Below are 54,862 nucleotides of genomic sequence, written 5' to 3'. Positions count from 1 at the left end.
ACTCGTATTTCAGGGTGCGCCAAAGCCGCTCGATGAAGATGTTGTCGAGGTAGCGTCCCTTTCCGTCCATTGAGATGCGGACGCCGGCGCGTCTGAGCAGGTCGGTCCAGGCGAAGGACGTGAACTGGCTGCCCTGATCGGTGTTCATGATCTTGGGCAAGCCGAACCGCTGGATCGCTTCGGTTAGCGCCTCGACGCAGAACTCGGCCTCCATCGTGTTGGATAGGCGCCAGGCCAGCACTTTCCGGGTGTGCCAGTCCATGATCGCCACGAGATAGAGGAAGCCGCGCCGCATAGGGAGATAGGTGATGTCGGCGCACCAGACTTGGTTGGGCCGCTCCACGCGCACCCCCCTTAGCAGGTATGGGTATCGCTTGTGCCCCTTGGCAGGCTTGCTGGTGTTGGGCTTTTGGTAGATCGGCATGAGGCCCATGAGCCGCATCAGCCGTCGCACCCGCTTGTCGTTCACTGCGTGGCCCTCGTTGCGCAGATGCCGGGCCATCTGCCGCACGCCGTAGAACGGCGTTTCGAGGAATTGTTCGTCGATCAGCCGCATGAGGTCGAGGTTCAGCTCGGTCTCCCCGGTTGGCCGGTAGTAGAACGACGATCGCGAGAGCGACAGCAGCCGGCACTGCCGCCCCACAGACAGGGTCGGATGGTCTCGCTCGATCATGCCGCGCCTCATGTCTCGCCCCAGGGCTTGAGCTTTCTGGACAAAAAATCGTTGGCGACCGCCAGCTCGCCAATCTTGGCATGCAGCTCCTTCACCTGCGCCTCGTCGACTTCGGGCGTCTTCTTTCCGCCCCGCTCGAAGACCCCTGAAGCGCCCTCGAGCAAAGCCCGCTTCCACTGATGGATCAGCGTGGGATGCACCCCGAACCGGCTCGCCAGCTCGGCGGCCGTTTGTTCGCCTTTCAAAGCTTCCAGCGCGACCTTGGCCTTGAAAGCAGGCGCGTGCTGCTTGCGTTTCGACATCTCTGATCTCCTCGCCGGTGAAGATCAGCAGACAGCAAATCGTAGCTTACGTCAGTGCCCTGAAACCGGGGAGCACCTCAGTCCTTGCGATAAGCGTGCGTCAATGATTTCCGCAACCGTGGTCCCTCCCTCCTTTTCAAACGGGAATCCGTTGAGCTCGATCTTGGCAGCCGTCTTCGCACGCCACTGGCGGGCATTGGTAAGATGAGTGAACGTCTTGGTTAGGCTGTGAACCTTACCATCTTTGCGAGCCCGAAACTGAACGCGATAGGAGGTGGTGCCGTCCTTGCGCTCGATGACTTGGATATTGTTTTCTTTTTTCGGCGATTTGTGACGCTTCCGCTGGAGTGGCGGCTTGGGCGCCTGCGAAGCGATAATGCTGCCGTTAGGCTGAGCATCGTGAACGCTACCAGAAGCTTCTACGCCTGGTGTTTCATTGGCGGCCTTTTTCTCAAAAGCGTTCTGCGGGCGGACATCTTCGACCCTTTGCTCGTCGAGTTGAGCGATGAGTTCAGCGGTGGACCGAGGTAGGGCGATCATAGGTCATGTATCCCGTCTTGATTTCTATGACGGGGACGTCGGTTCGCCTCTCCAAACCCGATCATCTGGTTTGACTCGATTTTTTTCGTAGGGTGCTTACTTCGGCCACGTAACCGATAAGGGTTCGAGGCCGGGACTGGGTCCTGCATCTCCTGTCCGACTGTGCTACTGCAAAGCACAGCGAAATCGAGAACCCAGGAAAACCGCAGGGAATCCCGGGAAATAGTGCTCACTGTGCTACAGGCCCCCACTACTGTAAAATGAGGTAAGATGCTGAAAGAAAAGGTAAAATCTTCGGCACGCCTGAGCGTGGCACCCATGATGGATTGGACCGATCGGCATTGCCGGCATCTGCACCGGCTGCTGTCGCACAGGACCCTGCTCTACACCGAGATGGTCACGGCCCCTGCCGTCATTCACGGCGAGCGCGACCGGCTGATCGGTTTCGACGCGTCGGAACACCCGCTGGCTCTGCAGCTTGGCGGATCGGATCCGGTAGATCTTCGCGAGGCGGCGCGGATCGGGGCGGAGCGAGGCTATGACGAGATCAACCTCAACTGTGGTTGCCCCTCCGACAGGGTGCAGTCGGGGGCGTTCGGCGCGGTTCTGATGACCCGGCCCGAACTGGTCGCGGAGTGCTGCGCCGAAATGATCGCGGCCAGCCCGGTCGAGGTGACCGTGAAATGCCGCATCGGCGTCGATGAGCAGGTGCCCGAGGAGGTCCTGCCGCGCTTTCTCGAAGCCGTCGCGGCCTCGGGCGTCAGCCGGTTCACGATCCATGCCCGCAAGGCGTGGTTGCAAGGGCTCAGCCCCAAGGAAAACCGCGACATACCGCCGCTCGACTATGATCTGGTCCTGCGGATGAAACGCGAATTTCCACAGTTGCACCTTTCGGTCAACGGCGGCATCGGCACGCTGGACGAAGCCGAGAGCTTCCTTGCCTCAGGGCTCGACGGGGTGATGATCGGCCGCGCCGCCTATCATTCGCCCGCCGACATCCTGAGCGACGCCGACAGGCGCATCTGGGGCGAGGGCGCGGTGACGCACGCCGAGGACGCGGTGCGCGATATGCTGCCTTATATCGAGAGGCATCTCGCGGATGGCGGGCGGCTGCATCAAGTGACGCGCCACATGCTGGGGTTGTTCGCCGGGCGTCCCGGCGCGCGCGGCTGGAGACGAGTGCTGTCGGAGGGGGCGTCGCGGCCAGGCGCGGGGCCGGAGCTGGTTCTCGAGGCGCTGCAACGGGTCGAGGACCTGCAACAGGCGGCGTAAGGCGGCGCGCAACCCCTTGCCGAGGATCGCCGGGCCGGGCATCGCTGTGGCGAACCGAGCCGGAGCGCCAGATGCCTGATACCATGCTGCTTCTTTCCATGGGAGCGATGCTGCTCGCCATTGGCGCTTTCGCGGGCGTGCTCGCGGGGCTCTTGGGTGTCGGCGGCGGCATCGTGCTGGTGCCCGCTTACTTCTACGCCTTCGCGGCGCTGGGCTACGAGACGCCGCAGCTCATGCGGATCTGCCTTGCCACATCGCTCGCCACGATCATCGTCACATCGGCCCGCTCGGTGCTGAGCCACAACCGCAAGGGGGCGGTCGACTGGTCGGTGTTGCGTGGCTGGGCGCCGGGGATCGCGGTGGGCGCGCTCGCGGGTGTGTTCGTCGTGGCGCAACTGCGCACGGTGACGCTGCAGCTGATCTTCGGCGGGTTGGCGCTGTGCGTGTCGCTCTACATGGTGTGCGGACGCAGCCACTGGCGACTTGGTGACACGATGCCGGGCGGCGTGGCACGGGGGGTGATGTCGCCGGTGGTGGGGTTCTTGTCGGTGCTCATGGGCATCGGTGGCGGCAGCTTCGGCGTGCCGATCATGACGCTCTACGGCATGAGCATCCACCGCGCCGTGGCGACGGCGGCGGGGTTCGGGCTGCTGATCGCGCTGCCTTCGGTCATCGGGTTTCTGCTGACGCCGCTGCCCGCCGGGGCCGCGCCGCCGATGACGCTGGGATCGGTGAACCTGCCCGCCTTTCTCATCGTCATCGCGATGACACTGCTGACGGCGCCATTGGGCGCTGCTCTGGCGCACCGCACCGATGCAAAGCGGCTCAAGCGGGTGTTCGGCGGCTTTCTGATCCTCGTGGCGCTCAACATGCTGCGCAAGGCGATGATCTAACGCTCCAGCCGGGCCTTGCGGCCGCCGCGCCGCCCCTTGGGCGCGGCCTCGCGGGTCGGCAGCTCGGCCATGATCCGGGCGCGCTCTTCCGGTACCATCCGGCCCCATGCAGCGATCTCCTCCATGGAGCGCGCGCAGCCCAGACAGAGCCGCGTCTCGGGATGGATCGCGCAGAGCTTCACGCAAGGGCTCTCTATCTCGGCGCGCTGCCAGACTTCGTCGCTCATGACCGCGCCATGTAGCCGAGCCGGTCGAGCAGGCCCTGCAGGATGTATCCCGCCGCCACCGCGTCGATCAACTCGCCCCGGCGCTTGCGCGAATGATCCGATTCGAGCAGGGCGCGCTCGGCGGCGACGGTCGAGAGGCGCTCGTCCCAGTAGACGATCGGGATCTCGGTGAGGCGCGACAGGTTGCGCGCAAAGGCACGCGTCGATTGGGCGCGCGGGCCTTCCGAGCCGTCCATGTTGCGCGGCAGCCCTAGCACGAAGCCCGCGACGGTGCGCCCTTGCGCGATCTCCAACAGCCGCCCGGCGTCGAGCGTGAACTTCTTGCGTATCACCGTCTCGAGCGGGGTGGCGACCGAGCGTAGCCCGTCCGAGACGGCCACGCCGATGGTCTTGGTGCCGAAGTCGAGCCCCGCAAGCGCGCCGTGGCGCGGCAGGGCGGCAGCGAACTCTTCCGCGGTTTCGAAGATCATTGCGCCACCTCCGCCGCGCGGGCGGCCTCGCGGATCTCGTCCAGACCGTCCGTGTCGGCAAAGACCCCCTGCGCCTCGGCCCAGATCTGCGCTGCGCGCTCGCGCTCGCCCAGCACGCCCAGCGCCCGGATCAGGCGCGCCCATTCGGAGGCAGAGCCGCCGGTTTCCGCCAGACGCGCCGACAGCCCCTCCACCATGCCTCGGATCATGCCGTCGCGGTCTTCGGCGCTCATGTCCTGCGCCGCGGCGATATCCGCCGCACTGGGGCCGGGCAGGGCGGGCGGGGTATATTCGACCCCCGCCAGTGCCGCGGCGCGGTCGATCTGGGTGCGCGCCAGTTCGACATGCGGCGAGGCCGGGTCGCCCTCATCGATCGCCCGCTTCCAGTAGCGAAAGGCAAGGTCGGGCCGTTCGACCTGTGCCTGCAGCAGCCCCATGTAGTAAAGCGGCCCTTCGGCGTCCTGCCGCTCGGACAGAAGCCGGGCGAGCAGCGCCTCGGCCTCCGGCGTCACGAGGCCGCCGGTAGCCGCCACCATCCGGTCCACCAGCGCCACTTGATCCTCGTACTCCGCGGCGTCGCCCTTGAGCGCGATCACCCGCTCCTGCGCGCGCGCGGCGGCGGCGTAATTGCCCAAGGCGGCCTCGTGGCGCGACAGTAGCTCCCAACCGGTCAGGTCGTCGGGACGATCCGGAACCGCCGCGCGCAACTGCGCGACCATGTCGAGATAGTCCTGCGGCGCATCGACGGGGGAGGCGGGCATCATGGCTTCCGCGGCCTCCTGCGAGGGGCGCGCCTCGCGCAACTCTTGTGCCGCCGCGATCCTGCCGCCCAGCGGCTGGTCGGGGATGCCGGGGGCCCCGAGGTCGGTATAAAGCACAAGCGCGCCGCCGATCACCAGCACCGCCCCGAAGACGGCGGCAGGCAGCACCGGACCGCGCCGGACCCGCTCCACGGTTTTCCCCTGCCGCACGTGATCAGCGGCGATGAGACGGCGGGCGATCTCGGCACGGGCGCGCTCGGCTTCCTCGGCGGAGATCAATCCGCGACCGCGATCGGCTTCGACCTCGGCCAGCTGGCCTCGATAGAATGCGACGTCCGGTGCGGCCTCCTCGATTGCGCGTGCCTGGCGCAGCGGCACCGCCAGCGCCACGGCAACGACCACGGACAACCCGACCGCTATGATCCAGAACAGCATGCGACACTCCTATTTGCGGACTTCCTATCGTGACAGGGCTTTCCGAGAAAGCCCCGGACCGGCGACAGGTGGTCGCGCCGGGCGTGGCAATCCTGCGAAAGCCTCACCTGGTTCCATGTGATAACGGATCCCTGAGCCACAAAAATTTGAACTGGAGAGGAACCGGCCCGAGCGGGTGACGTTGGCCCGTCAAATGACACATAACGGAGCATCACGCATGTCCGACCCGAATTTCAACAACAACAACGTCAACCCGCCGCCGAAGAAAGGTGGCACATCGATCGCCCTCATCGTCGGTGGTCTCGTGGTTGCCGTGATCGTGCTGTACTGGCTCTTTGCGGGCGGTACCGATGTGGACAACGCCGACATGGTCGGCGAGGAAACCAACATCAACGTCGATGCAGGCGCCGAGTCGGCTGCCGAGAGCATCGAGGATGCCGGTGAAGCCGTCGAGGCCGAGATCGACGAGACCGCCGTCGAAATCGAAGATACCGCAGCCGAAGCCGAGGCCGAGATGGACTCCGAGATCGACGCGACCGAGACCATCGAGGTCGAGGGCGAAGCCGAGGTGGTTCAGTAAGACAGCCGCGCTCGTTTCTATGCGCGCCGGTTTTCGGGCGGCGGCCGGTCTGGCCGCCGCCCTTTCTCATGGCGGGCCCACTGCCCGAGCTTGGGCCGTCGAACGGTTTCGGTCACGCTTGTGGCCGCGCGCCAGCGCTCGGAATTTCCCGGCTGTCCCATTGACCTTTGGGGCGCAGGGGTTCTGTTATGTGGCGCAAATCCACCACTGGCAGCAAAGCGAGACCGACATGGCTTTCGAACTTCCCGACCTTCCCTACGCCCACGACGCGCTCGCCTCCAAGGGCATGTCGAAGGAGACGCTTGAGTATCACCACGACCTGCACCACAAGGCCTATGTCGACAACGGCAACAAGCTGATCGCCGGCACCGAATGGGATGGCAAGTCGATGGAAGAGATCATCCGCGGCACCTATGACAAGTCGTCGGTGGCGCAGAACGGCATCTTCAACAACATCTCCCAGCTTTGGAACCACAACCAGTTCTGGGAGATGATGACCCCCGATCAGAGCAAGATGCCGGGCGAGCTCGAGAGCGCGATCACCGACAGCTTCGGCTCGGTCGACAAGTTCAAGGAAGACTTTGCCGCCGCGGGCGCGGGCCAGTTCGGCTCGGGCTGGGCGTGGCTCGTCAAGGATGCGGATGGCGGCCTCAAGGTCACCAAGACCGAGAATGGCGTGAACCCGCTGTGCTTCGGACAGACCGCGCTTCTGGGTCTCGATGTGTGGGAGCACTCCTACTACATCGACTACCGCAACAAGCGTCCCGCCTACATTTCCAACTTTCTCGACAACCTCGTGAACTGGGAGAACGTCGCCTCGCGCATGTGAGGCGTCGCGGCGCCGCCGCGTCCCCGAGGCCCTCGCGGGAGACCGCGGGGGCCTTTTCGTTTCCGGAACCCGCGCCGTCACGGATCGTTTCCTCTGCATGCAACCAAAGGAGGCTTCGATGGCTGAGAGGGCGAGATCCAAGGACGGGACCCGTGAGACCGAGGCTTACGTCAGCGAAGAGGACAAGGCGGGGGCGGGCGGCCAGCCGGGTCGCGAAGGCGGCGACCTGACCCGAAAGGTCGGCACGCGCGACGATCTCAAGCGCGCCGAGCAGGACGACCCCGGCGTCACCCGCGTGCGCAAGAGCGACGAGAAGGACCCCGATTGATGGCCCGGATCGACAATGGAACCTGGGTTCTCGTCGCCGATGGCGAAAAGGCGTTGATCCTCGAGAACACCACCGACGCCCAGCATCCGAACCTGCAAGTCGTGCGCAAGGAAGCGCAGGAGAACCCGCCGGATCGCGCTCAGGCGACCGACAAGGCCGGGCGGCAGGCCGATGGCGGCCCCGGTCAGCGCACCGCGCTGGACGAGACCGACTTTCACCAGCTTGCCAAGGATCGCTTTGCTTCTGACCTTGCGGATCTCCTCTATCGGCATGTCCATAAAGGCCAGTTCGACAAGTTGGTGATCGTGGCGAGCCCGCATGTGCTGGGTGTGCTGCGTCCCGAACTGCACAAGGAGGTGGCCGACACGGTGGTGGCCGAGATCCCCAAGACCCTCACCAACCACCCCGTCGCCGAGATCGAAAAGGCCATCGCTAACGAGATCGCGGGCTGAACGGACCGAACGCCAAGGGGGCGCCTCGACCGCGCCCCCTTCAGGCCAACAGCGTCTCCGCGAGTGCCTTTTCGAGAGCCTTCACGCTGGAGACGTAGTGGATGAAGCTCTTGAGGCTGTCATTCGCGAATCCCTCGTCGATCACGTGGTTGATCAGCTGGCGTAGGGGCTGCCAGTAGCCATCGATGTCGAGCAGCAGGATCGGCTTGTCGTGAAGGCCAAGCTGGCGCCATGTCAGCACCTCGAAGAATTCATCCAGCGATCCCGCACCGCCGGGCAGCATGACGATCGCATCGGCGTTCATAAACATCACCTTCTTGCGCTCGTGCATGGTCTCGGTGACGACATAGGTGTCGAGATCGGTCTTGCCGGTTTCGGCCTCGACGAGGTGGCGCGGGATGACACCGAAACTGGCGCCACCCGCGCCCTGTGCCGCGCGCGCGACAGACCCCATCAGACCCACATCCCCCGCGCCGTAGACCAGCCGCCATCCCTTGCGCGCGAGCATTTCACCGGTCTCCGTCGCGGCGGCCTCGTAGCTGGCACGCAGTCCGGGGCGCGAGCCGCAGAACACGCAGACGGAAGCGGAAAACGAGGACATGGGCATGGGCGGTCTCCGGAGTGTGTCGCTCTGTCGTAGAACGCGGCGCGGCGCGGCTCAACCGCTCAGAGGCGCACCGACCGGCCCGGTCTGGCCATCAGGGCGGCCGCGTCCTAGGTTGAACCGCCGCCGCCAGCCCCGGAGCCCGCCGATGCGACGCCTGTCCAAGACCGACGCCAACCTCTCGGGGCAGCCCGTGCAGGGTTGGGACACGATCCGGCAGGTGATGCCCTATCTGTGGCCCGAGGGGCAGGGCTGGGTGAAGCGCCGCGTCGTGCTGGCCGTCTCGCTTCTGGTCGTGGCCAAGCTGATCGCGGTGGCCACGCCGCTCTTCTACAAGGCCGCCGTCGACGCGCTGGCGGGCGAGGGCGAGAGTGCCGCGATGCTGCTGGCAATCGGTGCGGCCGGGCTGACGTTGATCTATGGCCTCGCCCGGCTCGCCAATGTCGGCTTCCAGCAACTGCGCGACGTGGTGTTCACGCCCGTGGGGCAGCGGGCGCTCAGGAAGCTCGCACTGCGCACCTTCCGGCACATCCACGCGATGAGCCTGCGCTACCACATCGGACGCAAGACCGGCGGTCTCAGCCGGATCATCGAACGCGGCGTGAAGGGCGTCGATTTCCTGCTGCGCTTCCTGCTGTTCTCGATCGGGCCGCTGATCCTTGAACTGCTGCTCGTCGCGGTCGTGCTCTTCTTCCTGTTCGATGTGTGGTATCTCGTGGCCGTGCTTGGCACGATCGTCGTCTACGTCGCTTTCACCTTCAAGGTGACCGAGTGGCGGGTGAAGATCCGCAAGCAGATGAACGATCAGGACACCGACGCCAACCAGAAGGCGATCGACAGCCTGCTCAACTTCGAGACGGTCAAGTATTTCGGCGCCGAGAACCGCGAGGCGATGCGCTATGACGGCGCGATGGAGAAATACGCGGCCGCCGCGGTGCGCACCAACTATTCGCTCGCTTTCCTCAATTTCGGCCAGTCGCTGATCATCACCACGGGCCTCGTCATCGTCATGGTCATGGCCGCCATCGGCGTGGAGCGCGGCGAGTTGACGGTGGGCGACTTCGTCATGGTCAACGCCTACATGATCCAGATCACCATGCCGCTCAATTTCCTCGGCACCGTCTACCGCGAGATCCGGCAGGCGCTGATCGACATGGGCGAGATGTTCGAGCTTCTGAACCAGCCGCCGGAGGTCACCGACCGGCCTGGTGCTGCGGCGCTCGCCGTGCCGCGCGGCGAGATCGTGTTCGACGATGTGCGCTTCGACTACGAGGCCGCACGCGGCATCCTCAAGGGCGTGTCCTTCACTGTGAAGCCCGGCGAGACCGTCGCCATCGTCGGCTCCTCGGGGGCGGGCAAATCGACGATCGGGCGGCTGCTGTTCCGCTTCTACGACGTGACAGGCGGCGTGATCCGGATTGACGGGCAGGATCTGCGCGACGTCACCCAAGACAGCCTGCATGCGCAGATCGGTGTGGTGCCGCAGGACACGGTGCTCTTCAACGACACGATCCTCTACAACATCGCCTATGGCCGCGAGGGAGCCACCCGCGAGGAAATCGAAACGGTGGCTCGCGCCGCGCAGATCCACGACTTCATCCTGTCGCTGCCCCAAGGCTACGACACCACCGTGGGCGAGCGCGGCCTGAAGCTCTCGGGCGGAGAGAAGCAGCGCGTCGGCATCGCCCGCACCCTGCTCAAGGACCCGCCGATCCTGCTTCTGGACGAAGCGACGAGCGCGCTCGACACCGACACCGAGCGCGAGATCCAAGGCCAGCTTCGCGCCATGGGGCAGGGGCGCTCGGTGATCACCATCGCACATCGGCTGAGCACGATTGCGGATGCGGACCGGATCGTGGTGCTGGAAGCCGGGAAAGTCGTGGAATCGGGCTCTCACGAGCATCTTTTGGCGCAAGAGGGCCGCTATGCGCAGCTCTGGTCGCGCCAGCAGTCCGAAGAGGCCCAGGCCGCGTGATTGCGCCGCTGAACCGATCGGTCTAGTCTGCGCTTGAGTCGCCTGCCGCGTGCGGGCCAATCGACGTTCCGGGCGTGCCGCGCGCGGAGTTCAAGGACAGCCCTATGTTATCCCCGATGTTCCGCACCGCCGTGGTGCTGGGCCTGCTCTCCGCCGTGGGTCCCTTCACGATCGACATGTATCTTCCCGGCTTGCCGGGCCTCGCCGCCGATCTGAACGTAGACGAAGCCGCGGCGCAGGCGACGATCAGCGCCTATTTCCTCGCCTTCGGCCTCGCACAGCTCTTTTATGGCCCGCTTGCCGATGCGGCGGGGCGCAAGACGCCGGTCTATATCGGCGTCGGCGTGTTTCTCGTCGCCACCATCGGATGCGCTCTGGCCCCGTCGCTGCCGTGGCTGGTGGCGTTCCGCGCGCTTCAGGGCCTTGGCTGCGCCGCGCTGATGGTGGTGCCGCGCGCCATGGTGCGCGACATGTACACCGGCCACGAGGCGACGCGCCTGGTGGCGATGATCATGCTCGTCATCTCGGTTTCGCCGATGCTCGCACCGCTTTCGGGTGCGATCATGATGAGCTTCACCAGCTGGCGCGGCATCTTCTGGGCGCTCGCGGTGATCGCGGGGCTGGCCCTGCTGCTCACCGTCTTCGGCCTCAAGGAAACGCTGCCCGTTGAGCGCCGTCGCCCGGTCCGCCCGCGCCTGCTCGCGGTGTCGGCCAAGCGGCTGTTCCGCGATCCGACCTTCATGGCGCTGACCTTCGTGTCGGGTTTCGGCATGGCGAGCTTCTTCGTCTTCATCGCGAGCGCCAGCTTCGTCTATACCCAGCAATACGGGCTGACGCCGATGCAGTTCAGCCTCGCCTTCGCGACCAATGCCGTGGGCTTCTTTGGGGCGAGCCAGTTCGCGGCGACACTGGGCCGCCGCATCGGCCTCACCCGGATGCTGCGACTGGCGTTGATGGGCTTTGCCTTCTTCGCGCTGACGCTGCTGGCGATCACGGCGGCGGGCTATGCGACGCTGCCGGTGCTGATGGGGCTCTTGCTGTGCGGCAATGCCTGCCTCGGCCTCGTCATCCCGACGAGCCAGGTCATGGCGCTCGATCCGCATGGCGAGATCGCGGGTCTCGCCTCATCGATGGGCGGCACGCTGCAGATGCTCACGGGCGGTCTGATGGTCGCGGTCACGGGGCCGTTCTTCAACGGCACGGCGCTGCCGATGGTGGCGGTGATCGCGGGCTGCGCGGTGATGGCGCTGGGGCTTGCCCTCTTGGCGCTGGGCCGGGGTGAGCAGGGCGTTCAGGCGGCCTGACCCCGCTGCGTACGTCTATGGAAAGGGCCGTCCTCGGGGGCGGCCCTGTCATCTCCGGGCTACTCTGCCGCACGCAACGTCGATGCGGGGTGAGTGGCGGGGCCTTGCGCGTCTTCCCAGATGATCTCGGGCGTCTTGATGCGTCGCGCCTCGCGCCTGAGCGCCCAATCGCGTGCCGCCCGGCTGCCGCGCCCCATCGACAGCCGCGCCAGAAGCCGCGACATCCAATGGGCATAGCGGGTGGCCCAGATCCGCAGCGCCAGCATCGCGGGCGTGAAAACCAGCGTCAGCACCGTGGCGATGCCGAGGCCGAAGACAACCGCCGTGGCGAGCTGCTTCCACCACAGCGCCGTGGGGCTGTCGATCGTGTAGCCGCCACCGAAGAAGTCGAGGCTGAGCCCGAACATCATCGGCGCGAGGCCTGCCATGGTGGTGACGGTGGTGAGGAAGACGGGCCTGATGCGGTCTTCGGCGGTGCGGATCACCGCCTCGGTGCGCGGCATGTAACGCGCGTAATCCTGATAGGTGTCGATCAGCACGATGTTGTTGTTCACCACGATACCGGCGAGCGCCACGATGCCGGTGCCGGTCATGATGATGGAGAATGTCTGATCCATCACCAGCATCCCGATCAGCACGCCGGCGGTCGACATGACAACCGCCAGAAGTACCAGCGTGGCGTTGTAGAAGCTGTTGAATTGCGCCAGCAGGATGATGAACATCAGCCCCAGAGCACCCGCGAAGGCCGATTGCAGGAAGGCCTGACTTTCGGCCTGATCCTGCTGATCGCCGGTCCATTCCCATCCGACGCCATCAGGCAGCGGCGCGGTGTCGAGCCAGTCGGTCAGCGCCTCGATCCGTTCATTGGCGTTGATCGTTGAGCGGCCAACTTCGCCCGCGTCGATGCGCGTCTGCAACGCGTCGTCGATCTCGGCCTCGGTGACGATCCGGATCTCATCGCCATCGACGAGCCGAACGAGGCCGGGCGTCACGTCGGCCTTGACCTCGAAGTAGCGCTGTTGCGCGACGCGGTTGATCTCGGCGAGCTTCTGCACCGGCTTGCGGGTGACGAAGTTCGACAGCGGCACCAGTCCCGACGGCGTGCGGACCCGCAGGCTGTCGAGGGTCGAGAGCACGCGGTCCTCCTCGGGCAGCCGCACGCGGATCTCGATCTCCTCGTCCGAGCTGTCGATGCGCATGGTGTCGAGCATGATGCCTCGGGTCACGAGTTGCACCATGGCGCCCACGGTCGCCACGTCTGCGCCGAAGCGGCCCGCCTTCTCGATGTCGACGTCGATCTGCCAGTCGATGCCCGGCAGCGGCAGCGTGTCCTCGATCAGCGTCAGGCCCGGCGTTTCCTCGAATCGCGCGCGGACCTGCCCGGTGGCGGTGCGCAGCGCCTCGAAATCGTCACCGGTGAGTCGCAGGTGCACCGGCTTGGACGAGCCGGGTCCCTGCGCAAGGTCGAGGATCTCGATGCGGATGCCCGGGATATCGTCGAGGCGGGCCTGCAGCCGTTCGAACACCACGTTGCCATCGAGATCGGCCGGATCGTAACCGGTTTCGCGCGCATAGGCGGCGCGGTCCTCCCACGGGACCAGTTCGATCTGCAATTGTCCCACCGCGTCGGCGGGACCACCGGCCCCGGCGGTGTTGGAGTTGAGCCCGCCTTCACCCGCGAAGGCGAAAACCGAGCCGATGCCTGGAAATCCCACGACCGCCGCCTCGGCCTCGGCCACGAGCGCGTCCTTTTCGGCAAGGCTGAGATTGCCACGCGCCTGCACGTAGATGATCGCCTGCTCGGGCTCGGTCTCGACGAAGAACTCCACGCCGTTGTTGTGGGTGCCGAAATAGGTGAAGGTCGAAAAGACGAAGGCCCCCACGGCCCCGATCGTCACCAGCGGCATGATCGGGTTGCCCGCGATCAGCGCGATGACGCGCCCAAAGAGCGAACGCCGATAGCCCGCGCGCACCCGCTTGGGCGCGCGCCGGATCTTGGCCGCACCACCGGTGATGGTGGTGGCGATCGCACTGAAAAGCGCCAGCGCAAGTCCGGGGGCGGCGTCGAGCAGCCCCGTGGCGGGGCGAGCCTCGCCGCTGAGATAGCCCGGGTTGAGCGCCAGCATCAGCCCAATGAAGATCAGCAGGGCGGCGGGGAGCACCAGAGCGGCGCACACGACCCATGGCAGGCGGCGGCGCAGGCTGTCGGAGACATGGCCGAAACTGCGGCTCATCCGGCCCAGCACGCCGCCCATCACCGGCAGGTAGATCAGCGCGACCACGAGCGAGGCCGAGAGCACGAAGATCAACGTCACCGGCAGCATGCCCATGAACTGCCCCGCGACGCCGGGCCAGAACAGCATCGGCAAAAAGGCGCAGAGCGTGGTGGCGGTCGAGGAGACCACAGGCCAGAACATCCGCTTCGCCGCCTCGACATAGGCGTGCATCGGTCCGACGCCGTCGGAGATGCGCTTGTCGGCGTATTCCACCACCACGATGGCCCCGTCGACCAGCATGCCCACCGCAAGGATCAGCCCGAACATCACGATGTTCGAGATGGTGATGTCCATCACCGCCAAAAGCGCAAAGCACAAAAGGAACGAGGTCGGGATTGCAAAGCCCACCAGCAGCGCCGGGCGCGGGCCCAGCGCGGCGAGCACCACGATCATCACCAGCGCGATCGCCGTCAGCACCGAGCCTTCGAGCTGGCTCACCATCGAGGCGACCTGACGGCTCTGGTCGTTCGAGGTCCCGACCTCGACTGCCACCCTGAGGTCGTCGGGCCAGCTGTCCTGCTCGGCCGCGACCGTTTCGCGCACCAGGGCGGCGGTGTCGATCAGGTTGAAGCCCCGCCGCTTGACCACCTGCAGCGCCACGGTCGTCTCGCCGTTGAAGCGCGCCGTCGAGGTCCGGTCCTCGAAGGTGAGCCGGATCGTCGACAGGTCGCCCAAGGTCACCACCCGGTCGCCATTGGTCTTGACCGGCAGCTCGTAGATGTCGCGCGGCTCGTCGAAGCTCGACGGGATCTTGACCGAGAACGCGCCCTGCGCGCTTTCGATCTCGCCCGCCGCGATTAGCAGGTTGTTGTTGGTCACGACCTGCAGAAGTTCGGCGGCGGTGACGTTGTAGGCCTCGAGCCTGAGCGGGTCGATCTCGACCTCGAGCATCTCGTCGCGCTGGCCGGTCAGGTTGGCCGAAAGCACGGCGTCGATCCCTTCGAGCCGGTTTTGCAGAGTCTTGGCCACCCGGATCAGCGTGCGTTCGGGCAGCGCGCCGGTGAGGTTGACGATGACGATCGGAAATTCGGAGAAGTTGATCTCGTTGACAGACCAAGCGTCGGCCCCGTCGGGAAACTCGGCCTCGGCGGCGTTCATCGCATCGCGCACATCGGCCATGATCTTGGTCTTGTCCCAGCCGAACTCGAATTCGAGCGCCACCCCCGCATAGCTCTCGGCGGCGGTGGAGGTCATGGTCTTCAGCCCGTCGAGATCCGACAGCCGGGTTTCCATCGGCTTGACCAGAAGCTGTTCGCTGTCCTCGGCTGAGATGCCGGGGAAGGGGACCGAGACGAACAGCGCCGGGATCTCGATGTCGGGCTCGCCCTCCTTGGGCAGGCCGACATAGGCGGCTCCGCCCGCCACGAGGCTCAGCACGATGAAGGCCATGATCATCCGCGCCCGGGACGCGGCCCAGTCGACGATGCCGGTCACTGCCCGGCCTCCCGAAAGCTTGGCGATACGCGCACGCCGTCGGTCACGTATTCCTGCCCGACGACGATGATGGCGGCCTCGGGCTCCAGCCCGGCGACCAGCACGCCTTGGGCCGTGTCGCGCAGCAGCGCCACGGGGGCAAAGCGCGCCACCGCATCCGTGGCCTCGCCATCGACGAGGCGCACGCCGAGACGGCCGTCATCGTCGAGCGTCAGCGCCGATTGCGGCAACAGATGCGCCTGCCTGCCGTCGGTCTCGATCATGATCTCGGCGGTCTGGCCGTCGCGGATCTGCAGATCCGCATTGGGGACGACGACCTCGACGCGGAAGGTGCGTGTCGTCTCGTCTGCCGAGCGCGACACGAAGCGCACCTCGCCGGTCAGCGGCGGGCCGGAGGCCAGCCGCCCACGGGCGGGCGCGCCGACGCGGATCTTGTCAACATCGACCTCGGGTACAAAGCCCACGAGCTTGATCGGATCGAGCTGCACCACCGTGGCGCAGGGCGCACCGGTCTGCATCAAGAGCCCCAGCTCGGCAGTGTCGGTTTCCAGCAACCCGTCAAAAGGTGCGCGGATCGACAGTTTGTCGATCTCGCGTTCGGCGGCGGCGACGGCGGCGCGCGCCGCATCGATTCCGGCCCGTGCCGAGACGAGGCCCGAGGCGGCGCTTTGCACCTGTGCGGCCGCCGCTTCCATCGCGGCCTCGGCGCTGATCACCGAGGTTTCGCTCTGATAGCCGCCCTTGCTCAGCCGCTGCGCGTTGCTGAGGTTGATTTCGGCCTCCCGCAGCCGGGCCTGTGCCTCGGCCTGCGCGGCCTCGGCCGTGGGCACCCGGCTTTCGGCCTCCGACAGTCGCGCTTTCGCTTCGGCAAGGTCGATCTCCCGCGTGCCGGGGTCGAGTTCGCACAAAAGCTCGTCGGTTTCGACGAAGGCGCCCTTGCGCAACGGGTCCGAGACAACCCGGCCGGAGGTTTCCGCGCGCACTTCGACCTCGCGCGCGGCCTCTGTCCGCCCGCGCAGCACCACGGCGTCATCCACCTCCCGGGCGGTGCTGCGCAACGCCACGACACCGATGCCGGGCGTCGTTACCTGCGAGGACCCGGTCGCCGCATTCGCGGCATCCCCGTCGATCTGCGCGATGGCAAAGAGCCGATCGCGGTCGATGATCAGCATATAGAGGAAAGCGGTCACGAAGATCGCGGTGATGACGGGGATCAGTTTCATTGCGCATCCTCTTCGGCCATCGGGCCTGTCCCGATCATGCCGATCCCGGCACGAACGCGGATCGACGCGGGGTCGATCGCCCCGCCGGAAATGCCTGAACCACTTGGTTCAGACTACGCCGCGTCGCTCGCTCTCTCAAGCGCTCAGGCGGATCGCGCGACACGGTGACGCGCCGATGCCCCGGATCGGCGGCTCCGGTGCCGCAGCATGCGGCATGTCGCACGACCGGGCGGCAGCGTTCGAAGGCGGCGGGCGGGACTTGTCCCTGCGCCCGGCTTCACGATAAGACGGGCGCGATCGACCACGGCGCCGAGACCGGTGCGCATCCGACACGGCGCCACGGCGCAATCCCAGGGGGACCAAGGCGTGAGCAATCCCGACAGCTTCATCGACGAGGTCAGCGAAGAGGTCCGCCGCGAGCGGCTCTTTGTTCTGTTGCGGCGCTACGGCTGGATCGGCATCCTTCTGGTCCTCGTGATCGTGGGGGGCGCTGCCGGCTATGAGTGGCGGCAATCGCGCCTCGCGGCGCAGGCGCAGGCGCGCGGCGACGCGCTTCTGGCGGCGCAGGTCGAGGCCGACGCCGAGACGCGCACCGCGGCTCTGGCCCGGATCGCGCAGGAGGCCCCCGTCGCGGTCGTGCCCGCCCTCACCCTCGCGGCCGAACAGGTCGCGGCAGGTGATGGCACGGCGGCGGTGGCCACGCTTGACGCGCTGGCGGCCAATGGCGAGGTGCCCGAGATTTACCGCGATCTCGCGGCGTTCAAATCCGTGCTGATCGACGCCGATCGCACACCTGAGGACCGGCTTCTCGCGCTCGAGGCGCTGTCGGTGCCGGGCGCGCCGTTTCGGATGCTGGCTCTGGAACAGATCGCTCTGGTCCAGCTTGGCATGGGCGAACGCGAGCCCGCGCTCGAGCGTCTAGCCGCGATCCTCGAGGATGCCGAGTCGTCGGGGGACTTGCGCGATCGCGCGGCAAGCCTGATGGTCGCTCTGGGCGAGACGCCTGACTCCGTGACCGGGGCGGCGGACGCGCAATGACCGACAAGCGGCCGGGACAGGCCGCGCAAAGACAAGATATGGGGCGAGGGGCAGTCATGCGGCGCAGCGGAGTGATCGGAGCAGGGGCCTTGGCCCTCCTTGCGGCCTGTGGCCAGCCGGACGAACGGCTGCCCGGCACCCGCATCGGCGTGGACCTTCCGGGCGGCGCCGCGGCGGCAGGCGGCACCGCCGTGCCGCTGGCGCTTATCGCGCCCGTGCAGAACGCCGATTGGCCGCAGCGCGGCGGCGGGGCGGATCGCGACATCGCGCATCCGGCCCTTGGGGCTGATCTGGCACCCTTGTTCCGCCTGGCGATCGGGGCCGCCGAGACCCGTCGCGCCCGTATCACCGCCGAGCCGGTGGTCGCGGCGGGCCGCGTCTTTGCCATGGATGCGCAGACTGGCGTTTCAGCCTTCACAACCGGCGGTGCGACTCTGTGGCGCCAAAGCCTGATCCCCGCGAGCGACGCGGCCACCGACGCCTCCGGCGGCGGTCTGGCGACGGATGGCGCGCGGGTCTATGCGACCACCGGCTACGGCGAGCTCGTGGCGCTTGATGCGGCCAGTGGCGCGCGCCTGTGGACCCAGGATCTCGGCGCGCCGGGCGCGGGCGCCCCGGCAGTCGTGGGTGACATGGTCTATGTCGTCGCGCGCGATGGTCAGGGCCTCGCAATCGATGCAGCTTCGGGCCGCGTGCGCTGGCGGGTATCGGGCGTCGAGGACGTCTCGCGCTTCGATGGCGGCGCCGGCCCGGCAGTGAGCGGCGATCTTGCCGTCTTTCCCTTTGCTTCCGGCGAAGTCATCGGCGTCTTTCCCGAAGGTGGGCGGTCGCGCTGGTCGTCGGTCGTGGCCGGACGCCGCCCCGGAAGGGCATCGGCCCTGACCGTCAGCGGCATCTCCGGCGATCCGGTAATCGAGGATGGCCGGGTCTATGTCGGCAACGCCTCGGGGCGGATTTCCGCGCTCGACGGCTTTACCGGCGAAACGATCTGGAGCGCCGCCGACGGCGCGCTCGGTCCCGTCGTTCCGGCGGGCGACGCCTTGTTCTTGATCAACGACATCGGCCAGCTTCAGCGTCTTGATGCTGCGACCGGCACGACCGTGTGGCGCACCGATCTTCCCCAAGGCGAAGCGGCGGGTTTCCTGCGCCGTGATCGTCCCACCGCCCATTACGGCCCGATTCTCGCCGGTGGCCGCCTGCTCATCGCCTCCTCCGACGGGGTGATCCGGCAAGCGGATCCGGTCTCGGGGCGGCTGTTGGGCGCGCTGCCGCTCGAAGGCGGCGCCGCTTCGGCACCGATCGCGGCGGGGGGGGTGCTCTACGTCGTCACCACCGATGGCGCGCTTGCCGCTTTCCGTTGACGCGCAATCGGTGTATGGGGCGCAATTCCGTACGCGAAAGACCCTGAGATGAGCTTCACCCTCGCCATCGTCGGACGGCCCAATGTGGGCAAGTCCACGCTGTTCAACCGCCTTGTCGGCCGCAAGCTGGCGTTGGTGGACGACCAGCCCGGCGTGACCCGCGACCTGCGCGAGGGCCCGGCACGTCTGGGCCCGTTGCGCTTCACCGTGATCGATACCGCCGGTCTCGAAATCGCCACCGACGAAAGCCTGCAGGGGCGCATGCGCCGCCTGACCGAGCGCGCCGTCGACATGGCCGATGTCTGCCTGTTCATGATCGATGCCCGCGCGGGTGTCCTTCCCGCCGACGAGATCTTTGCCGACATCCTGCGCAAACGTGCCAAGCACGTGATCCTCGCGGCCAACAAGGCCGAGGGGCGCGCGGGTCAGGGCGGGCTGATCGAGGCCTATTCGCTTGGCCTCGGCGAGCCTCTGGGCCTGTCGGCCGAGCATGGCGAGGGCATGAGCGAGCTTTTGTCGATGCTCGAGCCGCTCGCGGGCGAGTTCGAGGCGCGCGCCGAGGAAGACGCGCCGGTGATGGATGTCGACGTCGACGAGGAGGGGCTCACCGACGAAGACGCGCCCTTCGCCCCCACCAAGGAGCGCCCGCTTCAAGTCGCGGTGGTGGGGCGTCCCAATGCGGGGAAGTCAACGCTGATCAACAAGATCCTCGGTGAGGAGCGGTTGCTCACCGGCCCCGAGGCCGGGATCACCCGCGACGCCATCTCTCTCGCCATCGACTGGAACGGCACGCCGTTCCGGATCTTCGACACTGCGGGCATGCGCAAGCGTGCCAAGGTGCAGGAAAAGCTCGAGAAGATGTCAGTCTCGGACGGGCTGCGCGCGGTGAAATTCGCCGAGGTCGTGGTGGTTCTGCTCGACGTGGACATCCCCTTCGAACAGCAGGACCTGCGCATCGCCGACCTCGCCGAGCGCGAGGGCCGGGCAGTCGTCATCGCGGTCAACAAGTGGGACCTCGAGGACGAGAAGCAGGACAAGCTCAAGACCCTCAAGGAAAGTTTCGAGCGGCTCTTGCCGCAACTGCGCGGCGCACCGCTGGTCACCGTCTCGGCCAAGACCGGGCGCGGCCTCGACCGCCTGCACGATGCGATCCTGCGCGCCCATGCCGTCTGGAACAGTCGCATCTCCACCGCGCATCTCAATCGCTGGCTTGTCGGCATGCTGGAGCAGCACCCGCCGCCCGCACCCGGCGGCCGGCGCATCAAGATGCGCTATGCCACGCAGGTCAAGACGCGCCCACCCGCCTTCGTGGTGATGACCTCTCATCCCGATGCGGTGCCCGAGAGCTATTCTCGCTATCTCGTCAATGGGTTGCGGAGCGACTTTGACATGCCCGGAACGCCGATCCGGTTGTTCCTGCGCGATCAGGGCAAGAAGAACCCGTTCCAGAACCGCAAGAAGGCCCAGCCCTCCAAGCTGCGAAAGCACATGAAGGACTGATCTGAAGAGAGCGCCGCAAGGCGCTCTTTTTATTCAAGTAACCGGCTTGGGGTCAGCGTGGACGCATGGGTCTCTCAAACCTCATGACGATACCCGGCGCGCCAGCGCCAGAGCGCCGAGGACCGCCGCGAGACTTGCCAAGGCAACGACGCCCGGCACGTTGAACCCGTTCGCCACCACGATGGCCATCAACGCCCACGCCACGGTCAGCCCGTAGGACGCCGCGCGGGGGCGATGCGACTGCACCGCGAGCGCCAGCAGCGTCGCGAGAATGATGCAGAGGATCGCCCAGCCTGTCTGATTCATCACAAGGCCGTACCCCGCCGCAGTGGAGCCCAGTGACACGAAGCTCGCCGCCGATAGCCAGCCTGCGAAAATGCCGTAGGGCACCCGGGCGAGCCAGACGTCGCGCTCCGGCGCCATCAGGAACGCGCCGATCGCGCCCGCTGCCATGATGAAGATCGTGATCGTCGCCCAGATCGCGCTTGCGTTCGCGATGGCGAGCCAAGGCGTGCCGATGCCAAGCGCCATCAGCAGCGGCAGGCGGGCGCGGCGCCAATCCTCGGCACGGGGGCGCTTCCTGACGCCATAGGCGGCGGAGACGATCAGCCACAGGTAGATCAGCCCCCAGATCGAGAAGGCCCAGCCCGCTGGCTGCACCGGCGGGTCGATCTGCGGGACCGGTAATTGATCGGCGGTGAAACCGGTGAAGGGAGAGGTTACCAGCGGCGCGGCCGCAAAGGCGACGGAGAGGGCGAGCACGCCCCATGCGATGAGGGTTTTCATGACCCCACTACGCACCGCGTCGCCCGGTGGTTCAACCGGGTGGCGCGCAAATCCTCGGGCGTGACGTTCAGTCGCGGACCAGTTCGCCCGTGGCCGAAAGCCGAGTGCGCCCGCCGAGGTAGCCGTGCAGCACCTCGGGGAGCGTCACCGAGCCGTCCTCTTCCTGCCCGTTCTCCAGCACCGCGATGAGCGTGCGGCCCACCGCGAGGCCGGAGCCGTTGAGCGTGTGCAGGAATTCGGGCTTGCCGCCGCCCTCGGGGCGGAACCGCGCGTTCATGCGCCGGGCCTGGTAATCGCCACAGGTCGAGATCGAGCTGATCTCGCGGTAGCGGTCCTGACCGGGCAACCAGACCTCGATGTCATGGGTCCGCCGCGCGCCAGCACCCATGTCGCCCGCGCAAAGAAGCATCGTTCTGTAGGGCAGGCCCAGCTTTTCGAGGATCGCCTCGGCGCAAACGGTCATGCGTACATGCTCGGCCTCGGACTGGTCGGGGTGCACCACCGAAACCATCTCGACCTTCTCGAACTGGTGCTGGCGCAGCATGCCCGACGTGTCGCGCCCGGCGCTGCCTGCCTCGGAGCGGAAGCACTGCGTGTCGGCGACATAGCGGCGCGGCAGGTAGCTTTCCTCGACCATGCAGTCGGCCACGAGGTTGGTGAGCGTCACCTCGGCGGTGGGGATGAGCCACCAGCCGGTCGTGGTCTGGTAGCTGTCCTCGCCGAACTTCGGCAACTGACCGGTGCCGATCATCGCCTCTTCCTTGACCAGAACCGGAGTCATGGTCTCGGTCAGCCCGTGTTCCTCGACATGGGTGTCGAGCATGAACTGCGCCAGCGCCCGGTGCAGCCGCGCCACACCGCCCGACAGCACCACGAAGCGCGAGCCCGAAAGCTTGGCTGCCGCTTCGAAGTCCATGCCGTCCCGTACCGCCGGAAGCTCGTAATGCTCCTTGGGGGCATAGTTGAACTGGCGCGGCGTGCCGTGGCGCTTCATTTCGACGTTGTCGTCCTCGTCTTGTCCGGGGGGGACGTCGTCATAGGGCAAGTTGGGGATCGTCAGCAGCAGTTCGCGCAGGCTCGCATCCTCGGCCTGTGCCTCGTCGTTCAGGCGCGCGATCTCGGCCTTCTTTTCGGTCACCAGCGCGCGCAGCCGCTCGAACTCGGCTTCGTCGCCGCGCCCCTTGGCCGCACCGACCTCCTTGGAAGCGCGGTTCTGCTCGGCCTTGGCAGTCTCGGCGGCGTGGATCTTGGCCCGGCGCGCGTCATCGAGCGCCAGGATCTGCGACGACATGCCAGACACCCCACGGCGGGCCAGGGCGGCGTCGAAGGCGTCGGGGTTGTCGCGGATGGCGCGGATGTCGTGCATTGTCTCGTCCGTCATAGGGGGTTTCACGGCCCAAGGGCCGCGCCCATATGGACCGAATTGGTCGGGCTTGTGAACCGCCAAACCGGCCCGCCACGTCGCCGGGGGGCGCGGTTGCCAATCACTGGACCCGGCAGTAGGGTGCCGCGACTTTTTCAAAGGCGTGAGAGCACGCCCCGGACCGACATAAAGGACCGCCATGCAAGGCATCGAATCCCTCATCCCGCTGATCCTGATTTTTGCGATCATGTGGTTCTTCCTGATCCGCCCGCAGCAGAAGAAGCTGAAGGAGCACCAGAAGATGGTGGCGGCGCTGCGCCGGGGCGACCAGGTGATTACCCAGGGCGGGCTGATCGGCAAGGTGGTCAAGGTCCGTGACGACAACAACGAGGTCGAGGTCGAGATCGCGCAGGGCGTGAACGTCCGCGTGGTCCGTTCGACCATCGCCGCCGTGACCTCCAAGACCGAACCGGCCAAGGCCTGATCCCTCCGATCCGGCCCCGCGCCAGAGGACGAACGACATGATGCACATCCCCACCTGGCGCCGGGTCCTGATCTGGCTAGTCTGTCTGGGCGGGCTGTTCTTCGCGCTGCCGAACCTGTTTTATGACAGGGTCGAGACCGCGAACGACGCCCGTGCCGTGATCGAGACCGGGCAGACCGACGCCGAATTGCAGGCCGATGCGGGCCTCTGGCCCGAATGGATGCCCTCGGGGCTCGTCAATCTCGGCCTCGACCTGCGCGGCGGCGCGCATCTGCTCGCAGAGGTGCAGGTCGAAGAGGTCTATGCCGCGCGCATGGAGGCCTTCTGGCCCGAGGTGCGCGACGCGCTGGCGGCGCAGCGTGACACGGTGGGTTTCGTCACCCGCGAGGAGGGCGATCCGTCCGAGCTGCGCGTGCGCATCTCCAACGCCGATCAAGCGGCGGCGGCGCTCGAGATCGTGCGCGGTCTCGCCACCCCGGTGGCGAGCATCACGGGGGCGGGCGCCAATGACATCGACGTGCGCGCTGAAGGGGCCGAGATCGTCGTCACGCTGAGCGAGGCCGAGCGCGTCGCCACCGACGATCGCACCATCCGCCAAGCGCTCGAGATCGTGCGTCGCCGGATCGACGAGGTCGGCACCCGCGAGCCCACGATCCAGCGCCAGGGCGAGGACCGCATCCTGATCGAGGTGCCGGGCGTCGGCTCGGCCGAGGAGGTCAAGGAGATCATCGGCACCACCGCGCAGCTGACCTTCCAGCCGGTCGTGTCGCGGACTTCCGACGCTAATGAGAGCGCGGGGCCCAACAACGAAATCCTGCCCTCGCTCGACGAGCAGGGAGTGTTCTACGTCCTCGAGCGCAATCCGGTGGTCTCGGGCGAGGAGCTGGTCGACGCCCAGCCCGCCTTCGATCAGAACGGACGCCCGGCGGTGAACTTCCGCTTCAACCCGACCGGCGCGCGGGCCTTCGGCGACTACACGGCCGAGAACATCGGCTCGCCCTTCGCCATCGTGCTCGACGAGGAGGTGATCTCCGCCCCCGTCATCCAGAGCCACATCCCTGGCGGCTCTGGCATCATCACCGGCAACTTCACGGTCGAGGAGTCGACCCAGCTCGCGGTGCTGCTGCGGGCCGGGGCGCTACCCGCGGGCTTGGAGTTCCTCGAAGAGCGGACCATCGGCCCCGAGCTCGGCGCCGACAGCATCGAGGCCGGCAAGCTCGCCGCCATCGTCGGCGCGCTCGGCGTCGTGGTCTTCATGGTCGCAAGCTACGGGCTGTTCGGCGTTTTCGCCACCGTGGCGCTGACCTTCAACATGATCCTGATCTTCGCGGTGCTGTCGATCCTCGGGGCCACGCTGACGCTGCCCGGCATCGCCGGCATCGTGCTGACCGTCGGCATGGCGGTGGACGCCAACGTGCTGGTCTACGAGCGTATCCGCGAGGAGCTCAAGACCGCGCGCGGCCCGGCCCGCGCCATCGATCTGGGTTACGAAAAGGCGCTCTCGGCAATCCTCGACGGCAACGTGACCACGCTGATCACCGCGCTCATCCTGTTTCTCGTGGGCTCCGGTCCGGTGCGTGGCTTTGCCATCACCCTCGGCCTCGGCATCCTCACCTCGGTCTTCACCGCGATCTTCGTGACGCGGCTTCTGATCGTGATGTGGTTCGAACGCCGCCGCCCCAAAACCATCGAGGTCTGACATGCGGCTGCGCATCGTTCCACAAGACACCAAGATCGACTTCTTCCGGGCCGCCAAGATCACCTTCGGGGCCTCGGTGTTGGCGATGATCGCCAGCATCGTGCTGTTCTTCGTCATGGGGCTGAACTTCGGCATCGACTTTCGCGGCGGCACCACGATCCGCACCGAAAGCGAAAGCGCCATCGACGTCGCAGCCTATCGCGACGCCATCGCACCGCTGGAACTGGGCGACGTGGTGATCACCGAGGTCTTCGATCCCTCCTTCGGCGACGACAAGAACGTGGCCTCCGTGCGCATTCAGGCGCAGGACGGGACCGAGGCGGTCAGCGCCCAGACCATTGCTGCCGTGGAGACGGCGCTGCAGGGAGTTGATCCGACGATCACCTTCCCCTCGGTCGAGAGCGTCGGGCCCAAGGTGTCGGGCGAACTGATCCAGTCGGCGATCCTCGCGGTTCTGGGCTCGCTCGTCGCGATCCTGTTCTACATCTGGCTGCGCTTCGAATGGCAGTTCGCGGTCGGCGCCCTCGCGGCGCTGGTGCATGACGTGGTGCTCACCATCGGCATCTTCGCCGCGATCCAGATCAAGTTCGACCTCGCGATCATCGCGGCCCTGCTGACCATCGTCGGTTATTCGATCAACGATACCGTGGTCGTCTTTGACCGGGCGCGCGAGAACCTGCGCAAGTTCAAGACCATGCCGCTGCGCGACCTGCTCAACCTTTCGGCCAACGAGACGCTGAGCCGGACAGTGATGACCTCGGGCACGACGCTTCTGGCGCTTCTGGCGCTTCTTGTGCTTGGTGGCGACGTGATCCGCGGCTTTGTCTTCGCGATCTTCTGGGGCGTGATCGTCGGCACCTACTCCTCGATCTACGTTGCCAAGAACATCGTGCTGATGCTCGGCGTGAAGCGCGACTGGGACAAGAAGGACGACCCCAAGGCGGGAACGCAGTTCGCGAATATCGACGCCTGATCCGGCGGTGCCGTCGGATCTGCGTATCTGTGGAATGTTGAAGGGGAGGACGCGCCCATGCGGCTGACCGAGATCGATTACGACGACTCGATGCCCATCGACGGCTACGGCCCGGGCTTCTTCCGGATCGGCGGCAAGGTGATCGAGGGGGCGGTAACTCTCGCCCCGACCGGGCTGAAGGCCTGGGGCGGCTATGAGGATTTTGATGCGGTTCTGGCATTGGCCGGGCGCATCGACGTGCTCTTCGTCGGCACCGGAGCCGAGATCGCCCATGCACCGCGCGCCTTCCGCGACCGGCTGGAGGAGGCGGGCATCGGTGTGGAAACCATGGCGACCCCCGCCGCCTGCCGCACCTACAACGTGCTTTTGTCGGAAGGGCGGCGCGTCGCGGTCGCGCTGCTGCCGGTCTGAGCGACCTCGCGGTCACCGATCTCGCGGTGGAGCGCGGCGGCATGCCGGTGCTCACCGGAGTGTCGTTCCGCCTCGCGCCGGGGCAGGGGCTGGTGCTGCGCGGGGCCAACGGCATCGGCAAGACGACGCTGCTGCGCACCATCGCCGGGCTGCAGCCACAGCTTTTGGGCAGCATCGAAGGCGCCGGTGAACGGGCGGGCTACGCCAGCCACGCCGACGGCATCAAGCCCGCGCTGACCGTGACCGAGACGCTGCAATTCTGGGCCGATCTCTATCGCAGCACGTTGCCTGAGGAGGTATTTGATCTCTTCGACCTCGCCGATCTGCGCGACCGATCGGCGGGCACGCTTTCGGCCGGGCAAGGACGCCGTCTCGGTCTCGCCCGCCTCGCGGTGATCTCGCGCGAGGTGCTGCTGCTCGACGAGCCCACCGTCTCGCTCGACGCCTTTTCGGTCAAACGTTTCGCAAGCTTCCTGCGCGATCATCACCTCGCGCGAGGCGGCATCGCTGTCATCGCCACCCACATCGACCTCGGCCTCGACCTGCCCGAGATGGACCTCACGCCCTACCGTGCCGCCCCCGAGGCACGGGGCGGCTCGGACGAGGCGTTCCTGTGAGAGCACTTCTCGCGCGCGACCTGCGCCTCGCAGTGCGCGCTGGCGGCGGCTTCGGCCTCGGGTTGGCATTCTTTCTCATCGTCGTGGTTCTGGTGCCGTTCGGCGTCGGGCCGGAGACCGCGATCCTCGCACGTATCGCGCCGGGCATCCTATGGGTGGCGGCACTGCTCGCAGCGCTTCTCTCGCTCGACCGCATCTTCGCGCTCGATCACGAGGACGGCTCGCTGCCGCTCTTGGCCACCGCGCCGCTGCCGCTGGAGATGCTGGCGCTGGCCAAGGCGCTGGCGCATTGGATCACCACGGGGCTGCCGCTCGTCGTCGCGGCCCCGCTCTTGGGTGTGCTGTTGCACCTGCCAGGGGCGGCGATGCCATGGCTTCTGGTTTCGCTGGCCCTCGGCACCCCCGCGCTTTCGCTCATCGGCACCTTCGGCGCGGCGCTCACGGTGGGGCTGCGCCGGGGTGGGCTGCTCATGTCGCTCATCGTGCTGCCGCTCTACGTGCCGGTGCTGATCTTCGGCGCCGAAGCGGCGCGGCGCGGTGCCGAGGGGCTGCCCGCCGCGACGCCGCTGCTGTTGCTGGCGGGCATCGCGCTGGGTTGTGCGGCGCTGCTGCCATTTGCCACGGCCGCCGCGCTCAGGGTCACGCTGCGTTGACCCTTTCGAGCATTGAGCCGCGCCGCGGGCCGGGATAGGAAAAGCCATGTCGATCTGGTCCTATGCCAATCCGAGGAAGTTCCTCGACACCACCGCCCCTTGGGTGCCGTGGCTTATGTGGCTCTCCGCCGCCGTTCTGGCAGTCGGGCTGGTCTGGGGCTTTTTCTTCACGCCCGAGGCCGAGCGCTTCGGCTCTTCGGTCAAGATCATCTATCTGCATGTGCCCTCGGCGCTCATGGCGATCAATGCGTGGCTGATGATGCTCGTGGCTTCACTGATCTGGCTGGTCCGCCGTCACCATGTGAGCGCGCTGGCGGCCCGGGCGGCCGCGCCGATCGGCATGGTGATGACGCTGATCGCGCTCGTCACCGGCGCGATCTGGGGCCAGCCGATGTGGGGCACATGGTGGGCCTGGGACCCGCGGCTGACCTCGTTCCTGATCCTGTTCCTGTTCTATCTCGGCTACATCGCGCTTTGGGCTGCGATCCCCGACCCCGACAGCGCCGCTGACCTCACTTCGGTGCTCTGCCTCGTCGGCTCGGTCTTCGCGATCCTGTCGCGTTATGCCGTGAACTTCTGGAACCAGGGTCTGCATCAGGGCGCCTCGCTGTCGCTCGACAGCCAAGAGAACGTGGCTGACGTATTCTGGCTGCCGCTTCTGGTATGCATGGCAGGCTTTGTGTTGCTCTTCGTGAGCTTGGTGCTGCTGCGCACCGGCACGGAGATCCGCGCCCGCCGCATCGTGGCGCTGCGGGCCCGCGCCCGCCGGGCCGAACCGGTGCGCGCATGATGGATCTGGGGAAATATGCAGCGGAGGTGATCTCGGCCTGGGGCATCAGCCTCGCGCTTCTGGGCGGTCTCGTCTGGTGGACCATCGCGCGCGACCGCAAGGTCAGGGCCGAGCTTGAAAGGACCGAACGCGACCATGGCTAGGATCTCGCCGCTCATCATCCTGCCGCCTGCGATCTTCGCGGCGCTGGCCGGGCTCTTCGCCGCCGGTATGCTGCGCGACAACCCCGATGAGCTGCCTTCGGCGCTGATCGGGCAGGCGGCTCCGCTCACCGAGACCGGCACCCTGCCGGGGCGCACGCCCTTCGATCCGGCGGTACTGGCAGATGGTGAGGTCAAGCTGGTGAACTTCTGGGCCAGCTGGTGTGCGCCCTGCCGGGTCGAACATCCGAATTTCGAGGCGCTGGCCGAGGACGGCCTGCCGATCTACGGCATCAACTACAAGGACGACGCGGCGAACGCGAATGCCTTTCTCGAAGAGCTGGGCGACCCCTATGTCGCGATCGGCACCGATGATGGCCGTGTGGCGCGCGACTGGGGCGTCTACGGCGTGCCGGAAACCTTCGTCGTCGATGGCGAAGGCCGGATCGTCGAGCGCATGGCGGGACCGGTGACCCAGCGCGCGATCCGCGACCGACTCACTCCCGCGCTTGAGCGGGCGGCGGCGAACTAGGGTTGGCCTCGCAGCCAACCAGTTTCAGAAGATGGACGACAGGTTCCCGGCGCATTCATGCGCCGGTCGGACGAGTTTGAACGCCTCGACCCCCGGCTCCTGGGGCGCGGAACAAAACGCCATTTTTCGTTCCGTTGGCTTGCGCGCCCAAAGAAAAACTGCCCCGGCCATGGGCCGGAGCAGTTTCTGTTCATCGCAATGATCCCAGGATCAGGCAGCCGATTGCGCGAGATTGCGCAGCACGTAGTGCAGCACGCCACCGTTCTTGATGTAGTCGATCTCCACCGCCGTATCGATCCGGCAACGCAGCGTGACCTCCTTGGTCGAACCGTCGGCCATGGTGATCGTCGCGGTCACCTCCTGCAGCGGCTTCACGTCGCTGAGGCCCTTGATCGACACGCTTTCCTCGCCAGTGAGGCCCAGCGACTTGCGGGTATCACCGCCGGTGAACTCGAACGGGATCACGCCCATGCCAACGAGGTTCGAGCGGTGGATGCGCTCGAAATTCTCGGCGATGACCGCTTTCACGCCCAGGAGTGCCGTGCCCTTCGCGGCCCAGTCGCGCGAGGAGCCCGCGCCGTACTGCTCGCCGCCGAAGATGACGAGCGGCTTGCCCTGCTGCTGCCAAGCCATGGCAGCGTCGTAGATCGCCATCTGGCTGCCGTCGGGGCCCTTGGTGTAGCCGCCCTCGACGCCATCCAGCATCTCGTTGCGGATGCGGATGTTGGCGAAAGTGCCGCGCATCATCACCTCGTGGTTGCCGCGACGGCTACCGTACGAGTTGAATTCCCGGACGGGAACCTGACGCTCGACCAGATACTTGCCGGCCGGGGTGGTCTCCTTGAACGAACCTGCGGGCGAGATGTGGTCGGTCGTCACCATGTCCCCGAGGATCGCCAGAACGCGGGCGTCGTCGATGTCGTGGATCTGGCCCGGTTCGCGGTCCATGCCCTGGAAGTAGGGCGGGTTCTGCACGTAGGTCGAGGTGGCGGGCCAGTCATAGGTCTCGCTGTCGGGGGTCTCGACCGACTGCCACTTCTCGTCGCCCTTGAAGACGTCGGCGTATTTCTCCTGGAACGCCGCGCGGGTCACGGTCTTCTCGACCAGTTCGGCGATCTCGGCCTGCGACGGCCAGATGTCCTTGAGGTAGACGTCGTTGCCGTTCTTGTCCTGGCCCAGCGGCTCGCGGGTGATGTCGACATTCATGTCGCCCACCAGCGCATAGGCCACCACCAGCGGCGGGGAGGCGAGGTAGTTGGCGCGCACGTCCGGGCTGATCCGGCCCTCGAAGTTGCGGTTGCCCGATAGGACGCTCGTCGCGATCAGGTCGTGATCGTTGATCGCCTTGGAGATCGGCGCTTCGAGCGGACCCGAGTTGCCGATGCAGGTGGTGCAACCGTAACCCACGAGGTTGAAGCCGATCGCGTCGAGATCCTCCTGCAGGCCTGCGGCCTCGAGATAGTGCGACACGACCTGCGAACCGGGCGCGAGAGACGTCTTGACCCAAGGCTTGCGGTCGAGGCCCAGTTCGCGCGCCTTGCGGGCGACGAGACCGGCGCCGATCATCACATAGGGGTTCGAGGTGTTGGTGCACGACGTGATCGAGGCGATCACGATCGAGCCGTCATGCAGCTGGTAATGACCGTCATCGGTGCTCACGAAGCCGCGCTTGTGATGGCCTTCGTCACCGGGGATGTCTACCGGCTCGGGCTGGCCGCCTTCACCTTCCCAGCGGATTTCGGAATTGGCCGAGGTGTCCTTGCCCTCGCGCTGGCCCTTCACGTATTCGGCAAAGGCCGGGGCGGCGGCGTCGAGCGCGATGTGGTCCTGCGGGCGCTTGGGGCCCGAAATCGCGGGAACCACGGTGCCCATGTCGAGCTCGAGCGTATCGGTATAGACCGGCTCGTAGCCCGGGTCGCGCCACATGCCGTTTTCCTTGGCATAAGCTTCGACCAACGCGATGCGGTCCTTGTCGCGGCCGGTCTGCTCCATGTAGCGCAGCGTCTCGGCGTCGATTGGGAAGAAACCGCAGGTGGCGCCGTATTCGGGGGCCATGTTGCCGATCGTGGCGCGGTCGGCCAGCGGCACGTTGTCGAGGCCGTCGCCGTAGAATTCGACGAACTTGCCGACCACACCCTTTTCGCGAAGCATCTTCACGACGCGCAGCACGAGGTCGGTGGCGGTGGTGCCTTCGACCATCTTGCCGGTCAGCTTGAAGCCGATCACCTCGGGGATCAGCATCGAGATCGGCTGGCCCAGCATCGCGGCCTCGGCCTCGATGCCGCCCACGCCCCAGCCCAGCACGGCCGCGCCGTTGACCATGGTGGTGTGGCTGTCGGTGCCGACAAGGGTGTCGGGATAGGCGACGTCCTCACCGTTCTGGTCCTTGTCAGACCAGACCACCTGCGCGAGGTATTCAAGGTTCACCTGGTGGCAGATGCCGGTGCCCGGCGGCACGACCCGGAAGTTTTGAAACGCTTTCTGGCCCCACTTCAGGAACTGGTAACGCTCGATGTTGCGCTCGTATTCGCGGTCGACGTTCATCTGGAACGCGCGCGGGTTGCCGAACTCGTCGATCATGACCGAGTGGTCGATGACGAGATCGACGGGGTTGAGCGGGTTGATCAGCTGCGCGTCGCCGCCCAGCGCCTTGATCCCGTCGCGCATCGCGGCGAGGTCGACCACCGCCGGCACACCTGTGAAGTCCTGCATCAGAACGCGGGCAGGGCGATAGGCGATCTCGCGGGGGTTCTTGCCACCATTGGCGCCCCATTCGGCAAAGGCCTTGATGTCGTCGGTCGAGACGGAGAAGCCGCCATCCTCGAAGCGCAGCAGGTTCTCCAGAACGACCTTGAGCGCGGCGGGAAGGCGATTAAAGTCGCCGAGGCCCGCTTCGGTTGCGGCGGGAATCGAGTAATACGACAGGCTCTGCGATCCGACCGTGATCTTGCGGCGGGTCTTGGCGCTGTCCTGGCCAACTTGAATCGGCATGAAGTGTCCCTTCTGGCTGCGAGCTGTGGGTCTGGCCCCGGTTCTGCCGCAACGGCAGCAGGCGATCAAGGCCGTTGCCCGCTATGTATACAACGGCACACAAATGTCCAGACACCCGAGGACACGTGGCGCGCACGCGGCTCTCGCGGCGGGTTGATTGGTGTTGCAGCGTCAATCAGCCTAGACCTGTAGGGCAATCGCGGTGGAGAGCATGAATGCGGGGATATCTGGCGGCACTGAGCATGGCGGGCGGCCTCGCCTTGAGCCCGGCGGCGCTGGCCGAGTCCCCGGTGGTCATTGAGCTCTTCACCTCGCAGGGATGTTCGAGTTGCCCGCCGGCGGATGAAATGGTGCGCAATCTTTCCACGCGTGACGATGTGATCGCCTTGGGGCTGCATGTCGATTACTGGGATTATATCGGCTGGGCCGACAGCTTCGCCCAGCCTGGCTTCACCAAGCGCCAGAAAAGCTATGCCGCCGCCGTTGGCGAACGGATGGTCTATACCCCGCAATTCGTCGTGGGCGGGGTAGAGCGGATCGTCGGAGCCAAGCCGATGAAGGTGATGCAGGCCGTGATGGACCGTGCCGAGGCCCCCGAACGGGCGTCGGTCTCGGTCATGCGCGAGGGGCAGACGCTGCGAATCAAGGCGGAGCGGTTAGACGAGGGGGCAGTGCCGGTCATGGTGCAATTGGTGCGCTTCCGGCCGCAGGCGGAGGTGGAGATCGAGCATGGCGAGAACGCGGGCCAACGGCTCGTCTATGCCAACATCGTCACCTCGTGGAGCCTGCTCGTGCGCTGGACCGGCAATGAAGCACTCGACATCACCGCACCGTTCGATGGCGAATTGCCGGGGGCCGTGATCGTGCAGGAAGAAGGACCCGGTGCGATCCTCGCGGCGGCGCGTCTGCCCTCGCCCTAGGCCGCGCGGGCCTGTTTCCATCGGTTGTGCACCCAGAACCACTGGCCCGGATCGCGCTCCATGCGCGCTTCGAGCCGTCGTGTCGCCTCGCGCATCATCGCGATCGGCTCAGCTTGGGAAATCGGCGCCTCGAGTGCGATGTGAAAGCCGATGCCATCGGGGCGGCGAATGCCGAAATAGGGCACGAGAGCCGCATCGAATCGGAGCGCCAGCTCGGCCGCGGTGAGCGCAGTGCGGGCGGGCCGGCCCATGAAATCGATTTCGACACCGCCCCGATCATGCAGGTCGAACAGGATCGTCGCCATGCCCCCTGATTTAAGGTGCCGCAAGAACCCCGTGAGCCCGCGCCGCCCCTTGGCAAAAACCGGACCCGACACGTCCTGCATGGTGGCGGCATAGTGGTCGTTGACGAAACCGTTCGACATAGCGCGATAAAGGCCGCCGATCTCGTACCCCATGCCGGTCAGCACCCGGCGCGGCGCCTCGTGATTGCCGAAATGACCGGTCACGAAAATCACCGGTCGGCGCTCCGCACGGGCACGTGCAATGGTCTCCAATCCGGCGTCCTCGTGCAGCGCGGCGGGCAACGCCCGCGCGAACTCCGCACCGGAGTAATTCTCGATCAGCGTGCGCCCGAGGTTGTCGCAAACGGCACGGGCCAGACTGGCCCGGCGCGGGGCAGGCATATCGGGAAAGATCAGCCCGAGATTGGCTTCGGCCCTGCGGCGGTAGCCCGCAAGGGGGCCAAGCGCGCGCGCGGTCAAGGCACCCATCGCGGCGACGCGCCGCTCGTAGGGCAGGCTGCGCGCCACACCCAAGGCGGCACGCAGGGCGAGATCGACCGCCCTGTCGGTCGGACCGCGCCCGCGCACCGTCATCGTGCCGTCCTTCGCCAAAACCAGTTCTCCGCCAAGCCTGCCAGTGGCCATAGAGTGGGGCGTTCCGGATGCCAAGCCAAGGGTCGGGCGGCTCGCGTGCTGGGCTAACCCGGACCATCCTGACCAAGGTCGCACGAACGCCCTCAGGCGATCACCGCCTGAGCCCCTCTTGCCGCCTCGTTCCATCGGTTGATCCGGCCCAAGCTCACCGACTCGATGCCGGTCTTGTCGATGGGCCGGGGGGGCTGACACGGGGTCCCGACTTCCCTAATCTGTGCTTCTACAGGCAGGATTAGGGCAAAAGGTAAACAACAGGTTTCTGTCTCAGGCGGTCACCACCGCGATCGACAGCTCCCCCAACCGTGCGCGCATGGCCGGGCCAAGTGTCTCGACCTCGCGGGTGAGGTCGTGCAGCCGCGCCAACTCCGCCTGCATCTCCTCGATCTCCGCCGTTTCGAACGGACGATCGGGGTGCGCCAGCCCGCCAAAACTGTGAGCGTCGTTGGTCATGGAGATGCTGACGCCATAGCGAAGCCCGTAGCTCGCGGCCTGCGTCATCACGTCGCGCGGGTCCTCCGACGCGTCGAACTCCTCCCAGCGCCGCACCCCCTCATTGGACATCGCCCAGCGCACCGTCGGATCGTGCATCAGTAGGCCTTGCCGGGCATAGGATTCGACCCAAGCCAGGGGGTAGCAATTGAACATCAATTTCGGAGCGGCAAAATGGATATGCACGCCGAGAGCAAAGCCGCCGGGCGCAATCTGCTTGAGATGCGCAAGGCTATGGCCGATACTGATATCATTGGGCAAGGTCATCTGGCGGTTCTACCTCGGCGTTCACAGATCGCACCCGTCAGGACGAGGTCCGGGGGCAAAGATCGAAGTTGGCGCAATGAGTGAACGACCTCACACCGACCTGTCCCGAGCTGGACCCGCCTTGTGACGGGTCTTGTCGATACCGAACGGCTCGGGCAACTGGCCCCCGCCGGTCACTACATCGCATTGCGCATCGGCTTTGCATTCCCACTCGAAGAATACAACCACCTGCCGAAAGCATGGATCGACATTTATACCTCCGAGCGACTTATTCTCGATGATCCGGCGATCCGCTGGGCCTATGCCAACGAAGGCGCGACACGCTGGAGCGCGCTCGAGGACCCGCACCGGGTCTTCGCGAAGGCGCGGCAGCTGCGGCTGCGCTATGGGGCCGTGGCAGCGGTCGCCGATGTCGGGGGAGCCCGGTCTTACGGGATTTATCTGCGAGAGGACCGGGAGTTCAGCGACCGGGAGCTGGCGGTGATCGTGGAGATGCTCGGCAAGATGCACTCGGATGCCGCGCCCCCGAGCAACCTGACGCAGGCCGAGATCGAGGTGCTGCGCATGGTCAAGAACGGCTACCGGCTCAAGCAGATCGCCCACGCGCTGGGCGTCACCGAAGGCGCGATCAAGCAACGCCTGAAGAATGCCCGCACCAAGCTCGGCGCCAACACCGCGACGCAGGCGGCGACATTGGCCGCGGGGTTCGGCCTGATCTGAGTGGCGGGCCGATGCCGGCCCGCCCGCCGCGCATCAGCCGAAGACGCGGGCGAAGATCGTGTCCACATGCTTGGTGTGATAGGCGAGGTCGAACTTCTCCTCGATCTCCTCGGGGCTGAGCGCCGCCGTCACTTCCGTATCGGCCAGAAGCTCGGTCTTGAAGTCCGCGCCTTGCTCCCACACCCGCATCGCGTTGCGCTGCACGAGGCGGTAAGCGTCCTCGCGGCTCACCCCCGCCTGCGTCAGTGCCAGAAGCACGCGCTGGCTCATCACCAGACCGCGGAACTTGTTCATGTTGTCGAGCATGTTCTGCGGGTAGATCACCAGCTTCTCAATCATCCCGGCAAGGCGGTTCAGCGCAAAGTCGAGCGTCACGGTGGTGTCGGGGCCAATCGCGCGTTCGACCGAGCTGTGGCTGATGTCACGCTCGTGCCAGAGCGTCACGTTCTCGAGCGCGGGCGTCACCGACATGCGCACGAGCCGGGCCAGACCGGTCAGGTTCTCGGTCAGCACCGGGTTGCGCTTGTGCGGCATCGCGGAGGAGCCCTTCTGGCCCTTGGAGAAGAACTCCTCGGCCTCGAGAACCTCGGTGCGCTGCATGTGGCGCACCTCGGTGGCGATGTTCTCCATCGACGAGGCGATGACGCCCAGCGTCGCAAAGAACATCGCATGACGGTCGCGCGGGATCACTTGGGTCGAGATCGTCTCAGGGCGCAGGCCCATCTTCTCGCAGACATGCGCCTCGACGGCCGGGTCGACATTGGCATAGGTTCCGACGGCGCCCGAGATCGCGCCGGTGGCGATCTCCTCACGTGCGTTGCGCAGCCGCGCGAGGCCGCGATCCATCTCGGCGTAGAAGCGCGCGAAGGTGAGCCCCATGGTGGTCGGCTCGGCATGGATGCCGTGGCTGCGGCCGATGCGCACCGTGTCTTTGTGCTCGATCGCGCGCGCCTGGAGCGCGGCCAGAACCCGCTTCATGTCCGCGATCAGCAGGTCGGCGGCGCGGGTCAGCTGCACGTTGAAGGTCGTGTCGAGCACATCCGAGGAGGTCATGCCCTGATGCACGAACCGTGCCTGATCCGAGCCCACATGCTCGGCCAGATGCGTCAGGAAGGCGATGACATCGTGCTTGGTGACGGCCTCAATCTCGTCGATGCGGGCGACGTCGAACTCCACGTCCTTCGCTTTCCACACGGCATCCGCGTTCTCCCGCGGTATCACGCCGAGATCGGCCATCGCGTCGCCGGCATGGGCCTCGATCTCGTACCAGATGCGGAACTTGGTGGCGGGCTCCCAGATGGCGGTCATCTCGGGGCGGGAATAGCGGGGGATCATCGGCGCTCTCTCGTTCGGGGAGGGTTCGCCGGGGTCATAGGGGGATGGGCCGCGCCGCACAAGGTCGTCGGCTGACGCGGCGGCAGTGCGACCGGCCTCATGCCGGGGCCGGCCCGCGATTCACCAAACTGCTGCGGCGAGTGTCGGAAGCCAGGCCGCGATCCCGGGGGCAGCCGCGATGCCCGTGGCGACGAGCGCGATCTGCCCGGTGCCGGAGCGGTCGCGCCACAGCCGCAGGCCCAAAGCCTGTAGTGGGTTCTTCTTGGGCTGTTCCCCTGCCTTGGCTTCGGCGAGGGCCGCGCGGATATCGCGCATCTCCGCAACCATCGGGTGCGCCGTCACGGGGCCGTCGTTGGCCGGGCCCGCGAACTCGTCCATGGCGCGCCGCTTGGGCCGCTCGGTGCGATAGTTCGGGACCTGCGGCCGTTTGGGGCGGGGGCGTCTTTGGGGCACCTCGGGGGCCAGCTCTGAGACCTGCTCGGCGGTCTCGGCGTCGTAGCGCGCCAGCATCCGGTCGAACTCGCGGGCGCTCGTATGCGGGCCAAGACGGGTCGGATCGAGGCCGGGCAGCGCATCAATCAGCTTGTCGATCATCTCGGCGGTCGGGGTTTCGGTGCTGGTCTGCCACAGCATGCGATCCGACATGTAGCGATCATTGATGCGGTCGGCGAGCAGGCGCGTGATGGTGCCCTGATGACTGGCGATGCCGATCTGGCAATCGCCGCTTTCTCCGGCGCCAACGCCGATGGTCAGGCAGGCGGCGTAGCGGCCGGGCAGGGGCTGGGACCAGCCGAGAATGATGCGCGCATTGTCGAGATCGAAGATCGCGACGTCGTCGTGATCCCAGTTGAGACCGCAATCGCCGGCGGGACCTTCGCGGAGCGACGTGCACAGATCCTCGACAAGATTGGGAAAATCGAGCGCGGGGATGCCGCGGAACAGCAGCTGGGCGATGGTACTGGTGATCGGGTCTGACATGGACCGGTCTCCGAATGGGTCGGCTCGTTGGCCGGTGAGTGGTCCTTTAACTAAAGTTAACGAATGTGTTCCCGTTAAGCACGAAACTGGGAATAAGCGTGGTCCTTCCGCCTGATCGGCCCAAGCAGCGCCGCAGTTTCGCCATCTCGTTTCGTGCGTGCCCCCGTCTCGCAAGGAAACTCGCAACGAAAACAGGGCGCCCCTTGGGGCGCCCCGCATTACTGGGCCGTAACCGTTCCCGCTATCAGCAGGAGTAGTAGAGCTTGTACTCGACCGGGTGCGGCGTGTGCTCGTAGGCGTAGACCTCTTCCCACTTGAGCGCCATGTAGCCCTCGAGCTGGTCACGGGTGAACACGTCACCGGCAAGCAGGAACTCGTGGTCCTTCTCCAGCTCCTCGAGCGCCTCGCGCAGCGAACCGCAGACGGTCGGGATCTCGGCCAGCTCCTCGGGCGGCAGGTCGTAAAGATCCTTGTCCGAGGCCGGACCCGGATCGATCTTGTTCTTGATGCCATCGAGACCGGCCATCATCAGAGCCGCGAAGGCGAGATAGGGGTTCGCGGCCGGATCGGGGAAGCGGGCCTCGACGCGCTTGGCCTTTGGGCTCTCCGACCACGGGATCCGGACGCAGCCCGAGCGGTTGCGGGCCGAGTAGGCGCGCAGCACCGGAGCTTCGAAGCCCGGGATCAGACGCTTGTAGCTGTTGGTGGTCGGGTTGGTGATCGCGTTGAGCGCCTTGGCGTGCTTGAGGATGCCGCCGATGAAGTAGAGCGCTTCCTGGCTGAGATCGGCATACTTGTCGCCCGCGAAGAGCGGCTTGCCGTCCTTCCAGATCGACATGTTGACATGCATGCCCGAGCCGTTGTCGCCCGAGATCGGCTTCGGCATGAAGGTCGCCGACTTGCCATAGGCCTGAGCCACGTTGTGGATCACGTATTTGTACTTCTGGATCTCGTCGGCCTGATGCGTCAGGGTCCCGAAGATCAGGCCCAGCTCGTGCTGGCACGAGGCCACCTCGTGGTGATGCTTGTCGACCTTCATGCCCATGCGCTTCATGGTCGAGAGCATCTCGCCGCGCATGTCCTGCGCGTCGTCGATCGGGTTCACCGGGAAGTAGCCGCCCTTGACGCCCGGACGGTGGCCGGTGTTGCCGACCTCGTATTCGGTGTCGGTGTTCCATGCGCCGTCGATGGCATCGACCGAGAAAGAGACCTTGTTCGAGGTCACGGCAAAACGGACGTCGTCGAAGATGAAGAACTCGGCCTCGGGGCCCATATAGGCGGTGTCGCCGATGCCCGACGACTTGAGGTAGGCCTCGGCCTTGAGCGCGGTGCCGCGCGGGTCGCGGTCATAGGGCTCGCCGGTGTCGGGCTCGACCACGGTGCAATGGATGCACAGCGTCTTCTCGGCATAGAACGGATCTAGATAGGCGCTGTCGAACGCCGGCATCAGCTTCATGTCGGACTGGTCGATCGATTTCCAGCCGGCGATCGAGGAGCCGTCGAACATGAAGCCCTCCTCGAGAAAGTCCTCGTCGACAAGGTCGGAGACCACGGTGACGTGCTGGAGCTTGCCCTTGGGGTCGGTGAAACGGATGTCGACGTATTCGACCTCCTCGTCCTTGATCATCTTCAGAAGCGTAGAGCTGTCCATCAATGCTTTCCTTGTTTGTCTCGTGTTCGTGAAAAGGGGCTCGTTGCCCCTTGCGCGCCGCGATCAGATCGCGTCGTCGCCGAATTCTCCGGTGCGGATGCGGATCGCCTGTTCGACCGGCGACACGAAGATCTTGCCGTCGCCGATCTTGTCGGTCTTGGCGGCATCCACGATCGCCGCGATCGCACGCTCGACCTGATCGTCGGGCAGCACCACCTCGATCTTCACCTTGGGCAGGAAATCGACCACGTATTCGGCGCCGCGATACAGCTCCGTATGGCCCTTCTGGCGACCGAAGCCCTTGACCTCGACGACCGAGAGACCTTGCACACCAGCTTCCTGGAGCGCCTCCTTCACCTCATCGAGCTTGAACGGCTTGATGATCGCCTCGATCTTCTTCATGTCGCGCGACTCCCTTGCATCCGCGTTCTGAGGCGTGAAACCATGTCGGCCCGGCCACCTCAATCACCGGTCCCGGAGCGGCGGCGGGCTGATGCCGAAATTCTGTAGTCGTGATTAAAAATTGTGCGAAATGGGTGGATTCGATGCAGTGTGAAAACTCCGAGGCCGCTGCGCCGCGATCGAGCGCCCGTTCCATGTGCAGTCTCGATGCAGCGGCGTTGCTGAGTGCCGCCGAAATGCGCGATGCCGAAGCTCAGGCGATCGCGGCGGGCACTTCGGGATCGGTGCTGATGGAGCGCGCGGGCGCGGCGGTGGTCGTGGCATTGGAGGCCTTCTGGCCGGATCGCGCCCCCGGGGCGCGAGCCTGCATCCTGTGCGGCCCGGGCGGCAATGGGGGCGACGGTTATGTCGTGGCGCGGCTTTTGCATATGCGGGGTTGGCGGGTGCGGGTGCATGCGCTGGCACCGGCGACTACCCCTGATGCCCGCGCGCAGGCAGAAAAATGGGCAGCCACGGGTGTGACCGAGGGTTGGGACGAGACCGCCGCTTCGGTGCAGGACGCGGATCTGGTGATCGACGCGCTGTTCGGTCTCGGGCTGTCGCGCTCTCTTGGGCCGGAGGTGGCCGCTATCTGCGAGGCGCGGCCAAGGCGGTTGCTGGCGATCGACCTGCCATCGGGCCTGTGCTCGGATAGCGGTCGGGTGATTGGCGAAACCTGCCTCGATGCCGATCTGACGGTGAGCTTTCACATGCCCAAGCGGGGCCATGTGCTGGCCGAGGGGCCGGCGCGTTGTGGCGCGCTCGACATCCGTGACATCGGACTTGTCGATGGACAGGACGAGGTGAGGCTCATCGGTTTGCCTGCCGGGCTCGCCAAGAAGTCAGGCCATAAATACGGGTATGGCCATGCGCTCGTGCTCTCGGGAGGGGTCGGGCGCGGGGGAGCGGCCCGGATGGCGGCGCGCGGTGTGCTTCGGATCGGGGCGGGGCTGGTGACCGTGGCTTGCCCGCCCGCCGCCTTGCAGGAAAACGCGGCGCGGCTCGACGCGATCATGCTGCGTCCGCTGCGCGATGCAGAAGGCTTGGATGTGCTCCTCAAGGACACGCGCCTGAACGCGCTCCTGCTCGGCCCAGGCCTTGGCACGCGCAAACGGGAGCGCGAGCTTGTCGCCCGCGCGCTGGCCGCGCGGCGCGGCACCGTGCTCGACGCCGATGCGCTGACGCTCATCGCCGAAGACGAAGGACTGCGCGCCGCGCTTCACGACGGATGCCTGCTGACACCTCATGATGGCGAATTCGCCCGGCTGTTTCCCGATCTTGCCGACCGCATGAGTGGCGCCATCGCGCATGGCCCGGCCTTTTCGCGCATCGATGCCGCGCGGGAGGCTGCCGCGCGCGCTGGTTGCGCGGTGCTGCTCAAGGGGCCGGATACCATCATCGCCGCCGCCGACGGACGCGTCCGCGTCAACCCAGGCGTCTACGAGCGCGCCGCGCCTTGGCTCGCCACCGCCGGGGCGGGCGACGTGCTGGCGGGGCTGGCCACGGGGCTCGTGGCGCGCGGCTGGCCGGGGTTCGAGGCGGGGCGGGATGCGGCTTGGCTGCATGTCGAGGCGGCACGCCGGTTCGGCCCCGGGCTGATCGCCGAGGACCTGCCCGAGTTGTTGCCGCCACTCCTGCGCGAACTGGGCATTTGACGCCGCTGCGGCAGCCGATTTTTCCCGTGGCGCAGGCTCTCGCGCTTTGCTAGACAGCGCCGAGATTTCCGGGGGGCGTTTCGCGCCCTTCAAAGAGACATGCGGGTGTGGCGAAACTGGTAGACGCACCAGATTTAGGTTCTGGCGCCGCAAGGCGTGGGGGTTCGAGTCCCTTCACCCGCACCAAGAAACACGATTGAGAAAAGGACGACAGATGCAGGTCACCGAGACCCTCAACGACGGCCTCAAGCGCGGCTACACGATCACGCTGCCCGCCGCCGAACTGGACGCCAAGGTGCAGGAAAAGCTGGTCGAAGCCCAGCCCGAGGTCGCCATGAAGGGCTTCCGCAAGGGCAAGGTGCCGCTGTCGCTGCTCAAGAAGCAGTTCGGCCCGCGCGTGCTCGGCGAAGCCATGCAGGAGAGCATCGACGGCGCGCTGTCGAGCCACCTCGAGGAAAGCGGCGATCGCCCGGCGATGCAGCCCGAGGTGAAGATGGCCAATGACGAGTGGAAGGAAGGCGACGACGTCGAGGTCACGGTAGCCTACGAAAAGCTGCCCGAGATCCCGCAGACCGATTTCTCGGACATCGAGATCGAGCGCCTGAAAGTCGTGGCCGATGACGCCGCGATCGACGAGGCGCTGGGCAACCTCGCCGAGACCGCGCAGAACTTCGAGGACAAGGACAGCGCCGCCGACGAGGGCGATCAGGTCGTCATCGACTTCCTCGGCAAGATCGACGGCGAGGCCTTCGAGGGCGGTGCCGCCGAGGATTACCCGCTGGTGCTTGGCTCCAACTCCTTCATCCCCGGCTTCGAGGATGGCCTCAAAGGCGTGAAGGCCGGCGACGAAAAGAACGTCGAGGTCAACTTCCCCGAGGACTACCAGGCCCAGAACCTCGCCGGCAAAGCCGCCGTGTTCGAGTGCAAGGTCAAGGCCGTGAAGGCCCCGCAGAAGGCCGAGATCGACGACGAGCTGGCCAAGAAGTTCGGCGCCGACGACCTCGCCGCTCTGAAGTCGCAGATCGCCGAACGTCTCGAAGCCGAGTATTCCGGCGCGTCGCGCGCGGTCGCCAAGCGCAAGTTGCTCGACATCCTTGATGAGAAGGTGTCCTTCGACCTGCCGCCGAGCCTCGTCGAGGCCGAGGCGAACCAGATCGCACACCAGCTCTACCACGAGGAGCACCCCGAGGATCACGGCCACGACCACGGCGAGATCAAGCCGACCGAGGAGCACACCAAGCTCGCCGAGCGTCGCGTGAAGCTCGGCCTGCTGCTGGCCGAGATCGGCCAGAAGGCCGACGTCAAGGTCACCGATCAGGAACTGACCCAGGCGATCCTCAACCAGGCGCGCCAGTATCGCGGCCAAGAGCGGCAGTTTTTCGAGTTCGTCCAGCAGAACCCGCAGATGCGCCAGCAGATCCAAGCCCCGATCTTCGAGGACAAGGTCATCGACCACATCTTCGAGCAGGCCAAGGTCGACGAGAAGGAGGTCTCCAAGGATGATCTCCAAAAGGCCGTCGAGGCGCTCGACGACGAGGCCTGAGCCTCTCCGTCCTGAAAAGCGAAAGGGCCGCCCCTCGGGGCGGCCCTTGTCGTTCGGAGCAGGGGAGCGCTCGTCGCTCAGTCGTAGGCACCGGCCGAGTAGGTCAGTTCGTAGCCGTGGCTGTAGACCTCGAATACGATGCCGAACGGGTCCTCGACATAGCACATGCGGTAGGGCTTCTCGCCGGGGAAATACTCACGGATCGGCATCCGCTGCCTGCCGCCTGCGGCAACGATCCGGGCCACCAGCCCTTCGATATCAGGGTCTTGGACCGCGAAGTGGAAGGTGCCGTGCCGGCGGAAATCGAGGTTGTCCTCGGGCGGGCGGTTGTCTTGCATCTCGAACAGTTCGATGCCGATGCGGTCGGCCGTCGCCATGTGCGCGATCCGCAGACGCTTCCAACCGGAGCCGAATACATCCGTGCACATCTGCCCGATATCGCTGTCGTCCTCGACCACCTCGGTCGGCGTCATGATGAGGTAGAGCCCGAGCACCTTGCGGTAGAATGCGACGGCGGCGTCGAGATCGGGTACCGACAAGCCGATATGCGAAAAGCTTCTGGGATAAGGGGCCATGCGTCTCTCCTTCAATTGGTGAAGGGAGAGCTAGACTTTATTTCCCTAGATATGAAATTATCATAATTCATTATCTTGATAAAGATCCGTAATCCACTTGCTGAATTCCCAATGGCTCGAAACCTTTGCCGCGCTGGCCGAAACCGGGCATTTTACCCGTGCGGCCGCGCGGCTGAACATGACCCAGCCCGGCGTTTCGCAGCATCTGCGCAAGCTTGAGGCGCAGGTCGGGCAACCGCTCCTGAGCAGGCAGGGGAAAAGCTTTACCCTCACACCCGCGGGCGAGGCCGTCCTTGCGGTGGCGCATAGTCGCCGAGAGGAGGAGTACAGGTTGCGCGAGGCGATCCGCAGCGATGACGCGGAGGCGGGGGAGGTCTCGGTGGCCTGTTCGGGAAGTTTTGCCATGGCGTTGCAGCCCGCTTTCTGGCCGATGTTGCGCCACGCGCCCCGCCTCAGGCTGAGACTCGAGGCGACCCCGCGACGCGGGGTGATCGATGGGGTGGCCGAGGGGCGTTTCGATCTTGGCGTGATCGACGACGCCACGGGCGATCCGCGCCTCACCGGTACCCGGATCGGACGCGAAGCGCTGTGTCTGCTGCTGCCTGCCGGGACGGCCGATACGCGGTTTGCCGCGCTCGAAGAGTTGGGCTTTATCGCCCACCCCGACGGCTGGCTCTATGCCGAGGAGGTGTTCGCCCTCAATTATCCGGACGAGTTTCGGGGGGCGGAGCATCTGGCGATGCGGGCCTTCGTGAACCAGATCGGACAGATTCCGGCGCCGGTCGCGCAAGGGATCGGCTATACCTTGCTGCCGCGCAGCGGGTTCGAGGCATTCGCGGAACGCGATAGCCTGACAGTGGCGCAGCTTGCCCATCAAAGGCATCGCGATCTGTGGCTGTTGCACCGGCGCGGCCGCGAGTTGCCTGCGCGGGTTGTGCGGGTCGCTGCGTTGGTGACCGAGGTAGCTGCGCGGCTCGCGGAAAGCTGAAGGGTTGGGACGCGAAAGGCGCCCCCGATGGGAGCGCCGTCTCGGCCTGTGCCGCAAGTCCAGAGGATCGGTATCGGCTCAGCTGCCCCAGCTGCGAACCGGACCGCAATCCATGTGGACGAAGTTTGAGCCGGAATACTTGCCGACGCCACCAGCCTTGCAGGCAGCTGCGGCGCGGGCCATCTGGCCAACCGAGCGGCTGGCGAGCCGCAAATCGGCGGCCTGACCCTTGAGATGCAGGGAGTTCTTGGCCACACCCGAGGACCGGCTGCGCAGCATCGCGTTGGTGGCGGGCGAACGATAGCCCGACAGCAGCATGTAAGGTTCGCTCGTCTCGAGCAGAGTTTGCGAGGCTGCCATGATGTCGACGGTGCGCGTGTCGATGTCCATCATCTGGTTGTTGCGCCAGTCGCGCATGAAGACGTTGATCTCGCGGATCGCTTCGCCGATGTACTCGCCCTCGATCCAGTAGATCGTGTCGAGCTTTTCGCCGGTCCGCTCCGAATACATGGAGATCCTGCGAACATCGCCGGCGCGCCTGAGAAAGCCTGCCGCATTCGAGTAGGTTGGTGCTGCGGTCACTGCCGTGGCGGCGAATGCGCCAAGGAGACCGCGGCGGGTCATGCCCGCCGAGCGAAGATTTTTCATCATGTGAGCGCCTGTCCCGTCGCTTACCTGTGCCCGCATTTTCACGGGCGTTTTTGCCATCCATCCCCAGATGCAGACCCTCTATCGCATGGGAGAACGACTCGACCAAGTCCGGTTATCGGATAACCGGGTGAAGAAAGTGCAAATCGGCGGGAACTTGCGCAACGGTCGGCGCATTCTGTTTCGGGCCCGCGAATTTGTGACGCGCTCGCCACGCTGCAAGTCCAATTCCGTTTCCGGGAGACATCGTTCGATGGCCGTGCAGAACGCCGGCGTTTATGACCGCCATGCGATCTTGCCGGATCCCTCTGACCAACGGTGCGCCATGCCTGTCCTGCCCGATCCCCGCCGCCGCCCCAGCCAGACTTCGCTGACGCGCTCTGCCGTCGCGGCATTTGCGCTGCTGCTTCCGGCCATGTCTCAGGCCGAGACGCTCGCCGAGGTGTCGCCCTTTCGACAGGCCGTAGCCGAAAGCGTCGCCGGGCAGCCGGGCCTCTCCGAAAGCTACCGTGCCCGGGGCTTTGCCGGGATCTGGACCGGCAGCGACGCCGCCGCCGTCGCCCGCCGCAACGCGCTGCTCTCGGCGCTGTCGAGTGGGCAGGCGCATGGCCTGCCGGTCGCGCGTTACGATCCCGACGGGCTGGTCGCCGGCCTGCGGGCCGCGCGCAGCGCCGAAGACCGCGCCCGTATGGATGTGGAAATGACCCGCGTGTTCCTGCGCTATGCGCGGGATGTGCAGACCGGAATGCTCGAACCCGGCAAGGTCGTGGCGCTGATCCACCGCGAGGTGCCGTTGCGCGATCCGGCCGAAACCCTCGCGGGCTTTCTCGACGCGGAGCCGGTGGCCTTCTTGCGCGGCCTCGCGCCCACCGCCCCCGAATACGGGCGTCTGTTGCGCGCGCGGGCCGAGCTGCAGCGCAGCCTTGACGCCGGCGGCTGGGGACCGCGCGTGCCCGATGGCAAGATCGCGGCGGGGGCGAGCGGGCCGGCGGTGATCGCGCTGCGCGACCGGCTCGTGGCGATGGGCCTGCTCGCGCCGACCACGGTTGCGGTCATGGATGAGGCGATCGTCGCGGCGGTGCGCGATTTCCAGACCCGCAACGGCCTTGCGGTCGACGGTGTCGTCGGCCCCGGCACCTTGGCCGAGTTGAACCGTTCGGTCGAGGAGCGGCTGCAATCAGTGCTGGTGGCAATGGAGCGCGAGCGCTGGACCAATATGGATCGCGGCATGCGCCACGTCTTCGTCAACCTGACCGATTTCAGTGCCGTGATCGTCGATGACGGGCGCGAAACCTTCCGCACCCGCTCGGTGATCGGTGCCGAGGCGCTCGACCGCCAGACGCCCGAATTCTCGGATGTCATGGAGCGGATGGTCATCAACCCGAGCTGGTACGTGCCGCGCTCGATCGTGGTGGGCGAGTATCTCCCGCAGCTCAAGCGCAACCGCAACGCCGCGAGCCAGATATTGATCACCGACCGCGCAGGCCGCGAAGTGAGCCGCAGCTCTATCGACTTTTCCCGCTATGACGCGCGCAGCTTTCCCTATTCGATGCGCCAGCCGCCCTCGAACTCCAACGCGCTCGGTCTGGTGAAATTCCTGTTCCCCAACCGCTACAACATCTATCTGCACGACACCCCGGCCAAGTCTCTGTTCGGTCGCGAGGCCCGCGCCTTCAGCCATGGCTGCGTGCGCCTCAACGATCCGTTCGAATTCGCCTATGCGCTGCTCTCGGCGCAGGAGGACGATCCTGTCGGCTTCTTCCAGTCGCGCCTCTCCACGGGGCGTGAGCAGCGGGTCGATCTTGTGACCCCGGTGCCGGTCCATCTCGATTACCGGACCGCCTTCACCGATGCCGAAGGCGGTCTGCAGTTTCGCCGCGACGTCTATGGGCGCGATGCGGCGATCTGGGCGGCGCTGGCCCATGAGGGGGTGGCGATCTCGCGTCCTGCGAGCTAAATCGGCCCCGACACCAAGGGGAAGCATGATGGACCATACTCTGAGCGAGATCGCAGCAGCGCTCGGCGCCGAGCTTCTAGGCGACGGCACGCTGCGCGTGACCGGCGCGGCGGAGCCGGCGGAGGCGGGCGAGACCGACCTCGCGCTCGCCATGTCTCCGAAATACGCCGAGGCGCTGGGGCAGGGGCAGGCAAAGGCCGCCCTCCTCTGGCCCGATGCCGACTGGCGGTCGATGGGTCTCGAAGGTGCCGTGGTGGCCCCGCGTGGCCGCCTGGCGATGTCGAAGCTCACTCAGCTTCTCGATCCTCGCGACACCGAAAGCGGCATCCACGCCTCCGCCGTGATCGATGCCTCGGCCGTGATCGGCGAAGGCGTTTTCGTGGGCCCGCTCGCCGTGATCGGCGCGGGCGCGGTGATCGGCGCGAACAGCCGCATCATGGCGCAGGCCTCGATCGGCCCGGGCGTGCGGCTGGGCGAGGACGCCTTGATTCATTCCGGCGCGCGGCTGGGCCGTGGCGTGGTCGCAGGTGACCGGTTGATCGTGCAGCCCAACGCGGTGATCGGCGGTGACGGGTTCTCCTTTGTCACCGAGGATGCGAGCCATGTCGAAACCGCCCGCGCCGAGCTGGGGCAGGGCACCGTATCGGCCGAAGCCGACCCGACCTGGCATCGGATCCACAGCCTCGGCTCGGTAGTGATCGGGCATGATGTCGAAATCGGTGCCTGCGCGACCGTCGATGCGGGCACGATCCGGCCCACCCGGATCGGCAATGGCTCCAAGATCGACAACCTCGTGCAGGTCGGCCACAACTGCGTCATCGGCGATCATTGCCTGTTGTGCGGCCATGTCGGCCTTGCCGGGTCGGTGACGATCGGCGACCGTTCGGTGCTGGGCGGCAAGGTCGGTGTGTCCGACAACCTGACCATCGGCGCGGACGTGGTGCTCACCGGCGGCTCGATCGTGCTGTCGAACGTGCCCACGGGACGGGTGATGATGGGCTATCCAGCCACCAAGATCGACAGTCAGGTCGAAAGCTACAAGGCGTTGCGCCGCCTGCCGCGGTTGATGCGTGACCTCGCAACCTCCCGCAAGGGCTGAGAACGGCCATTCATGGTTCCAATGCGGCGTCGCAGCGATTAGATCGGTCGTGGACATGCAGCTGCAAGGGACGCGGGGCACATGGATTTGCGCGACAGGGTGATCGCCATCATCGCCGAACAGGCGATGCTGGAGCCAAGCGATGTGACGCCGGAGCAGAGCCCGGCCGATCTGGGCATTGACAGTCTTGGCCTCGTCGAGAGCATCTTTGCGATCGAGGAGGCCTTCGACATCTCGGTGCCGTTCAACGCCAACGCGCCCGAGGAGAGCGATTTCGACATTTCCTCGGTCGCCGCGATCATTGCGGCGGTCGAGCGGCTGGTGCAAGAGCAGCGCACCCCGGCATGACCGGCCCGCGTCGCGTCGTCATCACCGGCGCAGGCACGATCAACAGCCTCGGTCACGACGTGCCCTCGACGCTGGACGCGATGCGGGAAGGGCGCTGCGGCATCGGCCCGCTCAATCTGCGGGACGCCGAACGCCTGTCGATCCGCATCGGCGGACAGGTGAAGGGCTATGACGAGCAGGCGCATTTCGATCGTCAGCAGATCGCGCTCTATGACCGTTTCACCCAGTTCACCCTGCTGGCCGCGGCACAGGCCATGGCGCAGTCGGGCATCGTCCTTTCGGACGAGGAGCGCGACAGGGCGGGCGTGGTGCTCGGCACCGCCGGTGGCGGCGTGAACACTTGGGACGACAGCTACCGCAGCGTCTATGAAGAGGGGAAGAACCGGGTTCATCCCTTCGTCGTGCCCAAGCTCATGAACAGCGCCGCCGCCAGCCATGTCAGCATGACACACGATCTGCGCGGCCCGAGCTTTACCGTCGCCACCGCCTGTTCCAGTTCGAACCACGCCATGGGGCTCGCGTTCCAGATGGTCCGGTCGGGCCTGTGCGAGGCGATGCTCACCGGCGGCTCAGAGGCGATGCTGTGCTTTGGCGGGATCAAGGCATGGGAGGGGCTGCGCGTGATGTCCAAGGACGCCTGCCGCCCGTTCAGCGCCAACCGCAACGGCATGGTGCAGGGCGAAGGTGCGGCGGTGTTCGTGTTCGAAGAACATGACCGCGCGCGCGCAAGAGGAGCCGAGATCCTCGCGGAGGTTGCGGGCTTCGGCATGACGGCGGACGCCGCCGACATCGTCATGCCCTCGGCGCTGGGCGCGGAGCGGGCGATGCGAGTGGCGCTGCGCGATGCCGGCCTTTCGCCCGAGGATGTGGGCTACATCAACGCCCATGGCACCGGCACCGCGGCCAATGACAAGAGCGAATGCGCCTCGGTCTCGCATGTCTTCGGCGCGGCGGCCGACCGGTTGATGATCTCCTCGACCAAGTCGATGCATGGCCATCTGATCGGCGGCACCGGCGCGGTGGAGCTTCTGGCCTGCATCATGGCGCTGCGCGACGGCGTGATCGCGCCGACCATAGGCTATGAGATGCCGGACCCCGAATGCGCGCTCGACGTGGTGCCCAACGTAGCGCGCGAGGCACGGGTCGATGCGGTGCTCTCCAACGCCTTCGCTTTTGGCGGGCTCAACGCGGTGCTGGCGTTGCGCGCGGCCTGAAGGGGCGTTTCAAACGAAAAGGCGCGGCCGTATGACGGCCGCGCCTCTAAGCCCGGTGGACCGCGACGTTACTCGGCCGAGGCGACCACGGCGTCGTAGCCCGCGGTGAAGCCGGACAGCGACATCGTGAGCGAGACCTCCTGATCGGGGGCGGCAGCTGGCACGATCCGCAGTGTGCCTGCGCGGCCTCGCTTGAAGGCGGCGAGCTGCTGGTCGGACAGGCCGAAGCGGGCCACGCAACCGGCGCGGTTGCAAAAGCTGAACGGGTAACGCGCGGCCTCGCCGCCGTCGATCGACAGCGACAGCGCCTCGGTCAGCAGCGTCTCGAGCGGCACCACGACGGTCACGCCTGCCACGGCCTGCGACTCGGCCTCCAGCGGCAGGAGGCTAACCTCGGCCACGGCGTTGCCTTCGGCGTCCTCGAGCAGTTGGTAGAGTTGGCAGGGATCGGTTTCGCCCTCGGTGGCGCGCATGCAGCGCAGTGCCCAATCCCCGTGCGTCTCGGCCACATAGGGCTGTCCCGGACGCTCTGCGGTCTCGGGCGCATCGGGCGACGCCGGCTCGTCGGAGGATGCAGGCCCGGCGGGGGTGGTGGGTTCGGCGGTCTCGGCCGGGGCCTGCGCCGGATCGGCCTCGGCCGGTGCGGCGGGTGCCTCCGCCGGGGCCGCGTCGGCGGGCGCCTCGGGGGCTGCGGCGGGGGCGGTGACCTCGGGCGTCTCGGGCGCGGTGGTGTCCTGCGCAGCGAGAGGCGTCGAAAAAGCCAGCAGGGCGGCGCTGGCCAGAAGTGTCAGTCGGTTCGGCATGTGGCGATCCCGTTTGTCAGTGTCGGCGCGGATCTAGCACGGCCTGCAAGGACTGTCAGGCGAAAGACAACAGCGACCGGCAAGGTTTCGCGGATGAGAAAAGGGGGCTGCAAGACAGCCCCCTTTTCCGGTTTCTCCCTGTCGGACTTGGCCGACTAATTGCATCGGACGCTAGGATATGCAGGGGGAGGCGTCAACGGGTAACCCCCGAAAACCCAACGCAAAGGCTTAAAAAAACCGCGCCCGAAGGCGCGGCAAGTCTGACAGGGAGGATATCGGACCGGTGGCCCGACACCGGCATCATGCCACTGGGAGGTTACGAATATCTCTACCGAACCGACCGAGGCGGTTCGATCCACCGGAAGATGTGACGCGTGCGCTCCATTCGGGCCGCTCTTGCTATCTAGGGTTGTATGTACGGTTTTATACATAACCTGAGAGGCATGCAGGCTGACGGAACGGAAACAATCGTGTAACGTTTGTGCCACGGGAGCATCGAACATGACGCATGGGAGGAACCTAATGGAGCCACTGGCTGAAACGCTTTGGACTCTTGAAAAGAAACACTGGTTCGACGGTGCCGCGTTCTACGAGCGCCAACTCGAGGGAGGAGGAGAGTTGGTGATTCCGTTTCCAGCGGATCTTCAGGACCGTGATGCCGCGTTGCGGGGCCTTCGCCCGGCACGACAGTTCGGGGCCATCGAGCTGCAGGAGAAGACCATGACCGAGCAAGGTGATACCGTTCTTCTGAGCTACAGCGTCGTCGCATGGCGCGATTGCTGCTCGACGCCACTGCGGGCGCGATGCGCCTCGACCTATCTCGACGATGACGGCACCTGGTTGCGCCTGTCGCACGAGCGCGACACATCCGTCGTCACCGAGGAATCGGGAGAGGTGCGAAAACTGCTGCGCCGGCAGCTACGCCCGATGGCGCGGCTCGGAGCGGCTTGACCTTCAACCGAAAGTTGATCCGGCAAGATATGGCCGACCCTACCGGGGTCGGCCAAGTCTTTTGGGCCCATGGGCCCGCCTGGTGATCGCTGGATGGGGAAACCGCTTCAGAGGCTGTCCAGAGGGCGGATGCGGAGCGTCGAGATCCGGTTCTCTTCCTTGCCGATGACTTCGAAGCGGAAACCGTGAAAGCTGAAGACCTGACCTTCGGTCGGGATCATCTGCGCCTCGTGGATCACCAGCCCCGCGATGGTGTTGGCCTCTTCGTCGGGGAGGTTCCAGTCCTGCCGCCGGTTGAGATCACGGATCGTCATCGAGCCGTCGATCACGTAGGCGCCGTCCTCGGTCATTGCGATCGGCTCTTCGCGCTCGGCGTCGAATTCGTCCGAGATCTCTCCCACGATCTCCTCGAGGATGTCTTCGAGCGTGATCAGGCCGCGCAGCGCGCCATATTCGTCGACCACCAAGGCAAAATGCGTGTGCCGCTTGAGAAACTGGCGCATCTGGTCGTCGAGCGTTGTGGTCTCGGGGATGAAGTAGGGCGTCATTGCGACATCCATGATGTCGAAATTTTCGAGTTCAGTCGTCTCGACTGCGCCATCGCCCATCATCTTGTGCATCGCGCGCAGGAGATCCTTCGCGTGCAGGATGCCGACGATGTTTTCGGGCTCGTCGCGATAGAGCGGCAGGCGCGTGTGTGGGCTTTCGAGGCACAACGACAGGATCTCGGTCGCGGGGCGGCCCGCATCGATCATCGCGATGTTGGAGCGGTGCAGCATCACCTCTTCGACCGTGCGGTCCCCGAGATCGAGCGCGCCGAGGATGCGGTCGCGATCCTCGCGGTCGACGACGCCCTCCTCGTGGCCGAGGCTCAATGCGCCGGCGATTTCCTCACGCACGGCGAGAACGTTAAGGTCGGGGTCGGTGCGCACGCCGAACAGGCGCAGCAATGCCCGGACCAGGACCTGGACCGCCGAGACGACGGGGGCGAAGATGAGGATCACCCAGCCGATGGGGCGCGCGACGGTACTGGCGAACGTCTCTGCGTTGGTGATGGCATAGGTCTTGGGCAGCACTTCGGCGAAGATCAGCACCAGAAGCGTCATCACCAGCGTCGCCGCTGCCACGCCGCTGTCGCCGAAGACGCGGGTGAGCAGGGCGGTCGCCAGCGAGGTGGCGAGAATGTTGACGACGTTGTTGCCCAAGAGGACCGAGCCGATCAGGCGCTCGTTGTCCTCGGTCACCTGAAGTGCCTGCGCCGCCCCCTTGGAGCCGCGATCGGCCGCCGCGCGCAGCTTGCCGCGCGACGCGGCGGTCAGCGCCGTCTCGGAGCCCGAGAAGAAGGCCGAGGCCACCAGAAGGAAGAGAATCGCGATGCTGGTGATCCAGAAGGCGGCGTCGAGGGCGGTTTCCATGAAGTCCTTCGCAATTTGCGGCTCCCCCAGAGTTATGGTCCGGGGCGTGGCGGGATCAACCCTTCTCGCGCGGACGCGCGAGAGGATGATGCTCGTATACGAGCGCGGTCAGGCGCTCGCTCTGCACATGGGTGTAGATCTCGGTGGTCGATAGATCCGCGTGACCCAGAAGCGCCTGGATCGCCCGCAGATCCGCGCCCCCCGCGAGAAGATGGCTCGCGAAGGCATGGCGCAACACATGCGGCGTCACCTGATCCGGAGCAAGCCCCGCGCGCGCGGCCAGATCCTTGATCAGCACGAAAAAGCTCTGCCGCGTCAGGTGGCCGTCGCGGCCGCGCGCGGGAAACAGGAATTTCGAGGCGGGCTTGCCGGCAGCGACCGCCTCGACCTCCGCCGCGTCGCGTCGCGCCAGCCATGCCGAAACGGCGGCCCGTGCGGGGCGCGATAGAGGCACCATCCGCTCGCGCCCGCCTTTGCCGCGCACCAGCAGCATTTCGGGATCGCCGCGCAGCGCCGCCACCGGCAGCGTCACGAGCTCGGACACCCGCAGGCCGGTGGCATAGAGCAGTTCCATCAGGCAGGTGGCGCGCAGCGGATCGCGCGGCTCGGTGCGGGCGGCGGCGAGCAGCGCCTCGACCTCCTCCCGCGAAAGCGTACCGGGCAGGCGGCGCGCCCGGCCCGGTCCCTTGAGCCGGATCGCCGGGTTGTCCTCGCGCCAGCCTTCCTCGAACGCGAATCGAAACAATTGCCGGATCGAGGACAGCCGCCGTGCGCGGGTGGCGCTCGACAACCCTTCGGCCTCGCAGGATATGAGGTAGCGCTCCACGTGGTCCTGCGTGGCACCGGCGAAATGCGCATCCTTGTGCGTCAGCCACCCGGCGAAATCGTTGAGGTCGCGCCCATAGGCCAGAAGCGTGTTGCGCGCGGCATCAAGCTCGGCGGCCTGTGCTTCGAGAAAGGCCGAGATCCAATGCCCCATCGGCATCGCGGCAGCCTGCGCAGCACTCATGAAGAACGCTCCAGCAACAGCAGCTGCAGCGCGACGCGGCGCGCTGTATCCTCCATCCCGACGGCTCGCAGTGTGGCGAGCCCATCGGCAAGCGCCCCGGTGTCGCCGGTGCGGCCCTGCTCGATCAGAAGGATCGCCGTCAGGATGGCCTCGCCCAGCCGACCCTCGTCGATCATGGTCGACAGCCCCGCGGGCGGCGACCTGTCCGAGAACCCGTCGAGCAGGGCGAGGGGGATGGGATCGTCGGGGGCCGGATCGGGACGGGCATCCTCGGACACGCCGCGCGCCAATGCCGATAGCAAGGCGTCGCGCGGGGTTGCGGCCTCAAGCGGCTGCGCGGCGGCCTCGTAATCGGGGCCGAGCAGAGCCATTTCCTGTGCAATCCGCGTCGTTTTCCCGGGCAGATCTACGCCAACAAGATCAGGCCCGTAGTGCTGGGCGAAGGCGGACTGAAGCCGCGCGTCGCGCATTGCCTCCCATGCAGGGGGCAACGTTTGCGCGACCTTTCCCGTGTCGCCCGCGCGCAGGGCCGTGTCGAAGCCCTGTATCGCGGCGGCCCGATCCCACAATCCGCCCGAGGCGGCGGGCACGCGGGCCGTATAGACGCCGAACAGCCGCGCGGGCTCGATCGCGCCGTGGCGGGCGAGCCGTTCAGCTGCCTCGATCTGTGCGCGCCACGCCTTGGTGGGACGCAGGTCGGCATGGCTGAAGGCGCGGGGCAGGGAAGCCGCCGGCATCGCCTCGCCCACCGCTTCGCGCAGGCGGTAGACCAAGGGCGTCACTCGTTCGGGCGCCTCAAGCGGCGGCTCGCCCTCATAGAGGTCGGGGTCGAGAAAACGCGACAACATGGCGTCCTCGGCATCGGTCACCTCGGCCAGCGCGCGAGCCGAGTTGAGCGTCAGCGCCGCGGCCTGCCAGTCGCCTTCGCGAGCAAGACAGAAGATCCGTGCGGGCCAAGTCGGGGCGATGACGGGCTTGTTGCGCATGGCGCGGCAAGCCGCG

At 66.3% G+C, this 54,862-nt stretch carries 53 protein-coding genes and 1 tRNA gene (2 of these 54 only partly in view); 31 read left to right on the top strand and 23 right to left on the bottom strand.

What is annotated here, in order from left to right:
• Positions 1-975, bottom strand: a protein-coding gene (locus ACJASC_RS12615) for an IS3 family transposase (protein WP_415146353.1) whose coding sequence is annotated in 2 segments (ribosomal slippage) — positions 1-708 and positions 708-975 — 1,155 coding nt in all (it extends 179 nt beyond the left edge of the window). Because the reading frame shifts where the segments join, the coding sequence is not laid out codon by codon here.
• A 51-nt stretch (positions 976-1,026) separates the two neighbouring features.
• A complete protein-coding gene (locus ACJASC_RS12610) occupies positions 1,027-1,515 on the bottom strand; it encodes a hypothetical protein (RefSeq protein ID WP_415146352.1) in 489 nt (162 codons plus the stop codon).
• Between the two features lie 270 nt (positions 1,516-1,785).
• Between ACJASC_RS12610 and dusA the strand changes: the two genes are divergently transcribed.
• On the top strand, positions 1,786-2,787 hold the full coding sequence (dusA, locus tag ACJASC_RS12605; protein ID WP_415146351.1) for a tRNA dihydrouridine(20/20a) synthase DusA: 1,002 nt from the start codon (positions 1,786-1,788) through the stop codon (positions 2,785-2,787).
• A gap of 71 nt (positions 2,788-2,858) precedes the next feature.
• Positions 2,859-3,680 (top strand): sulfite exporter TauE/SafE family protein, encoded by an 822-nt coding sequence (locus ACJASC_RS12600; protein ID WP_415146350.1) that lies wholly within the window; start codon positions 2,859-2,861, stop codon positions 3,678-3,680.
• On the opposite strand, the gene ACJASC_RS12595 is transcribed toward ACJASC_RS12600, so the two are convergent.
• The 3 genes from ACJASC_RS12595 to ccmI are packed head-to-tail and all read right to left on the bottom strand — an operon-like array spanning position 3,677 to position 5,573.
• On the bottom strand, positions 3,677-3,907 hold the full coding sequence (locus ACJASC_RS12595; protein WP_415146349.1) for a DUF1289 domain-containing protein: 231 nt from the start codon (positions 3,905-3,907) through the stop codon (positions 3,677-3,679). The genes ACJASC_RS12600 and ACJASC_RS12595 overlap by 4 nt on opposite strands.
• A complete protein-coding gene (gene ruvX, locus ACJASC_RS12590) occupies positions 3,904-4,377 on the bottom strand; it encodes a Holliday junction resolvase RuvX (RefSeq protein WP_415146348.1) in 474 nt (157 codons plus the stop codon). The genes ACJASC_RS12595 and ruvX overlap by 4 nt, the downstream gene beginning before the upstream one ends.
• Positions 4,374-5,573, bottom strand: a complete 1,200-nt coding sequence (gene ccmI, locus ACJASC_RS12585; protein WP_415146347.1) for a c-type cytochrome biogenesis protein CcmI — start codon at positions 5,571-5,573, stop codon at positions 4,374-4,376. The genes ruvX and ccmI overlap by 4 nt, the downstream gene beginning before the upstream one ends.
• Positions 5,574-5,790: 217 nt before the next feature.
• On the opposite strand from ccmI, the gene ACJASC_RS12580 reads away from it, so the two are divergent.
• From ACJASC_RS12580 to ACJASC_RS12565, 4 genes are all read left to right on the top strand, one after another.
• Complete coding sequence (locus tag ACJASC_RS12580; protein WP_415146346.1) at positions 5,791-6,153, top strand: hypothetical protein; 363 nt, start codon at positions 5,791-5,793, stop codon at positions 6,151-6,153.
• 229 nt (positions 6,154-6,382) lie between these two features.
• Positions 6,383-6,982 carry a superoxide dismutase gene (locus ACJASC_RS12575; protein ID WP_021693052.1) on the top strand — a complete coding sequence of 200 codons (600 nt, stop codon included), beginning with the start codon at positions 6,383-6,385 and terminating at the stop codon, positions 6,980-6,982.
• A gap of 118 nt (positions 6,983-7,100) precedes the next feature.
• Positions 7,101-7,310, top strand: a complete 210-nt coding sequence (locus ACJASC_RS12570) for a hypothetical protein (protein ID WP_021693053.1) — start codon at positions 7,101-7,103, stop codon at positions 7,308-7,310.
• On the top strand, positions 7,310-7,762 hold the full coding sequence (locus ACJASC_RS12565; protein WP_415146345.1) for a host attachment family protein: 453 nt from the start codon (positions 7,310-7,312) through the stop codon (positions 7,760-7,762). The genes ACJASC_RS12570 and ACJASC_RS12565 overlap by 1 nt, the downstream gene beginning before the upstream one ends.
• Before the next feature lie 40 nt (positions 7,763-7,802).
• Here ACJASC_RS12565 and ACJASC_RS12560 read toward each other — a convergent pair whose 3' ends face one another.
• On the bottom strand, positions 7,803-8,369 hold the full coding sequence (locus ACJASC_RS12560; protein WP_415146344.1) for an LOG family protein: 567 nt from the start codon (positions 8,367-8,369) through the stop codon (positions 7,803-7,805).
• A gap of 145 nt (positions 8,370-8,514) precedes the next feature.
• Between ACJASC_RS12560 and ACJASC_RS12555 the strand changes: the two genes are divergently transcribed.
• Positions 8,515-10,341, top strand: a complete 1,827-nt coding sequence (locus tag ACJASC_RS12555; RefSeq protein ID WP_415146343.1) for an ABCB family ABC transporter ATP-binding protein/permease — start codon at positions 8,515-8,517, stop codon at positions 10,339-10,341.
• Positions 10,342-10,445: 104 nt separating this feature from the next.
• Positions 10,446-11,645 (top strand): multidrug effflux MFS transporter, encoded by a 1,200-nt coding sequence (locus tag ACJASC_RS12550; RefSeq protein ID WP_415146342.1) that lies wholly within the window; start codon positions 10,446-10,448, stop codon positions 11,643-11,645.
• 59 nt (positions 11,646-11,704) lie between these two features.
• Here the strand turns inward: ACJASC_RS12550 and ACJASC_RS12545 are convergent, their stop codons facing one another.
• Complete coding sequence (locus tag ACJASC_RS12545) at positions 11,705-15,355, bottom strand: efflux RND transporter permease subunit (protein WP_415146341.1); 3,651 nt, start codon at positions 15,353-15,355, stop codon at positions 11,705-11,707.
• Positions 15,352-16,578 (bottom strand): efflux RND transporter periplasmic adaptor subunit, encoded by a 1,227-nt coding sequence (locus ACJASC_RS12540; protein WP_021693059.1) that lies wholly within the window; start codon positions 16,576-16,578, stop codon positions 15,352-15,354. The genes ACJASC_RS12545 and ACJASC_RS12540 overlap by 4 nt, the downstream gene beginning before the upstream one ends.
• A 366-nt stretch (positions 16,579-16,944) precedes the next feature.
• Between ACJASC_RS12540 and ACJASC_RS12535 the strand changes: the two genes are divergently transcribed.
• The 3 genes from ACJASC_RS12535 to der are packed head-to-tail and all read left to right on the top strand — an operon-like array spanning position 16,945 to position 20,477.
• Positions 16,945-17,616 carry a hypothetical protein gene (locus ACJASC_RS12535; RefSeq protein WP_415146340.1) on the top strand — a complete coding sequence of 224 codons (672 nt, stop codon included), beginning with the start codon at positions 16,945-16,947 and terminating at the stop codon, positions 17,614-17,616.
• 56 nt (positions 17,617-17,672) lie between these two features.
• Complete coding sequence (locus tag ACJASC_RS12530; RefSeq protein WP_415146339.1) at positions 17,673-18,977, top strand: PQQ-like beta-propeller repeat protein; 1,305 nt, start codon at positions 17,673-17,675, stop codon at positions 18,975-18,977.
• 48 nt (positions 18,978-19,025) lie between these two features.
• On the top strand, positions 19,026-20,477 hold the full coding sequence (gene der, locus ACJASC_RS12525; RefSeq protein ID WP_021693063.1) for a ribosome biogenesis GTPase Der: 1,452 nt from the start codon (positions 19,026-19,028) through the stop codon (positions 20,475-20,477).
• An 81-nt stretch (positions 20,478-20,558) separates the two neighbouring features.
• On the opposite strand, the gene ACJASC_RS12520 is transcribed toward der, so the two are convergent.
• A complete protein-coding gene (locus tag ACJASC_RS12520; protein WP_415146338.1) occupies positions 20,559-21,263 on the bottom strand; it encodes a hypothetical protein in 705 nt (234 codons plus the stop codon).
• Positions 21,264-21,330: 67 nt separating this feature from the next.
• Positions 21,331-22,629: a serine--tRNA ligase gene (gene serS / locus ACJASC_RS12515; RefSeq protein WP_415146358.1), complete on the bottom strand. Its 1,299-nt coding sequence runs from the start codon at positions 22,627-22,629 to the stop codon at positions 21,331-21,333.
• 196 nt (positions 22,630-22,825) lie between these two features.
• Between serS and yajC the strand changes: the two genes are divergently transcribed.
• Genes yajC through ACJASC_RS12470 form a run of 9 tightly spaced genes read left to right on the top strand, consistent with a single transcriptional unit; the run spans position 22,826 to position 28,925 of the window.
• Complete coding sequence (yajC, locus tag ACJASC_RS12510) at positions 22,826-23,110, top strand: preprotein translocase subunit YajC (RefSeq protein ID WP_021693066.1); 285 nt, start codon at positions 22,826-22,828, stop codon at positions 23,108-23,110.
• Positions 23,111-23,147: 37 nt separating this feature from the next.
• The gene (gene secD, locus ACJASC_RS12505; protein WP_415146337.1) at positions 23,148-24,809 is read left to right on the top strand and encodes a protein translocase subunit SecD; all 1,662 of its coding nucleotides are present in this window, start codon (positions 23,148-23,150) and stop codon (positions 24,807-24,809) included.
• 1 nt (position 24,810) lies between these two features.
• Positions 24,811-25,782, top strand: coding sequence for a protein translocase subunit SecF (gene secF / locus ACJASC_RS12500; protein ID WP_415146336.1), 972 nt, complete (start codon positions 24,811-24,813; stop codon positions 25,780-25,782).
• Positions 25,783-25,839: 57 nt separating this feature from the next.
• Positions 25,840-26,193: an Mth938-like domain-containing protein gene (locus tag ACJASC_RS12495; RefSeq protein ID WP_021693069.1), complete on the top strand. Its 354-nt coding sequence runs from the start codon at positions 25,840-25,842 to the stop codon at positions 26,191-26,193.
• On the top strand, positions 26,190-26,810 hold the full coding sequence (ccmA, locus tag ACJASC_RS12490) for a heme ABC exporter ATP-binding protein CcmA (RefSeq protein ID WP_415146357.1): 621 nt from the start codon (positions 26,190-26,192) through the stop codon (positions 26,808-26,810). The genes ACJASC_RS12495 and ccmA overlap by 4 nt, the downstream gene beginning before the upstream one ends.
• Positions 26,807-27,463, top strand: a complete 657-nt coding sequence (ccmB, locus tag ACJASC_RS12485; RefSeq protein ID WP_021693071.1) for a heme exporter protein CcmB — start codon at positions 26,807-26,809, stop codon at positions 27,461-27,463. Before ccmA ends, ccmB begins: the two co-directional genes overlap by 4 nt.
• 46 nt (positions 27,464-27,509) lie before the next feature.
• The gene (ccmC, locus tag ACJASC_RS12480) at positions 27,510-28,253 is read left to right on the top strand and encodes a heme ABC transporter permease CcmC (RefSeq protein WP_415146335.1); all 744 of its coding nucleotides are present in this window, start codon (positions 27,510-27,512) and stop codon (positions 28,251-28,253) included.
• Entirely contained in the window at positions 28,253-28,396 is a 144-nt protein-coding gene (ccmD, locus tag ACJASC_RS12475) for a heme exporter protein CcmD (protein ID WP_045319742.1), read from the top strand. Before ccmC ends, ccmD begins: the two co-directional genes overlap by 1 nt.
• Complete coding sequence (locus ACJASC_RS12470; RefSeq protein WP_021693074.1) at positions 28,389-28,925, top strand: DsbE family thiol:disulfide interchange protein; 537 nt, start codon at positions 28,389-28,391, stop codon at positions 28,923-28,925. The genes ccmD and ACJASC_RS12470 overlap by 8 nt, the downstream gene beginning before the upstream one ends.
• Positions 28,926-29,135: 210 nt before the next feature.
• Here the strand turns inward: ACJASC_RS12470 and acnA are convergent, their stop codons facing one another.
• The gene (gene acnA, locus ACJASC_RS12465) at positions 29,136-31,916 is read right to left on the bottom strand and encodes an aconitate hydratase AcnA (protein ID WP_415146334.1); all 2,781 of its coding nucleotides are present in this window, start codon (positions 31,914-31,916) and stop codon (positions 29,136-29,138) included.
• 215 nt (positions 31,917-32,131) lie between these two features.
• Between acnA and ACJASC_RS12460 the strand changes: the two genes are divergently transcribed.
• The gene (locus tag ACJASC_RS12460; RefSeq protein WP_045319731.1) at positions 32,132-32,836 is read left to right on the top strand and encodes a DUF1223 domain-containing protein; all 705 of its coding nucleotides are present in this window, start codon (positions 32,132-32,134) and stop codon (positions 32,834-32,836) included.
• On the opposite strand, the gene ACJASC_RS12455 is transcribed toward ACJASC_RS12460, so the two are convergent.
• Both ACJASC_RS12455 and ACJASC_RS12450 read right to left on the bottom strand, forming a co-directional pair.
• Positions 32,833-33,765 (bottom strand): lysophospholipid acyltransferase family protein, encoded by a 933-nt coding sequence (locus tag ACJASC_RS12455; RefSeq protein ID WP_415146333.1) that lies wholly within the window; start codon positions 33,763-33,765, stop codon positions 32,833-32,835. The genes ACJASC_RS12460 and ACJASC_RS12455 overlap by 4 nt on opposite strands.
• Positions 33,766-34,038: 273 nt before the next feature.
• Positions 34,039-34,530 carry an autoinducer binding domain-containing protein gene (locus tag ACJASC_RS12450; protein WP_415146332.1) on the bottom strand — a complete coding sequence of 164 codons (492 nt, stop codon included), beginning with the start codon at positions 34,528-34,530 and terminating at the stop codon, positions 34,039-34,041.
• Between the two features lie 123 nt (positions 34,531-34,653).
• On the opposite strand from ACJASC_RS12450, the gene ACJASC_RS12445 reads away from it, so the two are divergent.
• Positions 34,654-35,250, top strand: coding sequence for a helix-turn-helix transcriptional regulator (locus ACJASC_RS12445; RefSeq protein ID WP_415146331.1), 597 nt, complete (start codon positions 34,654-34,656; stop codon positions 35,248-35,250).
• Between the two features lie 33 nt (positions 35,251-35,283).
• Here the strand turns inward: ACJASC_RS12445 and purB are convergent, their stop codons facing one another.
• The 4 genes from purB to ACJASC_RS12425 form a co-directional block, all read right to left on the bottom strand.
• Positions 35,284-36,585, bottom strand: coding sequence for an adenylosuccinate lyase (gene purB / locus ACJASC_RS12440; RefSeq protein ID WP_415146330.1), 1,302 nt, complete (start codon positions 36,583-36,585; stop codon positions 35,284-35,286).
• Positions 36,586-36,705: 120 nt separating this feature from the next.
• Positions 36,706-37,563, bottom strand: coding sequence for a hypothetical protein (locus tag ACJASC_RS12435; protein ID WP_415146329.1), 858 nt, complete (start codon positions 37,561-37,563; stop codon positions 36,706-36,708).
• A 244-nt stretch (positions 37,564-37,807) separates the two neighbouring features.
• Positions 37,808-39,214 (bottom strand): type I glutamate--ammonia ligase, encoded by a 1,407-nt coding sequence (glnA, locus tag ACJASC_RS12430; protein ID WP_415146328.1) that lies wholly within the window; start codon positions 39,212-39,214, stop codon positions 37,808-37,810.
• Positions 39,215-39,277: 63 nt separating this feature from the next.
• Positions 39,278-39,616 (bottom strand): P-II family nitrogen regulator, encoded by a 339-nt coding sequence (locus ACJASC_RS12425; protein WP_021693083.1) that lies wholly within the window; start codon positions 39,614-39,616, stop codon positions 39,278-39,280.
• 194 nt (positions 39,617-39,810) lie between these two features.
• Between ACJASC_RS12425 and ACJASC_RS12420 the strand changes: the two genes are divergently transcribed.
• The 3 genes from ACJASC_RS12420 (at position 39,811) to tig (ending at position 42,853) form a co-directional block, all read left to right on the top strand.
• Positions 39,811-41,310 (top strand): NAD(P)H-hydrate dehydratase, encoded by a 1,500-nt coding sequence (locus ACJASC_RS12420; RefSeq protein ID WP_415146327.1) that lies wholly within the window; start codon positions 39,811-39,813, stop codon positions 41,308-41,310.
• Between the two features lie 101 nt (positions 41,311-41,411).
• A tRNA-Leu gene (locus ACJASC_RS12415) sits at positions 41,412-41,496 on the top strand.
• 28 nt (positions 41,497-41,524) lie between these two features.
• The gene (tig, locus tag ACJASC_RS12410) at positions 41,525-42,853 is read left to right on the top strand and encodes a trigger factor (RefSeq protein ID WP_415146326.1); all 1,329 of its coding nucleotides are present in this window, start codon (positions 41,525-41,527) and stop codon (positions 42,851-42,853) included.
• A 77-nt stretch (positions 42,854-42,930) separates the two neighbouring features.
• Here tig and ACJASC_RS12405 read toward each other — a convergent pair whose 3' ends face one another.
• Entirely contained in the window at positions 42,931-43,428 is a 498-nt protein-coding gene (locus ACJASC_RS12405) for a lactoylglutathione lyase family protein (protein ID WP_415146325.1), read from the bottom strand.
• Between the two features lie 97 nt (positions 43,429-43,525).
• Here ACJASC_RS12405 and ACJASC_RS12400 point away from each other — a divergent pair, with 97 nt between their 5' ends.
• Positions 43,526-44,416 carry a LysR family transcriptional regulator gene (locus tag ACJASC_RS12400; RefSeq protein ID WP_415146324.1) on the top strand — a complete coding sequence of 297 codons (891 nt, stop codon included), beginning with the start codon at positions 43,526-43,528 and terminating at the stop codon, positions 44,414-44,416.
• 78 nt (positions 44,417-44,494) lie between these two features.
• On the opposite strand, the gene ACJASC_RS12395 is transcribed toward ACJASC_RS12400, so the two are convergent.
• Positions 44,495-45,067, bottom strand: a complete 573-nt coding sequence (locus ACJASC_RS12395) for a YcbK family protein (RefSeq protein ID WP_021693088.1) — start codon at positions 45,065-45,067, stop codon at positions 44,495-44,497.
• 322 nt (positions 45,068-45,389) lie between these two features.
• Between ACJASC_RS12395 and ACJASC_RS12390 the strand changes: the two genes are divergently transcribed.
• The 4 genes from ACJASC_RS12390 to ACJASC_RS12375 all read left to right on the top strand — a co-directional run bounded on the left by ACJASC_RS12390 (position 45,390) and on the right by ACJASC_RS12375 (position 49,682).
• A complete protein-coding gene (locus ACJASC_RS12390; protein ID WP_415146323.1) occupies positions 45,390-47,021 on the top strand; it encodes a L,D-transpeptidase family protein in 1,632 nt (543 codons plus the stop codon).
• 28 nt (positions 47,022-47,049) lie between these two features.
• On the top strand, positions 47,050-48,120 hold the full coding sequence (locus tag ACJASC_RS12385; RefSeq protein ID WP_415146322.1) for a UDP-3-O-(3-hydroxymyristoyl)glucosamine N-acyltransferase: 1,071 nt from the start codon (positions 47,050-47,052) through the stop codon (positions 48,118-48,120).
• Positions 48,121-48,201: 81 nt separating this feature from the next.
• Entirely contained in the window at positions 48,202-48,468 is a 267-nt protein-coding gene (locus tag ACJASC_RS12380; RefSeq protein ID WP_415146321.1) for an acyl carrier protein, read from the top strand.
• Positions 48,465-49,682: a beta-ketoacyl-[acyl-carrier-protein] synthase family protein gene (locus tag ACJASC_RS12375; RefSeq protein ID WP_415146320.1), complete on the top strand. Its 1,218-nt coding sequence runs from the start codon at positions 48,465-48,467 to the stop codon at positions 49,680-49,682. Before ACJASC_RS12380 ends, ACJASC_RS12375 begins: the two co-directional genes overlap by 4 nt.
• A gap of 68 nt (positions 49,683-49,750) precedes the next feature.
• Here the strand turns inward: ACJASC_RS12375 and ACJASC_RS12370 are convergent, their stop codons facing one another.
• On the bottom strand, positions 49,751-50,485 hold the full coding sequence (locus ACJASC_RS12370) for an invasion associated locus B family protein (protein ID WP_415146319.1): 735 nt from the start codon (positions 50,483-50,485) through the stop codon (positions 49,751-49,753).
• A gap of 522 nt (positions 50,486-51,007) precedes the next feature.
• Here ACJASC_RS12370 and ACJASC_RS12365 point away from each other — a divergent pair.
• Positions 51,008-51,436, top strand: a complete 429-nt coding sequence (locus ACJASC_RS12365; protein WP_415146318.1) for a hypothetical protein — start codon at positions 51,008-51,010, stop codon at positions 51,434-51,436.
• A gap of 107 nt (positions 51,437-51,543) precedes the next feature.
• Here the strand turns inward: ACJASC_RS12365 and ACJASC_RS12360 are convergent, their stop codons facing one another.
• The 3 genes in view from ACJASC_RS12360 to ACJASC_RS12350 are tightly spaced (at most 55 nt apart) and all read right to left on the bottom strand, a layout consistent with a single transcriptional unit that may run on beyond the window.
• Positions 51,544-52,851: an HlyC/CorC family transporter gene (locus ACJASC_RS12360; RefSeq protein ID WP_415146317.1), complete on the bottom strand. Its 1,308-nt coding sequence runs from the start codon at positions 52,849-52,851 to the stop codon at positions 51,544-51,546.
• Positions 52,852-52,906: 55 nt separating this feature from the next.
• Positions 52,907-53,860, bottom strand: coding sequence for a site-specific tyrosine recombinase XerD (locus ACJASC_RS12355; protein WP_415146316.1), 954 nt, complete (start codon positions 53,858-53,860; stop codon positions 52,907-52,909).
• Positions 53,857-54,862, bottom strand: partial view of a hypothetical protein gene (locus ACJASC_RS12350; RefSeq protein WP_415146315.1) — the 3' portion only. The gene runs 569 nt beyond the window's last position; the window shows 1,006 of its 1,575 coding nt (coding positions 570-1,575); its start codon lies off the right edge, out of view; it ends in the stop codon at positions 53,857-53,859. The genes ACJASC_RS12355 and ACJASC_RS12350 overlap by 4 nt, the downstream gene beginning before the upstream one ends.

This window comes from Limimaricola cinnabarinus (assembly GCF_047631075.1).
Lineage (GTDB): Bacteria > Pseudomonadota > Alphaproteobacteria > Rhodobacterales > Rhodobacteraceae > Limimaricola > Limimaricola cinnabarinus.
Note: the sequence above shows the minus strand (reverse complement) of the source record. Positions and strands in the feature narration are given on the sequence as shown.

Excerpts from the sequence above, each read along its gene's own strand:
- ccmD (WP_045319742.1), top strand. The coding sequence starts at position 28,253 with ATGGATCTGGGGAAATATGCAGCGGAGGTGATCTCGGCCTGGGGCATC.
- ACJASC_RS12595 (WP_415146349.1), bottom strand. The coding sequence starts at position 3,907 with ATGAGCGACGAAGTCTGGCAGCGCGCCGAGATAGAGAGCCCTTGCGTG.
- purB (WP_415146330.1), bottom strand. The coding sequence starts at position 36,585 with ATGATCCCCCGCTATTCCCGCCCCGAGATGACCGCCATCTGGGAGCCC.
- yajC (WP_021693066.1), top strand. The coding sequence starts at position 22,826 with ATGCAAGGCATCGAATCCCTCATCCCGCTGATCCTGATTTTTGCGATC.
- ACJASC_RS12600 (WP_415146350.1), top strand. The coding sequence starts at position 2,859 with ATGCCTGATACCATGCTGCTTCTTTCCATGGGAGCGATGCTGCTCGCC.
- ACJASC_RS12450 (WP_415146332.1), bottom strand. The coding sequence starts at position 34,530 with ATGACCTTGCCCAATGATATCAGTATCGGCCATAGCCTTGCGCATCTC.
- ACJASC_RS12395 (WP_021693088.1), bottom strand. The coding sequence starts at position 45,067 with ATGATGAAAAATCTTCGCTCGGCGGGCATGACCCGCCGCGGTCTCCTT.
- tig (WP_415146326.1), top strand. The coding sequence starts at position 41,525 with ATGCAGGTCACCGAGACCCTCAACGACGGCCTCAAGCGCGGCTACACG.
- dusA (WP_415146351.1), top strand. The coding sequence starts at position 1,786 with ATGCTGAAAGAAAAGGTAAAATCTTCGGCACGCCTGAGCGTGGCACCC.
- ccmC (WP_415146335.1), top strand. The coding sequence starts at position 27,510 with ATGTCGATCTGGTCCTATGCCAATCCGAGGAAGTTCCTCGACACCACC.
- acnA (WP_415146334.1), bottom strand. The coding sequence starts at position 31,916 with ATGCCGATTCAAGTTGGCCAGGACAGCGCCAAGACCCGCCGCAAGATC.
- ruvX (WP_415146348.1), bottom strand. The coding sequence starts at position 4,377 with ATGATCTTCGAAACCGCGGAAGAGTTCGCTGCCGCCCTGCCGCGCCAC.
- ACJASC_RS12610 (WP_415146352.1), bottom strand. The coding sequence starts at position 1,515 with ATGATCGCCCTACCTCGGTCCACCGCTGAACTCATCGCTCAACTCGAC.
- ACJASC_RS12385 (WP_415146322.1), top strand. The coding sequence starts at position 47,050 with ATGGACCATACTCTGAGCGAGATCGCAGCAGCGCTCGGCGCCGAGCTT.
- ACJASC_RS12455 (WP_415146333.1), bottom strand. The coding sequence starts at position 33,765 with ATGGCCACTGGCAGGCTTGGCGGAGAACTGGTTTTGGCGAAGGACGGC.
- ACJASC_RS12355 (WP_415146316.1), bottom strand. The coding sequence starts at position 53,860 with ATGAGTGCTGCGCAGGCTGCCGCGATGCCGATGGGGCATTGGATCTCG.
- ACJASC_RS12565 (WP_415146345.1), top strand. The coding sequence starts at position 7,310 with ATGGCCCGGATCGACAATGGAACCTGGGTTCTCGTCGCCGATGGCGAA.
- ACJASC_RS12360 (WP_415146317.1), bottom strand. The coding sequence starts at position 52,851 with ATGGAAACCGCCCTCGACGCCGCCTTCTGGATCACCAGCATCGCGATT.
- ACJASC_RS12530 (WP_415146339.1), top strand. The coding sequence starts at position 17,673 with ATGCGGCGCAGCGGAGTGATCGGAGCAGGGGCCTTGGCCCTCCTTGCG.
- ACJASC_RS12495 (WP_021693069.1), top strand. The coding sequence starts at position 25,840 with ATGCGGCTGACCGAGATCGATTACGACGACTCGATGCCCATCGACGGC.
- ACJASC_RS12470 (WP_021693074.1), top strand. The coding sequence starts at position 28,389 with ATGGCTAGGATCTCGCCGCTCATCATCCTGCCGCCTGCGATCTTCGCG.
- ACJASC_RS12540 (WP_021693059.1), bottom strand. The coding sequence starts at position 16,578 with ATGAAACTGATCCCCGTCATCACCGCGATCTTCGTGACCGCTTTCCTC.
- ACJASC_RS12425 (WP_021693083.1), bottom strand. The coding sequence starts at position 39,616 with ATGAAGAAGATCGAGGCGATCATCAAGCCGTTCAAGCTCGATGAGGTG.
- ACJASC_RS12365 (WP_415146318.1), top strand. The coding sequence starts at position 51,008 with ATGGAGCCACTGGCTGAAACGCTTTGGACTCTTGAAAAGAAACACTGG.
- ACJASC_RS12405 (WP_415146325.1), bottom strand. The coding sequence starts at position 43,428 with ATGGCCCCTTATCCCAGAAGCTTTTCGCATATCGGCTTGTCGGTACCC.
- secD (WP_415146337.1), top strand. The coding sequence starts at position 23,148 with ATGATGCACATCCCCACCTGGCGCCGGGTCCTGATCTGGCTAGTCTGT.
- serS (WP_415146358.1), bottom strand. The coding sequence starts at position 22,629 with ATGCACGACATCCGCGCCATCCGCGACAACCCCGACGCCTTCGACGCC.
- ACJASC_RS12575 (WP_021693052.1), top strand. The coding sequence starts at position 6,383 with ATGGCTTTCGAACTTCCCGACCTTCCCTACGCCCACGACGCGCTCGCC.
- ACJASC_RS12570 (WP_021693053.1), top strand. The coding sequence starts at position 7,101 with ATGGCTGAGAGGGCGAGATCCAAGGACGGGACCCGTGAGACCGAGGCT.
- ACJASC_RS12380 (WP_415146321.1), top strand. The coding sequence starts at position 48,202 with ATGGATTTGCGCGACAGGGTGATCGCCATCATCGCCGAACAGGCGATG.
- ACJASC_RS12420 (WP_415146327.1), top strand. The coding sequence starts at position 39,811 with ATGTGCAGTCTCGATGCAGCGGCGTTGCTGAGTGCCGCCGAAATGCGC.
- ccmI (WP_415146347.1), bottom strand. The coding sequence starts at position 5,573 with ATGCTGTTCTGGATCATAGCGGTCGGGTTGTCCGTGGTCGTTGCCGTG.
- ACJASC_RS12555 (WP_415146343.1), top strand. The coding sequence starts at position 8,515 with ATGCGACGCCTGTCCAAGACCGACGCCAACCTCTCGGGGCAGCCCGTG.
- der (WP_021693063.1), top strand. The coding sequence starts at position 19,026 with ATGAGCTTCACCCTCGCCATCGTCGGACGGCCCAATGTGGGCAAGTCC.
- ACJASC_RS12580 (WP_415146346.1), top strand. The coding sequence starts at position 5,791 with ATGTCCGACCCGAATTTCAACAACAACAACGTCAACCCGCCGCCGAAG.
- glnA (WP_415146328.1), bottom strand. The coding sequence starts at position 39,214 with ATGGACAGCTCTACGCTTCTGAAGATGATCAAGGACGAGGAGGTCGAA.
- ACJASC_RS12435 (WP_415146329.1), bottom strand. The coding sequence starts at position 37,563 with ATGTCAGACCCGATCACCAGTACCATCGCCCAGCTGCTGTTCCGCGGC.
- ACJASC_RS12560 (WP_415146344.1), bottom strand. The coding sequence starts at position 8,369 with ATGCCCATGTCCTCGTTTTCCGCTTCCGTCTGCGTGTTCTGCGGCTCG.
- ACJASC_RS12550 (WP_415146342.1), top strand. The coding sequence starts at position 10,446 with ATGTTATCCCCGATGTTCCGCACCGCCGTGGTGCTGGGCCTGCTCTCC.
- ACJASC_RS12390 (WP_415146323.1), top strand. The coding sequence starts at position 45,390 with ATGCCTGTCCTGCCCGATCCCCGCCGCCGCCCCAGCCAGACTTCGCTG.
- secF (WP_415146336.1), top strand. The coding sequence starts at position 24,811 with ATGCGGCTGCGCATCGTTCCACAAGACACCAAGATCGACTTCTTCCGG.
- ACJASC_RS12460 (WP_045319731.1), top strand. The coding sequence starts at position 32,132 with ATGCGGGGATATCTGGCGGCACTGAGCATGGCGGGCGGCCTCGCCTTG.
- ACJASC_RS12370 (WP_415146319.1), bottom strand. The coding sequence starts at position 50,485 with ATGCCGAACCGACTGACACTTCTGGCCAGCGCCGCCCTGCTGGCTTTT.
- ACJASC_RS12520 (WP_415146338.1), bottom strand. The coding sequence starts at position 21,263 with ATGAAAACCCTCATCGCATGGGGCGTGCTCGCCCTCTCCGTCGCCTTT.
- ACJASC_RS12375 (WP_415146320.1), top strand. The coding sequence starts at position 48,465 with ATGACCGGCCCGCGTCGCGTCGTCATCACCGGCGCAGGCACGATCAAC.